Source organism: Chryseobacterium sp. c4a (genome assembly GCF_009900745.1).
Classification (GTDB): Bacteria; Bacteroidota; Bacteroidia; order Flavobacteriales; family Weeksellaceae; genus Chryseobacterium.
In genome coordinates this window covers 173,015-230,685 of sequence record NZ_WXVU01000007.1, presented here as the reverse complement: position 1 = coordinate 230,685, position 57,671 = coordinate 173,015, and the positions used below count along the sequence as shown (strand labels likewise).

Annotated in this window: 51 protein-coding genes (2 of these 51 running past the window's edge); 24 read left to right on the top strand and 27 right to left on the bottom strand. The window is 34.8% G+C overall.

The window, feature by feature from the left end:
- The 6 genes from GTR01_RS12030 to GTR01_RS12005 form a co-directional block, all read right to left on the bottom strand.
- On the bottom strand, positions 1 to 406 hold the beginning of the coding sequence (locus tag GTR01_RS12030; RefSeq protein WP_160138080.1) for a DUF6089 family protein. Its footprint begins 485 nt before the window's first position; the window shows 406 of its 891 coding nt (coding positions 1-406); it begins with the start codon at positions 404 to 406; its stop codon lies beyond the left edge, outside the window.
- 213 nt (positions 407 to 619) lie between these two features.
- On the bottom strand, positions 620 to 3,121 hold the full coding sequence (locus GTR01_RS12025; RefSeq protein WP_160138079.1) for an exopolysaccharide transport family protein: 2,502 nt from the start codon (positions 3,119 to 3,121) through the stop codon (positions 620 to 622).
- A 4-nt stretch (positions 3,122 to 3,125) separates the two neighbouring features.
- The gene (locus tag GTR01_RS12020; protein WP_160138078.1) at positions 3,126 to 3,986 is read right to left on the bottom strand and encodes a polysaccharide biosynthesis/export family protein; all 861 of its coding nucleotides are present in this window, start codon (positions 3,984 to 3,986) and stop codon (positions 3,126 to 3,128) included.
- Positions 3,987 to 4,021: 35 nt separating this feature from the next.
- Complete coding sequence (locus GTR01_RS12015; protein ID WP_160138077.1) at positions 4,022 to 5,140, bottom strand: glycosyltransferase family 4 protein; 1,119 nt, start codon at positions 5,138 to 5,140, stop codon at positions 4,022 to 4,024.
- Between the two features lie 101 nt (positions 5,141 to 5,241).
- On the bottom strand, positions 5,242 to 6,243 hold the full coding sequence (locus GTR01_RS12010) for a glycosyltransferase family 2 protein (protein WP_160138076.1): 1,002 nt from the start codon (positions 6,241 to 6,243) through the stop codon (positions 5,242 to 5,244).
- A 3-nt stretch (positions 6,244 to 6,246) separates the two neighbouring features.
- Positions 6,247 to 7,317, bottom strand: coding sequence for a formimidoylglutamase (locus GTR01_RS12005; RefSeq protein WP_160138075.1), 1,071 nt, complete (start codon positions 7,315 to 7,317; stop codon positions 6,247 to 6,249).
- 326 nt (positions 7,318 to 7,643) lie between these two features.
- Between GTR01_RS12005 and GTR01_RS12000 the strand changes: the two genes are divergently transcribed.
- The 3 genes from GTR01_RS12000 to GTR01_RS11990 all read left to right on the top strand — a co-directional run bounded on the left by GTR01_RS12000 (position 7,644) and on the right by GTR01_RS11990 (position 9,985).
- A complete protein-coding gene (locus GTR01_RS12000) occupies positions 7,644 to 8,483 on the top strand; it encodes a hypothetical protein (protein WP_160138074.1) in 840 nt (279 codons plus the stop codon).
- A 69-nt stretch (positions 8,484 to 8,552) separates the two neighbouring features.
- Positions 8,553 to 9,077 (top strand): hypothetical protein, encoded by a 525-nt coding sequence (locus GTR01_RS11995; protein WP_160138073.1) that lies wholly within the window; start codon positions 8,553 to 8,555, stop codon positions 9,075 to 9,077.
- A gap of 11 nt (positions 9,078 to 9,088) precedes the next feature.
- Positions 9,089 to 9,985 carry a hypothetical protein gene (locus GTR01_RS11990; protein ID WP_185155123.1) on the top strand — a complete coding sequence of 299 codons (897 nt, stop codon included), beginning with the start codon at positions 9,089 to 9,091 and terminating at the stop codon, positions 9,983 to 9,985.
- A gap of 96 nt (positions 9,986 to 10,081) precedes the next feature.
- Here the strand turns inward: GTR01_RS11990 and topA are convergent, their stop codons facing one another.
- The 6 genes from topA to GTR01_RS11960 all read right to left on the bottom strand — a co-directional run bounded on the left by topA (position 10,082) and on the right by GTR01_RS11960 (position 20,871).
- Entirely contained in the window at positions 10,082 to 12,643 is a 2,562-nt protein-coding gene (gene topA / locus GTR01_RS11985; protein WP_160138072.1) for a type I DNA topoisomerase, read from the bottom strand.
- Positions 12,644 to 12,697: 54 nt separating this feature from the next.
- The gene (locus tag GTR01_RS11980) at positions 12,698 to 13,846 is read right to left on the bottom strand and encodes a hypothetical protein (RefSeq protein ID WP_160138071.1); all 1,149 of its coding nucleotides are present in this window, start codon (positions 13,844 to 13,846) and stop codon (positions 12,698 to 12,700) included.
- A gap of 239 nt (positions 13,847 to 14,085) precedes the next feature.
- Positions 14,086 to 17,343 (bottom strand): T9SS C-terminal target domain-containing protein, encoded by a 3,258-nt coding sequence (locus GTR01_RS11975; protein ID WP_160138070.1) that lies wholly within the window; start codon positions 17,341 to 17,343, stop codon positions 14,086 to 14,088.
- Positions 17,344 to 17,648: 305 nt separating this feature from the next.
- On the bottom strand, positions 17,649 to 18,707 hold the full coding sequence (locus tag GTR01_RS11970; RefSeq protein WP_160138069.1) for an acyltransferase family protein: 1,059 nt from the start codon (positions 18,705 to 18,707) through the stop codon (positions 17,649 to 17,651).
- Positions 18,708 to 18,730: 23 nt separating this feature from the next.
- A complete protein-coding gene (locus GTR01_RS11965) occupies positions 18,731 to 19,870 on the bottom strand; it encodes an EpsG family protein (protein ID WP_160138068.1) in 1,140 nt (379 codons plus the stop codon).
- Positions 19,870 to 20,871 (bottom strand): hypothetical protein, encoded by a 1,002-nt coding sequence (locus GTR01_RS11960; RefSeq protein ID WP_160138067.1) that lies wholly within the window; start codon positions 20,869 to 20,871, stop codon positions 19,870 to 19,872. Before GTR01_RS11960 ends, GTR01_RS11965 begins: the two co-directional genes overlap by 1 nt.
- Positions 20,872 to 21,065: 194 nt before the next feature.
- On the opposite strand from GTR01_RS11960, the gene GTR01_RS11955 reads away from it, so the two are divergent.
- The 5 genes from GTR01_RS11955 to GTR01_RS11935 are packed head-to-tail and all read left to right on the top strand — an operon-like array spanning position 21,066 to position 27,698.
- Complete coding sequence (locus tag GTR01_RS11955) at positions 21,066 to 24,719, top strand: MMPL family transporter (protein WP_160138066.1); 3,654 nt, start codon at positions 21,066 to 21,068, stop codon at positions 24,717 to 24,719.
- 42 nt (positions 24,720 to 24,761) lie between these two features.
- A complete protein-coding gene (locus GTR01_RS11950; RefSeq protein WP_160138065.1) occupies positions 24,762 to 25,676 on the top strand; it encodes a dialkylrecorsinol condensing enzyme DarA in 915 nt (304 codons plus the stop codon).
- Position 25,677: 1 nt separating this feature from the next.
- Positions 25,678 to 26,817, top strand: coding sequence for a beta-ketoacyl-ACP synthase III (locus tag GTR01_RS11945; RefSeq protein WP_160138064.1), 1,140 nt, complete (start codon positions 25,678 to 25,680; stop codon positions 26,815 to 26,817).
- Complete coding sequence (locus GTR01_RS11940; RefSeq protein WP_160138063.1) at positions 26,817 to 27,248, top strand: hypothetical protein; 432 nt, start codon at positions 26,817 to 26,819, stop codon at positions 27,246 to 27,248. Before GTR01_RS11945 ends, GTR01_RS11940 begins: the two co-directional genes overlap by 1 nt.
- 6 nt (positions 27,249 to 27,254) lie before the next feature.
- The gene (locus GTR01_RS11935) at positions 27,255 to 27,698 is read left to right on the top strand and encodes an ABC transporter permease (protein ID WP_089739202.1); all 444 of its coding nucleotides are present in this window, start codon (positions 27,255 to 27,257) and stop codon (positions 27,696 to 27,698) included.
- Positions 27,699 to 28,184: 486 nt separating this feature from the next.
- Here GTR01_RS11935 and GTR01_RS11930 read toward each other — a convergent pair whose 3' ends face one another.
- Positions 28,185 to 31,097, bottom strand: a complete 2,913-nt coding sequence (locus tag GTR01_RS11930; RefSeq protein ID WP_160138062.1) for a M16 family metallopeptidase — start codon at positions 31,095 to 31,097, stop codon at positions 28,185 to 28,187.
- 427 nt (positions 31,098 to 31,524) lie between these two features.
- Here GTR01_RS11930 and GTR01_RS11925 point away from each other — a divergent pair, with 427 nt between their 5' ends.
- The 6 genes from GTR01_RS11925 (at position 31,525) to GTR01_RS11900 (ending at position 36,627) form a co-directional block, all read left to right on the top strand.
- A complete protein-coding gene (locus GTR01_RS11925) occupies positions 31,525 to 31,929 on the top strand; it encodes a hypothetical protein (RefSeq protein WP_160138061.1) in 405 nt (134 codons plus the stop codon).
- A gap of 51 nt (positions 31,930 to 31,980) precedes the next feature.
- Complete coding sequence (locus tag GTR01_RS11920; protein WP_160138060.1) at positions 31,981 to 32,976, top strand: BtrH N-terminal domain-containing protein; 996 nt, start codon at positions 31,981 to 31,983, stop codon at positions 32,974 to 32,976.
- A gap of 1 nt (position 32,977) precedes the next feature.
- Entirely contained in the window at positions 32,978 to 33,736 is a 759-nt protein-coding gene (locus GTR01_RS11915; RefSeq protein WP_160138059.1) for an ABC transporter ATP-binding protein, read from the top strand.
- Entirely contained in the window at positions 33,723 to 34,991 is a 1,269-nt protein-coding gene (locus tag GTR01_RS11910; protein ID WP_160138058.1) for an ABC transporter permease, read from the top strand. The genes GTR01_RS11915 and GTR01_RS11910 overlap by 14 nt, the downstream gene beginning before the upstream one ends.
- A 68-nt stretch (positions 34,992 to 35,059) precedes the next feature.
- Positions 35,060 to 35,488 carry an acyl-CoA thioesterase gene (locus GTR01_RS11905; RefSeq protein WP_160138057.1) on the top strand — a complete coding sequence of 143 codons (429 nt, stop codon included), beginning with the start codon at positions 35,060 to 35,062 and terminating at the stop codon, positions 35,486 to 35,488.
- Positions 35,485 to 36,627 (top strand): beta-ketoacyl synthase N-terminal-like domain-containing protein, encoded by a 1,143-nt coding sequence (locus tag GTR01_RS11900; protein ID WP_160138056.1) that lies wholly within the window; start codon positions 35,485 to 35,487, stop codon positions 36,625 to 36,627. Before GTR01_RS11905 ends, GTR01_RS11900 begins: the two co-directional genes overlap by 4 nt.
- Before the next feature lie 56 nt (positions 36,628 to 36,683).
- Here GTR01_RS11900 and GTR01_RS11895 read toward each other — a convergent pair whose 3' ends face one another.
- From GTR01_RS11895 to GTR01_RS11865, 7 genes are read right to left on the bottom strand one after another with little or no spacing between them, the layout of a single operon-like run.
- Entirely contained in the window at positions 36,684 to 37,391 is a 708-nt protein-coding gene (locus tag GTR01_RS11895; RefSeq protein ID WP_160138055.1) for a hypothetical protein, read from the bottom strand.
- Positions 37,392 to 37,423: 32 nt separating this feature from the next.
- Entirely contained in the window at positions 37,424 to 37,984 is a 561-nt protein-coding gene (locus tag GTR01_RS11890; RefSeq protein WP_160138054.1) for a DUF6705 family protein, read from the bottom strand.
- Positions 37,984 to 38,550 (bottom strand): DUF6705 family protein, encoded by a 567-nt coding sequence (locus GTR01_RS11885; protein ID WP_160138053.1) that lies wholly within the window; start codon positions 38,548 to 38,550, stop codon positions 37,984 to 37,986. Before GTR01_RS11885 ends, GTR01_RS11890 begins: the two co-directional genes overlap by 1 nt.
- Complete coding sequence (locus GTR01_RS11880) at positions 38,550 to 39,116, bottom strand: DUF6705 family protein (protein WP_160138052.1); 567 nt, start codon at positions 39,114 to 39,116, stop codon at positions 38,550 to 38,552. Before GTR01_RS11880 ends, GTR01_RS11885 begins: the two co-directional genes overlap by 1 nt.
- Entirely contained in the window at positions 39,116 to 39,682 is a 567-nt protein-coding gene (locus tag GTR01_RS11875) for a DUF6705 family protein (protein WP_160138051.1), read from the bottom strand. Before GTR01_RS11875 ends, GTR01_RS11880 begins: the two co-directional genes overlap by 1 nt.
- Positions 39,682 to 40,245 carry a DUF6705 family protein gene (locus GTR01_RS11870; protein ID WP_160138050.1) on the bottom strand — a complete coding sequence of 188 codons (564 nt, stop codon included), beginning with the start codon at positions 40,243 to 40,245 and terminating at the stop codon, positions 39,682 to 39,684. Before GTR01_RS11870 ends, GTR01_RS11875 begins: the two co-directional genes overlap by 1 nt.
- Before the next feature lie 11 nt (positions 40,246 to 40,256).
- Positions 40,257 to 41,708 carry a hypothetical protein gene (locus GTR01_RS11865; protein ID WP_160138049.1) on the bottom strand — a complete coding sequence of 484 codons (1,452 nt, stop codon included), beginning with the start codon at positions 41,706 to 41,708 and terminating at the stop codon, positions 40,257 to 40,259.
- Positions 41,709 to 41,843: 135 nt separating this feature from the next.
- On the opposite strand from GTR01_RS11865, the gene GTR01_RS11860 reads away from it, so the two are divergent.
- From GTR01_RS11860 to GTR01_RS11815, 10 genes are all read left to right on the top strand, one after another.
- The gene (locus tag GTR01_RS11860; protein WP_228452223.1) at positions 41,844 to 42,398 is read left to right on the top strand and encodes a 3-oxoacyl-ACP synthase; all 555 of its coding nucleotides are present in this window, start codon (positions 41,844 to 41,846) and stop codon (positions 42,396 to 42,398) included.
- An 87-nt stretch (positions 42,399 to 42,485) separates the two neighbouring features.
- On the top strand, positions 42,486 to 42,743 hold the full coding sequence (locus GTR01_RS11855; protein WP_034727005.1) for a phosphopantetheine-binding protein: 258 nt from the start codon (positions 42,486 to 42,488) through the stop codon (positions 42,741 to 42,743).
- Positions 42,744 to 42,827: 84 nt separating this feature from the next.
- Entirely contained in the window at positions 42,828 to 44,027 is a 1,200-nt protein-coding gene (locus GTR01_RS11850; protein ID WP_160138048.1) for a beta-ketoacyl-[acyl-carrier-protein] synthase family protein, read from the top strand.
- A complete protein-coding gene (locus GTR01_RS11845) occupies positions 44,024 to 45,085 on the top strand; it encodes a beta-ketoacyl synthase N-terminal-like domain-containing protein (protein WP_160138047.1) in 1,062 nt (353 codons plus the stop codon). The genes GTR01_RS11850 and GTR01_RS11845 overlap by 4 nt, the downstream gene beginning before the upstream one ends.
- 285 nt (positions 45,086 to 45,370) lie before the next feature.
- Entirely contained in the window at positions 45,371 to 46,126 is a 756-nt protein-coding gene (locus tag GTR01_RS11840) for a polysaccharide deacetylase family protein (RefSeq protein ID WP_160138046.1), read from the top strand.
- Positions 46,119 to 46,745 (top strand): LolA family protein, encoded by a 627-nt coding sequence (locus GTR01_RS11835; RefSeq protein ID WP_160138045.1) that lies wholly within the window; start codon positions 46,119 to 46,121, stop codon positions 46,743 to 46,745. The genes GTR01_RS11840 and GTR01_RS11835 overlap by 8 nt, the downstream gene beginning before the upstream one ends.
- Positions 46,711 to 47,346, top strand: a complete 636-nt coding sequence (locus tag GTR01_RS11830; protein WP_160138044.1) for a hypothetical protein — start codon at positions 46,711 to 46,713, stop codon at positions 47,344 to 47,346. Before GTR01_RS11835 ends, GTR01_RS11830 begins: the two co-directional genes overlap by 35 nt.
- A gap of 75 nt (positions 47,347 to 47,421) precedes the next feature.
- Positions 47,422 to 47,802 (top strand): 3-hydroxyacyl-ACP dehydratase, encoded by a 381-nt coding sequence (locus GTR01_RS11825; RefSeq protein ID WP_160138043.1) that lies wholly within the window; start codon positions 47,422 to 47,424, stop codon positions 47,800 to 47,802.
- A complete protein-coding gene (locus GTR01_RS11820; RefSeq protein WP_160138042.1) occupies positions 47,799 to 48,275 on the top strand; it encodes a hypothetical protein in 477 nt (158 codons plus the stop codon). The genes GTR01_RS11825 and GTR01_RS11820 overlap by 4 nt, the downstream gene beginning before the upstream one ends.
- A gap of 4 nt (positions 48,276 to 48,279) precedes the next feature.
- Entirely contained in the window at positions 48,280 to 49,452 is a 1,173-nt protein-coding gene (locus GTR01_RS11815) for a DUF2062 domain-containing protein (RefSeq protein ID WP_160138041.1), read from the top strand.
- 16 nt (positions 49,453 to 49,468) lie between these two features.
- Here GTR01_RS11815 and GTR01_RS11810 read toward each other — a convergent pair whose 3' ends face one another.
- The 7 genes from GTR01_RS11810 to hutH form a co-directional block, all read right to left on the bottom strand.
- Entirely contained in the window at positions 49,469 to 51,073 is a 1,605-nt protein-coding gene (locus GTR01_RS11810) for a C45 family autoproteolytic acyltransferase/hydolase (protein ID WP_410492577.1), read from the bottom strand.
- A gap of 95 nt (positions 51,074 to 51,168) precedes the next feature.
- Positions 51,169 to 52,686 (bottom strand): phytoene desaturase family protein, encoded by a 1,518-nt coding sequence (locus GTR01_RS11805; protein ID WP_160138039.1) that lies wholly within the window; start codon positions 52,684 to 52,686, stop codon positions 51,169 to 51,171.
- A 175-nt stretch (positions 52,687 to 52,861) separates the two neighbouring features.
- Positions 52,862 to 53,749 carry a lipid A biosynthesis acyltransferase gene (locus GTR01_RS11800; RefSeq protein ID WP_160138038.1) on the bottom strand — a complete coding sequence of 296 codons (888 nt, stop codon included), beginning with the start codon at positions 53,747 to 53,749 and terminating at the stop codon, positions 52,862 to 52,864.
- Between the two features lie 106 nt (positions 53,750 to 53,855).
- Entirely contained in the window at positions 53,856 to 54,110 is a 255-nt protein-coding gene (locus GTR01_RS11795) for an acyl carrier protein (RefSeq protein ID WP_034692469.1), read from the bottom strand.
- A 4-nt stretch (positions 54,111 to 54,114) separates the two neighbouring features.
- Positions 54,115 to 55,335 carry a beta-ketoacyl-[acyl-carrier-protein] synthase family protein gene (locus GTR01_RS11790; RefSeq protein ID WP_160138037.1) on the bottom strand — a complete coding sequence of 407 codons (1,221 nt, stop codon included), beginning with the start codon at positions 55,333 to 55,335 and terminating at the stop codon, positions 54,115 to 54,117.
- Positions 55,336 to 55,429: 94 nt separating this feature from the next.
- Entirely contained in the window at positions 55,430 to 56,161 is a 732-nt protein-coding gene (gene fabG, locus GTR01_RS11785; RefSeq protein ID WP_160138036.1) for a 3-oxoacyl-ACP reductase FabG, read from the bottom strand.
- Positions 56,162 to 56,240: 79 nt separating this feature from the next.
- Positions 56,241 to 57,671 carry the 3' portion of a histidine ammonia-lyase gene (gene hutH, locus GTR01_RS11780; RefSeq protein WP_185155122.1) on the bottom strand. Its footprint extends 90 nt past the window's final position, so the window shows 1,431 of its 1,521 coding nt (coding positions 91-1,521); its start codon lies beyond the right edge, outside the window; its stop codon occupies positions 56,241 to 56,243.

Sequence of the window (57,671 nt, the reverse complement as noted above, 5' to 3'; positions counted from 1 at the left end):
AAATATACGGGCTTACCATACTTATCTGTTCATTATTTATCGGAAAAAAGTTATATTCAAAAACTAAACTTGCTTCGTATACGTTATTTTTCCCGTATGCATTTCTATTTCTTCTATATTCTTCTTTTGCAGCTTTATCACTAAACTGAATCTGGTTATACCCTAAATCCAATCGAACGGTTTGGTGCGGGTTAAAATTAAATCTATATAAAATTCCTCCATAAAACGGGATCCCCCAATCCGACATTCTATTTAAATCCAACGGCTTTTGTAAAATATAACTTGTGCTCCCTACATCACCCACTAGGTTACTCATACCTAGACGAACCCCCAATTCGTTTCTTTGTGCTTTAACACTCACCACTCCAAGGAAGGCGAGGAAGCTAAACAATAATTTTTTATTCATAAAAGAATATGGATTTATGGTTATTTTAAAATTTAATTTTTGCAAATATAAAACATTTTTATATTAATGATAATCTTAATGTTTAGTTAAAAATAAACAAAAAAACATAATTTGTTATAAAGTAAACGGCAAAGTGGCAAAAATATTCTTTTTTTCATAGAATGAAAATCCTCAAAGTATAAAAAAACCCCCATCGAATGAGGGTTTAAGGCTTTATTTTTTGTTAAACATTACCTGCATTTTGTTCCGTATTCTGATCAATAACGGTTCTTTGTAATTTTTATCTTCATCAAAATATCCATATCCATAACCATATCCGTAGCCATAACCATATCCATACCCATATCCTTGCTTCGTGTTATAATCATTATAAATAAGTCCTAAATGTTCAATTTCATTATTCTGGTATTTCTCAGTAACCATCTTCATCATATACTTCTCAGTGTATTCATGACGAACCACATAGATATTGGCATCAGAGTATTTCATCAGTTCATAAGAATCTGCTACAAGCCCTACCGGTGGAGAATCTATAATAATGAAATCATATTTTCCTTTCAGTTCTTCTATAAACTGAACATTTCTCTGGCTCATCAGCAATTCTGAAGGATTGGGAGGAATAGGCCCTGAAGTTGCTACATCCAGATTAGGAATTTTTGTCTTATTAATAATTTGATCTATATTCACTTCTCCTGTAAGATAGTTTGAGATACCATATTTATTATCAATATTAAAGTCCCCAAAGATTTTCGGTTTTCTAAGATCCATCCCCAAAAGGATTGTTTTCTTATCGCTTAATCCTAATACAGATGCCAGGTTAATAGAAATATATGTTTTTCCTTCTCCACCTACAGAAGAGGTTACCAATATCACCTTACCTTTTCCTACTTCTTCATTATTCATCAGGAATCTCATGTTGGCTCTAATTCCTCGGAATGCCTCTGAAACGGATGATTTAGGTTGCTCCAAAACAGTAAGCATATTTTCGCTGCTATTGTTTCCGATTACTCCAAGAAGAGGAATTTTTGTTACTCCTAATAATTCTTTAATGTTTCTGATCTTATTATCAAGCAATTCGCCAATCAGGATAAATAGTATTGGAAGGAATAACATTCCACCTATTATTCCTGCTTTTGTCATTTTTATATTAGGACTCACTGGCCCTTGTCCAATATTCTTAGCAGGGTCAATTACGCTCACATCAGACTGATTGGTTGCTACATTTAAACGGGCTTCATTTTGTCTGGTCAACAAGCTATTGTATGTAGCTTCGATCATATTATAGCCTCTTTCTGCATCTAGATATTTTCTTTCTTTTTCAGGATATGTTGCTAAATCAGAATTAGCATTTGCAACCTGACGATCAATTTTATTGATCTCATCATAATATTTGGTGTAGTAGTTTTTCAAGCTATTAAAAGATCCTGCCTTAGCTTCACTGATCAACCTGTTTACTTCCTTCATTGGCTCGGAAGTAGGTTTATAAATTTGAGCTAATTCTGATCTTTTTGTATACAAAGCTTTAAGTTCACTTACAGAAGCAGAAAAAAATCCGTCTTCAAAACCTGCGGCGTTTGTAGCAATCATTTTATCAAAGTTTTGAGACTGAAGTGTACTCTTAATATTATTGAGAGAGGTAATTTTACTTACAAAATCTGCTTTTTTGGCTTCAAGATCTTTTATTGTTTCAAGAGATTTTTCATCTCTGTCTTTAATATTATAAAGTTTTTCTGATGTTTTCAGATAGTTCAGCACAGCTGCTGCTGAATCCAGTCTTTTACGGATTCCATCAAGACTTCCCTGCAGATAAACGGTTGTATTTTTATTAACAATATTTTTATCTTCAAGTCTTTTTTTCTGAAGCTCGGCTACCGATTTGTTCAGGAAGTTCACGGTACCGTTAAGATTATACCCTTTTTTAGTAATAATCATAATGGTACTAATTTCTTTATCAAAACCAACACCTATGGTAGACACAATATCATTAACTCCTTGATTTATAGTTACTAAATTAACAACAATATTATCAAGTTTGATACTAGGAGTAACAGGGTTCTGAACCAGTTTAAATCTTAAGTTTGGAGAATTATACCACTCATTAACCCTAATAATTTTATTTGCAGGTCTATTGAAGGGTTTGATATTGTAAAAGCTTTCCATTTCATAACTATATAAATTGGAAGACTGTCCTTCTTCTGGCAATACAACTTCATAAGAGCCATTACTTTTAGGCAATAATGTAATTGGGTAATTAACCTGTTGAAGGTGCTTTTTATCAATTTCAAGAAAAACCGGGGAATCATTCTTATCCAGATAAGTGGACTTTACAAATCCTTTAGTGGAATAATTTATATAAAGGCTTAATTCTTTCACCAAATACTCATTATGAGATCTTGAAAAAAGCATTTTCTTTAGGTACACTCCATCTTGGTTTCCGCTCTGTCCCCAGATAAAGTTGATAGACTGGTTGGGGCTAAAATAGCTTGAAGTACTATTGGAAATACTCAAAGACAGGTCTGAGGCATATACATTCTGTGCATAATATTTACTATACACCCAAGATATGGCATAGCCAATCAGGAACATAAAAGCAAACCAATACCAGTTTTTAAGCAATCTTCTTAAAAAGTGCTCGAGATTAAATAATGCAAAAGTCCCATACTTCTCTTTTGGGGCTTCGCTTTGTCCTACTGCGGTATCTTTTCCTGGAATCATGGGATTAAAGTCTTTGTAGGATTGTATATAGAGTTAATGCAGTTGTAATTGCTGTCACACCAGTAAGTAGGGTCTGGATAGGATCTTTTCCGAATCCGTTCAAGCTTTTTCTTCTGGTATTAAGATAGATTTCATCTCCATTTTGTATATAATAGAAAGGAGAATTCATTAGATCTTCACGGGTAAGGTCTATTTTAGCAATCTTAATTCCTTCCGGAAGTTTTCTGTGGATTACAATTTCTTTCTTATCTATGGTTCTGTTCAAACCTCCATTAATAGCTAATGCTTCGGTAATCGTAAGGGTGTTTTTATGAGCGACTTTCTCTCCCGACATCCCTGTAGTTTCTACATCTCCAAGTACATAATAGGTAATTCCATCTGTATTTAATCTTACTTCGGCTTTTCCTTCCTGGAAATTCTCATTGACTTTAGTCTGGATTTCTTTTGCTACATCATCAAGGGTTCTTCCTTCTGCTTTAACGTATCCTATTCCGAAAACATTAATATCTCCGTTGTTATCTACTTTCAATCCATTAAAATAGAAATTGACATTTCCTCCCATCGTAGAGCTTCCTCCGCCTGATGAAGTAACGGTATTGCTTACTGCTCCACCGCCTGTTCCGCCTGAGGTATTGTATGCAGAGTAAAACTGTGCTGCATCTCCTTTTGGCGTAGTCACGATATTGAGGTTAAGCATATCATTTTTGGTAATCCTGTAGACAGGAATATTGTAGGGAACAAGGCCTTCTTCATTGATAACAAGGCTTTCACTCGGCTGTAAATATCTTACATCCTTTGTTGTGATGCACGAGGTAAGTAAAAAAGGTAATAATATTAAAAATAAATACTTAAAGTTCTTCATCATGTTTGAATATTGTTTACAAAAGTAATATTTAATTGTTAATTTTTGTTATTTCTTAATCGATATATCAAATCTGGTAAATATGCCCCCATAAAGCCCAACAAAACAATGATCAACAGTAAGAGGTTTACATTGGTATGTCTTAGGTAATAGGCTACTGTCACAATCATTAAGTAATAGACAATAATATAAAATGTGGATCTTCTATGGGTAAGATTTAATTTTAGGAGCTTGTGATGAATATGGTTTTTATCTGCATCAAAAGGTGATTTTTTATTGTAAAGTCTTACAAATATTACATTCAGCGTGTCTACAATGGGTAAGATCAGAATTGCCACAGCCACGACCGGAGCGGATTGTAAATGGTATTTAGGTACACCAGCAAGCTTTTTATCAATAAAAATATCTATAAAACAAATCGAAGTAAAGGCCAACAGAAATCCTAAAAGCATGGATCCTGTATCTCCCATAAAGACTTTATTGGTTCTGTAATTTGATAAGTTATAATACAAAAATGCCAAAACAGTTCCTATAATTACGACTGACAAAACAACTAACGGATAGTTATATTCCCCCAATCTATAATAACTTATCCCAAACAGGGCACTACAAATTACAGAATATCCACCTGCTAACCCATCAATCCCGTCAATTAAGTTAAAAGCATTGATAAGAATGATAAAAGTAACAATACTGAATAGCACACTCACAATATAACCTAATTCGTATACTCCGAATATCCCGAATAAACTTCTGATTCTGATATCTGAACCAATAACAATCAATGAAGATACTAAGATTTGGGCCACAAGTTTTTTATAAGCTCTCATGACTACAATATCATCCATTACTCCAATATATAAAAGGATTATGAGGGATGCAAATAGGAATTTATACAGATCAAACAGCTCGTAAGCAAAAATAGAGGCACATATTCCAATAGAATAAAAAATGGCAATTCCTCCAAGATTTGGGATTTTTCTAAGATGTGAACTTCTGACACCCGGTTCATCCATAAGGTTCTTCCTTCTGGAGATCTTAACAATAGTAGGTATGGAGAAAAAAGTAATTAAAAAGGAAAATACGAAGCCTAGTCCTATTTTTACATAGAAAATAGGTATTCCCGATCCGCTTAAGAACAATTCAAAGTTTTTCATTCTTTTCTTATCCAGTACACATTATCTCTCCCATTAGACTGATGATGGTGATATCCTTCATCATGTTCTACTGTCCGAAACAATAGCACTTACATTTGTGTTTATATCAATTTTCTTATCAACTTTTTCTGTCCGGCAAAAAATAATAGATAAAAAATCTTTTTTTTCACTGGCAAAGATAAAAGATAATTTGTACCAAAACGATTATAGTTCAATATATCTTGAATTTTTATTTGTCTTTCTCTTATGAAAACAGAGAGCTTATCAGCCATACTGTAAAACATTTTTTCGTCTTTTACAAAAGCCAGATAAGCGAGAAAAGAATACACTCCTTCAAAGATTTGAAAGTTTTTGAGTTCTTTTTCTTTATGAGCGTATCTGGATTGGCTAAATACACTTTCTACATCCTGTACTGCTTTCAGAATATCAAGCCCCTTTTCCGTATGAGTTTTTGTAATAGAATCTGTACGTTCAAGGTATTGATAGTGAAAATTCTGCGTTTGCGCTATCATTTCACACTCCAATAACAACTGTGGAATAAGCTGAATATCTTCGAAATGAACTCCTTTTTTAAATCTTTTATGATCAAAAAGTTCTTTTTTAAACAATTTGTTGCAGGCAAAATAACTGATATCCGAAAAGACAGAGAAGTAGTCTTCTAGTTTTATTTTTTCTGGCAAATTAGGAATTTGGGTTAGTTTTTGGGTTACCTGCCCATTTTCATCCACTTTCTGGATATTACAAATTACTATTTCAGACTGATATTTTTCGGCCAGCATAAACATTTCTTCAAACATTGTTTCTGTAACATAATCATCACTGTCTACAAAACCAATATAATCTCCTGTCGCCTTATCTAATCCAAAGTTTCGGGCATCACTCAATCCTCCATTCTCCTTGGTAAAAGCTTTTATTTTATCAGGGTAATTCGCTGCATAATTTTCAATGATTTTCCCGGAATTATCTTTGCTTCCATCGTCTACTACTAAAATCTCAATATCCTGATGAGTCTGATTCACCAGAGAGTCGAGACATTTTGTCAAATAATTTTCGACATTATAAACGGGAACAATGATGGAAATTCTTGAGGGAATCTTTGTCATACATTAAAATTTCGTCAGTCTTGTATTCAACCAGCCTTTTTTAGCATCATCAAAATCTTTTCTTGAGCAAGGAACACAATTCTCTATATTTTCATCGTCACCAAAATACCACAAATTACTGAAAGTATCACGCTTAAATGCAAATTGTCTGTCATCAATTAAGACATAAAACAACTCATACTGTCTTTCTTTGGGATGGGACTGTTGAATATTAATTCCTTCAATCAAATACCAAAGCATTTGTGCCAATAGCTGATGGTTCAGTTTATTTTCCGAATAGATGTTATAATTAAAGATTCCTACTGTTTTCAGATTTTCACTCAATCCGATTTCTTTCATGTAGGCACAAATTTCTCTCCTGTTCAGTCCATTTACTTGTGGATTCATCGAGAATGCTTCACTGAAACTCTCTATAGCATCACAATTTACCGTAACCAGATCAGCTTTTCTGAAGAAAGGTTCTGTTTTTTCAGTGGAATTCATCATTTCAGCTAAGCGAATGATATCAAATTCCACTTCTTTGATCAATCGTACAGAATCCATTTCGTTCAAATGCTTCTGATAGCCTAAATGATGATAATTTTTAATGGAAAAATTCTTCGCTCCGAAAATTTTCCCCAAGAAAGTATATTCGTTAATTTCCTCTCCTTGTTTAAGAGAAATAATATTACTAATCTGAGTATAATTAATACTTTTCTGATGGAAGTTCAGTGCTGAAAACAGCGAAAAAGCAAAATCGTTCGATCCACCGATAATGACCGGAAGTGCTCTTTTATAATGACAAGCTGATAGAACTTCCTGTAAAATATAATGGGTATCCTGTACAGACTTTCCTGAAACCAAATCGCCAAGATCCACAATCGGAATCTCAAAATCCAATTGTGAAAGTTTATAAAATTCTTTTCTGACCGCTGTAAAATCCTGCACCTCTGCATCGCCACCCGCTCCTCTGTAATCTGACACAAATAAAAGAACAATACTGTCTTCTTTTATATCTTTTGTAATTCGGTTTCCAATCTGCCAGCTTTCTGTTTTAAAATTTCTTGGTGAAATGATAAAGTCTTCAAAATCCATATTTTAACTTGAAAGTGTAATAGTTTAATAATTGCTTGATCTAACAAACATACAAAAAAACGCTGCAACAGGAAATCTTGTAGAGACTTTTATTTATAAAAAAAGCCGCTAACACTATTTGTTAACGGCCTTGTATTATATAATTAATATTACTTCTTTTTGGCAAGTGTTAATTTTATCTTTTGTTTGTATCACAAATGCGTTTTTAATTTTTCCCTGCCTTTAATTTTTTTGTTGCAAATAACTGAAACTTTTAATAATATTACAACAATTATCACCAATTAGTGATAATGAATTGTAATTAACAATAGAAACAACAAATGTTTATGAGGAAAAAAATTATTCTCCGGTTGGCTCTGCTTGCAGTGCTGACATTTACTCTAAACTCTTGCCGAACGGAAGATGAAGTGCTTCCCAAAGAGGAACAAACCCAATTCAGAGTTCCTATTGAAATGTTCTTAAAGTTTGAAGAAAAAGCTCAATCTGATCCCGAATTCAGAGCGCAGAACAAGCAGGAAACCGAACTGGTTGCTCAAAAGAATGGCACTTACAATACTACGATCAACATTCCTCTATCTCCGGTGAGCTATAAAACACCATTCAGAGAAACCATAGAAGCGTTTTTTAAAAACAATGCTGCTTTAGGACAGGATTTTTATCGTGATTTTGGAAGACCTTTTTATAATGTATCTACCTATACCTATGGAAATAATTCTAAGGCGATTGCTTTTCCTATTCTACAGGGTGATCAGGTAACGGCATTTATTCATGGTATTGTCTCTCCCAACAGAGATTATGTACAGTTTACTGTTGTGCAGAATAATGATCCTGTAACATTGGGTGTAATAGCAACGCTTCAGGATGCAGTAGATAATCTATACCCTAAAAACCCTACCCCTATGGGGAAATTTGCTAAAGAGAAATATATACGGGTGAACGACATAGAGGAAATTACTATTATTAAGTTCAATGTTTTCTCCGGCGGTGGCGGCGGTTTTGGGTACCTCTTCCCTGGACGAGACTGGTGGAAAGATGCCCAATGGAAAGAACCTGAAAATATGCATTTTGGCGGCGGTGGAAACGCAATGTCCGGAGATGGTTCTAAACATAAGTTCCCGGATTATCTGGAAGATGAAAATCCTAATAAAGAAATCCTTGATAGTTAAAAAAAATATCCATGCGCACAAAGCCTTGTTGGATTATTACCAAATTTAAAAAATGACATAAGTAAAGCTATGAAGAATATTTTCAGTAATAGTAAAGATTATAACATTACCTTTAAAGCTAAAAGTGGATTAGGGGATGTAGATGGAACTACTTTTTCATCATACTCAAGTGAATTTGGAACTTTCAAAGCCGTGATAAATTTAAATGATAATGTACTAAAAAATGCAACAAAAGAGTATATACTTGTAACTATGTATCATGAAGCCGTTCATGCCTATTTAGATTATGAAAAGTTTAGACTAGGAACTGAAACTTTTCAAACTCAGTATCCGAGTGTAATTGTAGGTTACGATTATGCAGCTGATGGAACAATGGTTAATAGATACACTTTTATAGAGGGACACCAGCAAGTAGGCGGATTTTTAACAACACTACAAAATATATTGACTACTTATAATAGCAGCCTTCCTATAGAAACTGCAAAAGCGATGGCAAAAGCCGGAATAACTACTATGACTTCAACAGAAAATCAATTAAATAGAAATGAAAGAGATACCACTCTTGGAAAGCACAAGGGAACAAAATGTCCATAAAAATAAGACAAATGAAAACAAAACCTTTTTTATTTATTCTACTCTTTAGCTTCAATTTATTTTTCTCTCAAAAGTATATTCTTTTAGATGATCTAAAATCGAAGTTTCCTGTTCATGAATATACATTGGATACTCATGAGCTATATGATATCAAAAAAGACATCAATGTTTATAATGTATTTGTTTCTAAAAGTACAATTTTGCTTATTACTGTTCTGCCAGATCTGAATGAAAAAGTTCTGCCGGGATTAGATGAAAGGGGGAAAAACTGGCAAATTATCAACTTTAAAGATATCAAGGATAGAATTTTATCGAATGATCAAATCAGAAGTATAGCAACAGATTGGAAAATAAGTAACGTTCCGGAAAAGAAGACATTGGAATACCAATTAGTCAAAAAGGAAAATGAGACTTATTATATTTCAAAAATGTGTTTAACAGAATTGTTTAGTATTGGGAGTTTAAAATTTCCACTTACCTCTTCGTATGGAACAATTAATACATCTGAACAGAAAGTCACGATAAAGGAAATGGAAGCAAGCTTTAAGAATCAGTTTCCCAACAAGGATTTTATCATGGATCCTACTGTAAATAATAAAATCAGACTAATGGATGAACTATATACTGTTAGAAATTATTTTTCTAAAGAGTATCTGATAAAAGGAGATAAGGCTTATCAGTTTTGGACATTTGATGGCTGGTGGGAACATGATGGCTACAATGAATATCGTGGAATAGATCGGTTTCTGTATATACCGAACAAAGGTATTGTTGGTGGGTCTTATGATTTTTATTTCAGAAAAAATTCCGAAAGAATTACATCAAATAGTTCTTTTACGGTTTCTGATTTTAAACTCTGGGGAAACATTATTAATGAAAGAATAATGACTGCTAAAGAATTAAAGTAGTTTCATGATCAATATGCTTAGAAAATTCTAAACAATAGACTTAATTTTCAGAAAATCTCAAATAAAAACCGGTCACAGAATGACCGGTTTTTGTTATTATTTCTTCTTAGCCGCTGGCTTTTTAGCAGCTGTAGTCTTCTTTGTAGTTGTTGCCTTTTTAGCAGCAGGTTTTTTCTTCTCTGCGAAAGCATTTTTATCCTGATCTGTGATCCATTTTTTAACCTCATCCAGAGAAATTTCTTTCAATTCTTCTGCATCGTATTTGGTTTCATCACTTTTCTTTGGAATCTTGAACATTGCTTTTCCAAATTTGATGAATGGCCCCCATCTTCCGTTTTCAAGGGAGATTTTCTCTTTTTCCCATTGCTGGATATATCTGTTGGCTTCTTTTTCCAGTTTTGCATCAATCAGTTCATTGATATCACTTTGAGAAAGATTATCAAAATTATATTTCTTCGGAACATTCACAAAGATATCTTTATACTTGATAAACGGCCCGAATCTTCCTGATCCTTTGGTTACAGGTTCCCCTTTATAAGTAGCAATCGGAGCGTCTGCCTTTTTCTTCTCGTTAATGATCTCTTCAGCACGGTTTTGATCTACAGAAAGTGGATCTTCACCTTTTGGAATACTGATAAAAGTTTCCCCCCATTTTACATAAGGTCCGAATCTTCCTACTCCTACAGAAACAGCGTTTCCTTCAAAGTCATTCAGTTCGAAAGGCAACTTAAACAGCTCTAATGCTTCTTCAAAGGTAATAGTCGCAATATTCTGCCCTGTCATTAATGAAGCAAAGATTGGCTTTTCCTCATCATCTGTTTCTCCGATCTGGATCATTGCTCCAAATCTTCCGATTCTAGCATGAACATTTTTACCTGTCTTTGGATCAACTCCCAGAAGTCTGTCTCCAGTTGCACGGTCTGCATTTTCTTCTACATCTTCAATTCTTGGGTGGAATTTTGAGTAGAAATTGGTCATCATTTCCTTCCACTTCTGGTCTCCGCTTGCAATCTCGTCAAAGCTTTCTTCTACTCTTGCTGTAAAACCATAATCAAGGATCTCTCTAAAATTATCTGTTAAGAAGTCATTTACAACTTCTCCTATATCTGTAGGAACAAATTTATTTTTATCACCACCAAACTTCTCATCTAAAACGACTTTCTTAATCTTGTCATTCACTAAAGACATTTTGATGACTTCACGAGTATGTGGTTCGATTTCTCTTTTATCCACATATTCTCTGTTTTGGATGGTCTGAATTGTTGGAGCATAAGTAGAAGGTCTACCAATTCCTAATTCTTCTAATTTTCTAACCAATCCGGCTTCCGTATATCTTGCACTTGGTCTTGTGAATTTTTCTGTGGCCGTAATGGATTTATAATTCAATACTTCACCAACTTTTACTTTTGGCAATAGTTTTTCATTGTTTTCTTCATCTTCTTCATCAGTTTTCACGATACCGTAAGCTTTTAGGAAACCATCAAAGATGATGACTTCTCCTTGTGCCTCAAAATGATGTGGAAGTGAAGCATTTCCGATCTCAATAACTGTTTTTTCAATTTTAGCATTCGCCATCTGAGAAGCTAATGTTCTTCTATAGATCAATTGATACAGTTTATTCAACTGTGCATCACCAATGCTCTTTACACCAAAATCTGTAGGACGAATGGCTTCGTGAGCTTCCTGTGCAGAAGCTGATTTTGTAGTATAATTTCTTGGAGAAGAATATTCTGCTCCATATTCTGAAATAATTTGTTTTTTAGCACCTTCAATAGCTTCCTGAGAAAGGTTTACGGAGTCTGTTCTCATATAAGTAATGAACCCTTCTTCGTATAGTCTCTGAGCCAGACGCATGGTATTGGTTACATTGTATCCTAACCTTGATGAAGCTTCCTGCTGTAATGTAGAAGTGGTAAAAGGAGCGGATGCAGAACGTGTTCCAGGCTTTGTTTCTACATTCAGAACTTTAAATTCTGTAGTTTTTGCCTGTTCTAGGAATTTTTCAGCTTCTGCTTCTTTTTCAAAGTCTTTTTTAAGTTTAGCTGCAATTTCCTGTGCTGTATTATTCAAGAAGATTCCGTCTAGTTTAAAACTTGCTTTAGGGACAAATTCACGGATTTCTTTTTCTCTTTCAACAATTAATCTTACGGCTACGGATTGTACTCTTCCTGCAGATAATCCTGGTTTCACTTTCTTCCATAAAACCGGAGACATTTCAAAACCCACGATTCTGTCCAACACTCTTCTTGCCTGCTGAGCGTTTACTAAGTTTTGATCAATATCCCTTGGATTTTCAATTGCTTTTAGAATGGCATTTTTAGTAATCTCGTGGAAAACAATTCTTTTTCTGTTTTCGGGCTTCAGTTTCAATTCATCTGCTAAGTGCCATGCAATAGCTTCTCCCTCGCGGTCTTCATCGGAAGCCAGCCATACCATCTCTGCTTTCTTTACTGCAGCCTTTAATTCTGTTACCAATTTCTTCTTGTCTGCTGAAACTTCGTAATCAGGACTAAAGGTGGCAAGATCTATTCCCATTCCTTTTTTAGGTAAATCCCGGATATGCCCGAAACTGGATTTCACTTCAAAATCCTTACCTAAATATTTCTGAATAGTTTTTGCCTTTGCCGGGGACTCTACGATTACTAAATTTTTCGACATTCTAAAAAAAATTTTTTGCAAAAGTAAAGCTTTTTTATTATATACTTTTTGAAATCACATTTTATTTAACAATTCCAGCGGAGCAACAAAAAGTCTGTAGAGTATTCCCTCGAAGGTGAAGCCCTTTCCGGACATTTCAACTCTATACAGCAGAGACAGCAGTATAATAGCCATTGTTATATAAAATTTCCGATTAATAATTATTGGCTCATAGACATATATAGAGTCTCCTTTTTTCAACATCATAGCCAAAAGAATAATCATGAGCATCATATGAATATACATCCATCTTCCCCAGTCTATAGCCAGATAAAACAGTGGAAATGAAAAGAGAAAGGCTCCGATTAATAAAATATATAAAATCTTTCGGCCTTTTAGATATTTTAAATAATAGCTGATATGAAGTACGCTTATTCCTAAGCTGATAAAGTAAAGCAGATATTCGTTAAGATGTTCTTTAATATATTGTCTTTCATCAATATTCCAATAGAAAATACCATAAGTAGGATGCACTCCCCTTCTGCTCAGGATTTCCAGTGACATTCCCTCATTCACATTTTTCCCCCACACAATAATTGCAACAGCAGGAATAGAGGCCGCCAGGAAATACTTGATATATCTTTTGATCTCCAACTTCCCATTTTTCAAATACAGTGCAATGGCAAAATAAGGAATATAAAAGAGGGTAACCTCATGCAGAAGTGTACTTATAAAAAGAAATAAACAGAAAACATATTCTTTATATTTTGACAATTTATCATGATCCAGAAGGTAAACAAAGTAAGTAAACAAAAGAAATACGATGAATTCTTTTTTCCCTACATAAGTTACAGTGTTCAAAAGCCCTACAAACCCAATGGATGACAATAAGAGTGAGAGATAAAGCAAGTCTGTCACCTTATATCTAATAAGTTTTGTATACAACCCAAAAAACAATGAAATGATAAGAAACTGAAAGAAGTAGACAATATAATTAAGACTGAGCCCTGTTATATCCTGAAGAATAAAAAAGAAACTTCCGGACAGTCCTCTTCTTTTGAAACCTCCGTCTTCATAGTTGATCAACCAGTCTGCCAGAATATATCCATCGTCTTTAAGATTAAAAGCAAGGGTAAAAGCAAGGGTGTAAATTGCTGTAATAGCGATCAAAAAATAAATAAAGATCTTAATATTAAAATGTTGCACAAATTTTTCTAACCTCATAGTGTATTTTTAAAATCCGCAAAAAGGAAAGAACAAACGGTACTGCATCTTTTCCTAATTTTTACAAGTGCTAAAATTATGAATTTACACTTATCCAAAGGCATATATTTCCTTTTTTTAATACGAACAATCCATTATCTGGAAGTAAATTCCTTTTTTAAACCATAGAAACAAACAATAAAGCCGGCTCAACAATGAACCGGCATTTTTTGATGATCGTACTCTGTAATTTTACTATTTTATTTTTTTCCTTTAACAAATCTTGCATTGAGTGTAATTAAATCTTTGGGAATCCCATTTATCGTAGCTGGTAAAGCTGTAACCTGATCTTTAGGAATGGGGCCTAATTCATTTCCATTGGCATCCAATTTTATTTTCACACATCTGCAATTCATTCCGAAATAAGGGTCATTATTATCATGGAATGCCAGCATCCGGTTTGCATTAGAAGCAGCATCCCAAAGAATATTGATAGGTCTTCCTATATAATTTGATAACAAAGCACCAGTCCAGATCCCCGGATATTGGAAATTAATCGTATTATAGCTTCCTGCTGCATTTTGATTGGTAATGACACTTCTAAAACCTCTGGATCCTGAATTTGGATAACTTCCCACTGTATAAGATGGGTCATTAAAAGCATACCCTATAGTAGAAGTTGTGCTGGGATTCCTAACTCTTGTTCCTAAATAATCGGTAAGTACGCTAAATGCTGTTGCTACATTTTTGCCTTTTTTATACCATGGAGAAATCCCAAAATCCTGATTTGCAGTAATAGAAACACCTGTAAGATCCGGAATTCGCCATCCTTCCGGGCAAGGATCAAAAGGGGATTTTGTAGTTCCTCTTCCCCATCTGTCCGGGGCTAAATTAGGCTCATCTGCCAACCAATCTGTTCCGTTTGTAAAATTTGGTGTAGCACTGTTGTAAGCTGCAAAAGTACTTGGAATCATATAAACTAAAGGATTCTTCACTGAATACATTACAACTTTTGAAACCTTATCTGCAATTTTGTCTGTTGGTAACACGTTTGCATTGGCTGAATTTGTATAGGTATTAAACGGGACGATATAACTTCCTGCCAGATTATTATAAGTGGCTACCGTTAAAGGAGAATAAGTCACTGTTCCATCCGCTCCTGCTGTTCCTAAAAACACATTAAACGAGCCTCTGTTATCTGCATATTGAAAAGTTGGGAGAGGATCTTTTCTTCCCCATTGATAATGCATTCCGGTTGAAGCTCTGATTCTTGCAAGTTCAGCTGCTGTAGGTGTTAATGGATTGGCAACTACCGGAAAAGCATCTGTTGCTCCCAGGTTTCTGTCCATAAACTCTGTTTGTAAGGGTGATGCTCCTTTATCAACATAATTCACATAATTGGTAACTGCTGTATTGGGTAATTCTGTCGTATAAGGGATGGAAGTAACCGGAGTATCTGTAACCCAAACATGCCAGCTCCAATATACAGGATTTGTAATGCTTCCATTATGCAGAGTAATTACTGCATTTCCACTTTGATTGGGATTAATTGTAACCTGAATTTTCGTATTTGAAATTCCTTCTAATGAAATTGGTGATCCGCCAGGAATTGTCACTTTACTGATTAACCCAGCGTTTGTACTCCAGAGAACATTTGCTTTCAAATTATTAAAACTCGACGCAGAAAGAATCTCTTTATTATTTAACATTTGACTTTGAACAGAAAATGCTTTACTTATTGGAATATCAAGAGTGGTCATGGTAGTATTTTTCACTACCTGATAGGTATTCGGATTATTAATTCCGTCTTTAAATTCAACAACGGCAGGCAAATATTCTGGTGGGAAATCATAGCCGTCCAACACATACAACGGATCTTTTATACAGCGGCAAGCATTAGCACCAGAAGTTTCTCCGGCAGCCAACGGCATATACCAGTATCGTCCTTTCACATTCGGAAAAGCAGCATCCGGAATATCAGGCTGATCTTTATCCGGAACCATAAACAATGCACGAGCTCCGACAACCGGAGTATTATCAAAATGTTTGGCCATGGTAGCTGTCCATAAACCAATATGATGCTGATCCGTATATTGTCCCTGATGAACTGTAAGCCCTAGTTGCCCCGTTCCTGGAAAAAGCCCCATATTAAAACCATTCACATTGGATAGATCAAAGCCTGTATTGACATACAATTTAAAACCTTTCATATAGTTCGGTGTATTAGTATCCGTTGGCTTTATCACGTGATATTTATTGGCTTCAAAAGTATTCTTCCCCATATTCGTTCTTACTCCAAATGGTGAAAAGTCTAATCTCACATCATCTACATAGGATTGAGAGGCTAAATTAGCAACCAGCATAGAAGGAATTCGCCACCCGTTTGGACAAGGATCATAGGACGATTTATCCTGATAAGGTTTAGCATTACTATCATCATTATAATTTGCACTTACCTTTCCCTGAGCATTGTCTGACCATAAATTTAATTCTGAAAGCTGTGAATCCGGAATAGTTGCAGATCGTCCAAACCAATTGACCATCAAGGCTGCATTGTTATTATAGTAAGCGGGCCCTGAATTATCATCTTTATTCACATAAATAAGGCTTAACGGATTTTTTATTGAAAGCTTCATATTATTACTAACTTCCGCATTGGAAAGCAGAACAAATTTTCTAAGGTCATCAATTTTGACAGCACCCGTAAAATTTTTGGCTCCTCTGTGCCTCACCCTCCCTATTGATCCTGAAACTTCATAAAAGTCATCTCCTTTTAAAGCTAAAGGCGGGATAGGATCTTTTCTTCCCCATTGGTATAGGAGTCCACCATTTTTATTCCACTCTGTTGCTGTGATTGAGTTTCCGATGGCCCCCAGGTTTCGATCCATCCATCCCCATTCAAAATCGGGAATCAATTCAACCGTTCCGTTGTTTCTTTGTCTTGATACTTTTGTAAAACTTTTGTAAGTGGAACCATTCGCTGGATTATCGGTAACCCAGATATGCCATGACCAGAAGATCTCACCATTGACTTTTAAAGCTACAACAGCATTCCCTTCTTTCGATTTATTGATGGGAATTTTTATTTTCGCATTCTCTCCAGAGCCTATTATTTCAAGAAGGTACCCTACCCCCGACTTTATCAGTCCGGGATTATCTTCCCAAAGAACATCTGCTGTAACTTGTCCGGCAGGAATTCCTGAAGGCCCAATAATCTTATCCTGTTGCCACATTGCATAAGCTTTTTTCACAGGAACATATAAGCCTTCATTATTCTGACTTGGATCGAAAAGATAGCTGTTTGGTGCTTTTGTCCAGTCTCTCAAATCATTAAAATCAGCTTTTCTTGCTGTTTTATCAACCTTCTCCGAAGGTTTTATTATCGTATCCTGAACTTTTTTTTGAAATTTTCCGATTGAGCTCGTTTGTTCTTTCAGCCCCATACCCTGGATAGAGTAGTTACATACCAAGACAAGGCAAATAATTGCCCCCATTTTTTTTAATATTGATTCTTCCATGTCACTGATTTTTTATATAAACACAAGTACACCCCTATACTTTTGATATAAAAAAGCTATATAACAGACCATTAATTATGACATAAATCAATTATTAAACGAATTATTTAATATTATTATTTTATAATTGAAAAATAATTAACACAGGATCAAAAAATACACCAAAAGGTTAAAAAACACTTAACACTACACTAGCAATGAAAGACTTACCTATAATTAAGCGATACAGCATCTCGGATTGAGGATATAATAAAGACACATTGAACAAGTATTTAAATAAAAGAAACGGCATCTATACCGTTTCTTTATTTTATATTTTTAAGCAAAAGTTTTAATTTTTTCTGAATCGGGGGTTCAATATATTTTGCCACGAGATAGGCGATAGGAATAACAAGCGAAAAAGAAATAATGGGCAACAGCCAATAGGGAACAGGAATATGTTTATCAATCTTCACCATCCATGCGATCATCATATTTTCATGCAGCAAATAAATAGGATAACTCACAAAGCCAATAAAAGTAAATAGCCTCATAGAAAAGAAACGTTCCATCTTATCCCAAAATAACGCTCCCACAAAAATAAGAACCAGTATGAGAAGGTATACATTTCTCGTCATGTCCTGAAGTCTGTACATATAGAACATCGCACATATTGTAGCAATAATAAAGGCATATAGATATCTTTTATCCCTTTCCTTATAGTAAATATAGATTAACGCTCCTGCAACAAACCATCCAAAATACACAAAATTTCCAATGTAAGCTTTAAACTTCAACAACTCCAAAGGAAGCAAATGGTGAAATTCCAGGATCTGGTAAGAAACAGCCACCAGATAAATGATAAAGATTCCCAGCAACGCCAGATTTCTTTTAAACAGATAATAAAGTGCCCCGAAAATAGCGTAAAATTTCACTTCAATATATAAAGACCAGAATGATGATTCTAAAACGGGAAAATCTGTTTTAAAAATACGTTCAAGCAGCCCTTCGTCTACGAATAATATTCCCGGAAGCAATGATTTAAGCTCTGGAACCCCCAAAGGTCTTTCAGAAAAGAATCCGGCAGTACAATAGATCATCAAGGAACAGATTAGCATACTTGGAAAAAGTCTCACCCATCTGTTTTTAATAAACTGAATAAAACCGGGTGTTTTTTCCATAGACATCAGAATGACAAACCCGGATATCAGAAAGAAAAGCTGCACTCCAAGATCTCCATATTTGACAAGGATATTATCTTTATACAAATCTCCAAAAGGGTAATTTTTTCCCCAAATATAATATCCATGGAAAAGAAAGACCAACAAAATAGCAAGCCCTCTTAAACCATCTAAAACCAATATTCTATTTTTCTGTTCAGCCATATATGATAAAATATAGAACCACCTTACGGAAGAATATGGTTATGATAAAGATCTATCGTGAATCTTCCTGCTGTAATGTTTTTAAACATGGAAAATACCACAAAATTAAAAATCACCAAACATATAATGAAGCTATGTATTGCGGTCCTCATTCCTTTAGAAACCACAAACATGGTATTCGGAATTAGAATATAAGAAAACGCCAGGAAAGTCCCCGTTAATCTGGATGAAAAGATAGGGTTATTTCTAAAGATAAAATAAAAGCAGATTCCTATTACAGTATAATTTCGGTGGTATTCATAATAAGGATATTTCTCTTTCATTTTCGTATCAAAAATAAAGAGGAAGGCTGTACAAATAGCCAACATAGCCTCCGGAATTCCAAATCCACCATTCAACCTTTCTACAGACTCATTAACATAACCGTTGAAACCATCTACCAAGGTATTTTCTTTCGCCATACTTCCCAATAAATCTCCAAAGTAACGATAGACCTCAAATGGAGAGAGAAATACTGATATCAGAATAAAAAGAAGCATCCACATTTTATTCAGTGGAATCCTGGCTACCCAATACATTGGAAGCATCAGATAACAAACATTATGGATACCCGCCGCGAGGTAGATCCATAAAAGGTACATCCACAGATTCCGTTCTTTTATATACCTAATTGCCCAATATGCCATGAAACATCCTAAGTTTTGTCTGATCTGACCACTCTCTCCAATAAAGAATCCCGGAATAAAGACAAAAAGTAAAAAGGTAAAGGGATAATGGGTATTCTCTTCAACAAATTTTGTTTTAAAAAATGTCACCAATGCTGCAATTACAAAAGTCAGCATATAAAAGGGGGCATCAAAAATATTGAGAAGAATCTTATTAATCAAAACATAGAGCCATTCCTGCTCCACAACCTGTGGCCCTTTTATGGAAAGTGCAGAAAGAAAGATACTCAGATAATCTTTTGTATCCGAATATACATAGATCCCTATATAACTTCCATAATCCGGCCCTACATCATCACGAAACCCTGCAATAATAACAAGATATATTGCTAAAATATAAAGTGCCTGTTTATTCGTTTTCCCAGAATATACTTCTTGAAAACTGTAAATCAACATATAGATGATTGCAATGATATAATAGGGGTGCAATAAACTCATTATACGGATATGGTATTTTTAAATTGATAGGAAGTAAAAATAAATCCCGTAAGAATTAAAGGGATAAATAATCTGACCTCCCAAAAAAGTCCCACCATGGCAATCATAACCAGGTAAGGAATCGCGAAGAACAGATATTTTCTGATCAATATTTTTCCTTCATCATTACACAACAGATAACTGAAATATAAGCTTAATGTTCCAAACAAAAGACCGCTTACATTAAAAGGGCTGCTGAAATTATCCAGAAAATAAATCCCTTCCACAAAAGAAATATCCTGATGAATTGTCATTCTAAGCCCCGCATAAGGGACAATAAAAGCAATCACCAAAAGTATAAGTTCTTTTATAAAAGTAAAATCCTTCTTTTTCAATTTTTCAAAATCAATACATACAGCGGCAAAAAAAGAAATATTCAGGCATGAAGTTTCTCTTGCCAACGTAGAAATACATACCACCGCACATAAAAGAATAAAATCTATTGCTTTTCTATGCTGCAAATACCTCAACGTAAGTAATGCTCCTGAAAGATAAAAGAAAATTGCAATAGAATCACAATTTGTGGGAACATACTGTGTAATAACAATAAAAAAAATGGCCAGCAGATGGATCATTCTTCTGATGTTCAAATTCAAAAGAATTCCTGCAGGTTTTAATTTAAAAATTAAATGTAGAATAACCGAAGACAGCACAAAAAAGAAACTGTTGATCAGAAAAATACTATGATAGAATAATGTTCCCTGTTTCAAAAGAAAATTTTTCAGAAAGGGAAGATAGTTGTTTACAATAAACGTTACCACCTCAGTAACATGTACACTCAGATAATTCGGGATTATTCTGTAAGCATATACAGAAGAGAACATAAAGTCCGGAGCCTTCTCCATGGTCTTCAACCTTACATAGGAAGACTCAAAACCGTAGTAGGACATCGCAAACAGTAAAAATGGGAGTACTGCTACAAATAGGAATCCGTTTATTTTTTCATCGTTTTTTGTCAACATATCAAAAACAGATTCTTATTTTTTTAATAATAATTGTGGTTTAAAATACATTTCATCAAAAGGGAACTTTTGCAAAAGTAGAATAATTTTTTATTCTGCCTAGAATATTTTATTGATTTTCAGCCAAAACTTATCCCCCAACTATTTTGATGTAATTCTTAAAAATTTAAATTTGCAGACTTGATACAAATGCAATGCATCGCTTTTTTATATTTTTATACTATCTGATTTCCAGGAATAAAATCCTTTCTGTTTTTACAGCTTTAGGAATTGCAGCCTTATGTCTATTCTTTGCTTCAAAGATTAATTTTGAAGAAGACATCAATCAGATTATCCCTAAAAATGAAAAGTCTGATCTTACGGCAAAGGTGCTTAAACAGCTTAATTTTTCGGATAAGATCATCGTTATCATAGAAAATAAATCGAATGAAGACAGCTTTCAGCTTTCTGAAACGGCAGATACTTTTCTACAGAAAATAGAACCTCTTCAAAAATATATTGGTTCTGTTCAAGGAAAAGTGAATGATAATGAAATCTCTGAAACATTTGATTTCGTCAGCCAAAATCTCCCATTATTCCTGAATGAAAATGATTATAAAGAGATTCAGGGGAAACTTCAGAAAGACAGTATTGCCCAACAGGTAGAGAATAACTATATCTCATTAGTCTCTCCTACCAGTCTTGTGACCAAAGAGTTTATCAAAAAAGATCCTCTTGGACTTACTTTTTTAGGTATCAAAAAATTAAATGCTTTAAACATCAGCAAAGATTTTAAGCTTGAAGACAGTTATATTGTGACCAAAGATGGAAAAAATCTGCTGTTGTTCATTGATCCTAAAAATAAAAGTAATGATACAAAAGCTAATGAAATTTTCGTTGATCAGCTAGATCAGATAAAAGACAAACTGAATAAGCAGTTCAAAGGAAAAACTGAAATCAGCTATTTCGGATCTCCGGTAATTGCTGTTGCCAATGCCAAACAGATCAAAAAAGATATCCAGAATACAGTTGTGATTTCTATGACGGTACTTTTGGTGCTACTGATTTATTATTTCAAAAACTTTTTTACCCCGATTATTGTCTTTCTTCCTACAGTATTCTCTGTTTTACTGGCACTACTCGTTTTATATTTTATTAAGGATAAAATTTCCGCCATTTCATTAAGTGTAGGAGCTATTCTTATCGGAATTACCATAGATTATGCCTTACATATCCTCACTCATTATAAGCATAATAACAATATTGAAGAGCTTTACAAAGAAATCACCCAGCCTATTGTATTAAGTAGTGCCACTACTGCAGTTTCCTTTTTATGCCTGGTATTTGTACGTTCTGAAGCGTTAAAAGATCTGGGACTATTTGCTGCGATTACTGTTATTTTATCTTCCATTACAGCATTAATTATCGTTCCTCAACTGTATAAGCCTAAGCATTCCGAAGAAAAGCACAACACCAACTTCATTGATAAAATCGGCTCTTATCCGTACGAGAAAAATAAACCTTTGATTATCGGATGTTCTGTCATTATTTTGGCATGTTTATTTGGGTTCAGACATGTAGGTTTTAATGAAGATATTGGTGACCTTAACTATATTCCGAAGGAAATGAAGATCAGTGAGGCTAAACTGCAGAAACTTTCGGATATTACTTCCAAATCTATTTATACTATTTCTTACGGAAACTCTGAAGAACAAGCTCTTGCCAGAAACTCTCAGCTGAACACCTTCCTTGAACAAGAAAAGAAAGAAGGAAAAATTCTTAGCTATAATTCTATTGGAAGTATTGTTTTATCTGAAAAAGACCAACAAAAGAAAATTAACGAATGGAAGACATTCTGGAATGATACTAAGAAGAACCAAACCATCTCTGAACTCATCAGCAACGGAAACAAATTCGGATTCAACAATTCGGCTTTTGACAACTTCAATGAGATCTTAAATAAGAACTATTCTACCTTAACGATCAGGGATTATGAAAAGGTGAAGGCTCTCCAAATTTCAGAATTCATGAGCCATGAAAAAGACTTTTATACGGTTTCCAATGTTGTAAAAGTTGACGAAAATAAAAGAGACACCTTTATCAAGGATATTGAAAAGAAACATGATGCTATTGCTATTGACCGCCAACAGATGAATGAAAACTTTTTAGGTTTATTAAAAAGAGACTTCAACACATTGATTAATTATTCTCTGCTGGCTATCATCTTAACGATTATTGTTTTCTTTAGAAATTTTGAACTGACCGTTTTGACCATGTTCCCTATTGTTCTGACGGGAGTGGTAACAGCGGGAATTCTTTATTTTTTAGGGCTGGAATTAAATATTTTCAGTACTGTAGTTTGTACTCTAGTCTTTGGAGTTGGAGATGACTTCAGTATTTTCCTTACCCAAGCTATGCAAAAGGAACATACTACAGGAAAAAATGAGCTTCCCACCTATAGAACTTCAATTATTCTAGCTGTATTTACCACCATCCTATCCATCGGATCTCTGATCTTTGCTAAACATCCGGCCTTACATTCATTGGCTCTGGTTGCTTTGATAGGAATGTTTTCAGTGATTATTATTACTTCTACTTTATATCCGTTCTGGTTCAGATTGCTGATTACCAACCGAGCGAAAAAAGGTCTTTCACCTATTACATTCAGGTTGTTTGTCGTTTCAGTATTCTGCTTTTTGTATTACGGACTCGGAGGGATGATTTTTTCAGCTTTGGGAAGTTTCTTTGTAAAAAATTCAAAGGGTAAAACGCTGAATATTATCAAACTTATTTTAGCTAAGTTTTTAACTTCTGTTCTTTATTCGAATCCATTTGTAAAGAAGAAGGTCATTAAAAATTCAAATGAGGATTTCAGCAAACCAGCAGTTATTATTGCTAACCATACCTCTTTCCTGGATACATTAGCTATTGCAATGGCCACTCACAAAATCATTTATTTGGTAAATGATTGGGTTTATAAATCTCCGGTTTTCGGAAAACTGGTAAGAGCATTAGGCTTCTATCCGGTTTCTCAGGGTATTGAAAATGGAATGGATCAATTGAAGGAAAAAATTGCTCAGGGATATTCCCTTGTTGTTTTCCCTGAAGCAGAACGTTCTTATACCAACGATGTGAAAAGATTTCATAAGGGAGCGTTCTATATTGCGGAACAATTTGAGCTGGATGTACTCCCACTCTATATCCATGGAAATTCCGAAGTGCTTCCGAAAGGAGACTTCATTATCTACGATGGCAGCATTATTGTAAAAGTAGGTGATAGGATTAGTAAAGATGATCTCAGTTTCGGTAAAAACTATTCTGAAAGAACAAAAAAGATCAATGCTTACTACAGAGAAGAATTTGCCAAACTAAGGGAAGAAATTGAGGATGAAAATTATTTTAAAAAACAATTATTCTTAAGCTATTTATATAAAGACGCTGAAGTGGTGGCAGCAGTAAAGAAAGATTTCAATACCAGTAAGCTGACCTACTTTGAACTGAATAAACATATTGATGCTGATGCTAATATCCTTCATATTGCTGATGATTTTGGGCAAAAAGATGTTTTACTTACCCTTTATCAAGCCAGCAGAAGAATTTTTTCATGGATAAAGAATGAAGAAAAAAGAGCAACCGCAGCCCATAATTATCTAGTGAAAAGAAGAAAGATAAACTATATAAAAGAACTGTCTGAAGTGAATAAAAATATTGATGTACTTCTGGTTTCAGATGATCAGTTTGATCTCAACGAAGTTCAGATACTTCCTGAAACGATCATTTTCATCAATACCACAAATACAGTAATAAAAAATGAAAATTATACATTAAAATTTAGTTCTGATTCCTTAAAAGTATTTAAAACTAAATAATAAATATGAAAAACATACTTTTGTAAACACTAAAAAGATTCCATGAAAAAAAATATACTTGTCATATATTATTCTCAAACCGGCCAGTTGGAGGATATTGTGAGAAATATTGCCAAGCCTTTTGAAGCTCAAAAGGAAGAATATGATATCACCTATTATAATATTCAGCTAAAGGAAGATTTTCCTTTTCCTTGGCCAGGTGATGTCTTTTTCAATACTTTTCCTGAATCTTACTTACAAATTCCAAAAGAAATCGTACCTCCTTCAGATAAAATACTGGACAAAAAATATGATCTTATTTTGTTCGGATATCAGGTATGGTATCTCACACCCTCTATCCCGATCATTTCATTTTTGAAGAGTGGCTATGCAGAACGCATCTTACAAGACACTCCTGTAGTTACGATTTCCGGAACTCGAAATATGTGGATGCTTTCTCAGGAAAAGCTGAAAATATATCTAAGAGATTTAAAAGCCCAACTTGTAGGGAACATTGCATTGGTAGACAGACATGATAATTATACCAGTGTTCTGACCATTCTTCGTTGGCTGACCACGGGCCAGAAAGAAAAATCAGGAGTGCTTCCGGCAGCGGGAATTTCTGATGACGAAATTATAGGTTCCGTAAAATATGGCGAGATTATTGAAAGACATTTTAAAAGCAATGATCTGGAAAATTTACAACCGGATCTTGTAAAAAATGGAGCCATTGAAATTCGTCCGTTTTTAGTGCGTGTAGAAAAGGTAGGGAACAAGATTTTTACAGTATGGTCTAATCTGATTATCAAGAAAAAAGAGAAACGCCCATTGCTGATAAAATTCTTTAAGGTATATTTGATGGCAGCGATATGGATCATCTCACCTATCGTTTTGGTATTACACCTGCTTACAACCCCTATATTTTGGTTTAAAAGACAAAAACAAAAACAATATTTACAAGGAATTAATATAAAATAGAATGTACGACGTATTTATAACAAAAGCTTCAAAATATTTACCCAATGAACCGGTATCTAATGAGGAAATGGAGACATATCTTGGGCTTATCAATGACGCACCTTCTAAAGCCAGATCACTTATTTTAAGAAATAATAAAATCACAACTCGATATTACGCTTTAGATAAAGAAGGAAACCCTACGCATTCCAATGCACAACTTACCGCAAAGGCGATTGAAGGACTTTTTGATGAAAATTTCAAAAAAGAAGATATGAAGTTATTATCCGTAGGAACTACTTCACCAGATCAGATTCAACCTTCTCATGCTTCTATGGTTCATGGTGAACTAAATATTGGAAAATCTATTGAGATCAATACTGCAACCGGACTTTGTAACTCTGGGATGAATGCCCTTAACTATGGATTTCTTTCCGTAAGAGCCGGAGTACAGGAAACTGCCGTATGTGCAGGATCTGAAAGAATGTCTGCGTGGATGACGGCAGATAAATTCAACCATGAAGCTGAAAATTTAAAATTATTAGAAGAAAGACCAATCATTGCTTTCAAAAGAGAATTCCTAAGATGGATGCTTTCTGATGGAGCGGGTGCTTTCTTGTTGGAAAATAAACCTAGAGAGAACGGAATTTCTTTAAGAGTAGAATTTATCGATTTCTATTCTTATGCTCACGAAATCGAAGCATGTATGTATGCAGGATGTGACAAGCAGGAAGACGGAAGCTTAAAGTCATGGGCAGATTATCCATCTGATGAATGGTTGAAGCAATCTATTTTTGCCATTAAACAAGACACTAAAATCCTTGATAAATACATTCTTGTAAAAGGGGCAGAAAGCCTAAGAGCTTCTTTTGATAAACATCATTTAGATCCTGAAAAAATTGACCATGTATTGGCTCATATCTCTTCAGGGTACTTCAAAGATGGATTAAAAGAGGAGTTTGCTAAAAAAGGAATGGACTTCCCTGCCGAAAAATGGTTCTACAATCTTTCTGATGTCGGAAATATCGGTGCCGGATCTATTTTCATCGCATTAGAGGAGCTGATGAACTCCGGAACATTGAAGAAGGGAGAAAAAGTACTTCTTTGTGTTCCTGAAAGTGGAAGGTTTGCCTATTCTTGTTCTTTATTAACAGTTTGCTAATGGAAAACAGACTGCCCACATCCGATAAAGATTTTGTACAAAGCCTTATCCCACAGCGTGCACCGTTTATTATGGTACACGAACTTTCTGAATATTCTGAAAATCATCTTATCTCCGGATTTGAAATAAAAGAAGATAATCTTTTCATTCAGGATGGATTTTTTCAGGCATCAGGACTCATCGAACATCAGGCACAAAGTGTAGCCCTTCATACAGGATACAAATATTATTTGCTTGGAAAAGATGCACCAACAGGATATATTGGAGCCATCAAATCATTTGAAGCAGAAGTATTGCCTAAAATTGGTGATCAGCTGTTATCAGAGGTTGCCATTCTCAATGAAGTAATGGGAGTAACGTTGGTAGATATTATCACCAAATTAAATGGTGAAGTAATCGCAAAATCTCAAATGAAAACTGCCGTAAAATAACTTTTAATGGAAATCAGGGAAGAAAATATCATCAATATACATAACTTTTTACCTCATCGCGAACCGATGTTAATGGCAGACTATATCCTAGAGCTGACCAAAGAAAAAGTTGTGACTTCCTTTGAAATAAAAGAAGACAATATCTTTGTTCATAACAATGAACTGGCTGAAGCCGGCTTAATCGAAAACCTGGCCCAAACCTGCTCATCCATCCTTGGACAAAGCTTTTTTGAAAATCCGGAAGCGGATACCAAAGTGATAGGTTTTATCACCAATATCAAAAAGATTGAGATCTTCGGACTTCCAAAAGTAAATGACAAGATCATTTCAAAAGCATCACTGATTTCTCAGTTTGAAAATATCTGCCACATTTTCTGCGAAACGTTCAACAATGACGAATTGTTGATCAGAGCAGAGATTAACCTGTTTATTCAGGAGGTAAAATCGTAAAAAAGAAAGAAAAAAGACTATAAAAGCTGTACATTTTGTGCAGCTTTTTTGTTTTTTGATAATTGCATAGATTGGATGTTGTTATTTTTTCATGGAAAATTGCTGTATTCATTATTAAGTTTCGGCTAAAGCCAAATGAATTTCATGATTTATTTAGGCGGGCTAAAGCCCACCTCTATTGAATTAAATAACATATATATTTATCAAAGTTATTCCTTTGCTAAATGAAACGCCTTTGTGATCAAAAAATCCCTACAATAGATAATTCTTTTGCGAGCTCTTGCGTTAAAAAATAATCCTTTAAAAATTCTAAAAATCATTGTTATCATTTGTGGAATTATTGGTAACATTTGTGTTTAAACAACATCATATTTCACGTGAAACATTTTAAAATCCGTGGAACACTCACTATCAAGCAAATGCCACTATTTAAACAAAAAAGTGGAACATTTCTGCTCCACTTTACCTATTATTAAAACTAAAATATTAGTATCCGAAGATCTCTTCAAGAGATACCTCCTGGAACTCACCCATCTTGTTGATAGATTCCATATTTAGATTTTCTTTCTTACCGATAATCGCGGTATTGTATTGTACTGGTTTGATCTCTGTATTATAGAAACCTGATAACTGAGGCAGTGTCAATCCCTGAATCTCAGCATAGGTATCTTTTCTAAGATCATAGTCGACACCTAGTTTTTTAAGCGCCAACTGACTGAAGAAGATATTCGTTCTGTTGATTCTGTTAGAGGCGATTTGTTTCAATGCTGAGCCTCTTGCATTTTCAAACTGTGCAGGAATCTGTGGCAACTCTACCATTAATTCATTCATAGCATTTACTGCCAAAGGAAGTTTATTAGCCTGAGTTCCTATATAATTCGTGATATAATTTGCATGACCTTTCTCTGATGCATTTGCATAAGAAACATAAGCTGAATATGCTAATGACTTACTTTCTCTGATCTCCTGGAAAACAATAGATGATAGCCCTCTTCCGAAATACTCATTGAAAACATTTACCTTTCCGAAGTTGCTAAGATTTACAGGATTTGCTTTTGCTACTTTGGCCATTTCCATTTGTACCATGTCATAGTTTGCAAAATAAACTTTTCCTGATGTAGCTGGCTCTGCATATTCTTTAGCTTTTGCAGGCTGCAGGCTTGTAGTCGTGATATAAGGTTTTACAGCACTCTCCAACCCTGTTTGGTTTTGTCCATAAAGGAATACCTGATAAGGAGATTGATTTAGTGTTTTTATTTTCTTCATCAATTCTGCAGCATCAATGCTTTCAAGACGAGCTTTAGGAATAACATCTGTCATTCTAGAATCCTTTCCATATTTTGCATAATTGGAAAGCGCGTTCATAATTCTTACCTTATCTTTCTTCGCAGTTTCTCTTGTCTCAAGGATTGTTTTCACAGTCTGGTTGTAAATCGCTTTATCAGCCTTTACATTGGTCATCCAGTGATTCATTAGCTCTACCCCTTTCTTCATATTGCTTTCAAGACCTGATAAAGTCACAACAATCTGATCATTAGACGTTCTAAAATTATAAGTAATTCCTAATTTATAAAACTCTTCTTTCAGTTGTTCTGGAGTATATTTATCTGTTCCAAGATATTCGAATACCGTTCCAGCTAAAGAAAGTTCTTTATCGTTATCCGTTCCGAAAGGGAAAATATAACTTACCTGAGCAATTTCGTTAGATTTATTTTTCACAAAACTTACCGTCTTGTCTTTTACCTGTGAAGTCTGAATCGCTGTTTTATAATCAACAAATTCAGGCTTGATCTCTGTTACCTTTGTATTTAAAATATCTTTAAGGAATGGAGATTGTGCTTCTTTGTTTAGTTTAATAGGAGTAATTCCAGGATTTTCTACTCTTACAAGTTTATCATTTACTCCTTTTTCTTTGTAAACGACAACGTAATTATCCTTAAAGAAATCATTCGCAAACTTCACGACATCAGCTTTGGTAATCTTTTCATATTGGTTGATCTCATCCAGTTCCTGCTGCCAGGTTCTTCCTTTGATATAAGAATCATACAGTTCAGTAGCTAAACCATCAGCAGTTTCCCAACCTTTCATACGCTGAACCTTTTTATCATTGATGATAGCCTTTAGCATCCAATCTGGGAATTGTCCTTTTTTAACAAGATCAAGCTGATCTAATAATAGTTTTTTAGCATCATCAAAGCTTTGGCCTTCTTTAGGTGTTGCTACAAGCGCAAATGTTCCATACATTTTGAAGGGTGACTCATACGCTCCAGCACCTAAAGTTTTTTGTTTTTGATTGATATTAAGGTCAATTAATCCCGCATCTCCTCTGTTGCTTAAAATTTCAGCCACTACATCTGCCAATCTAGCTTCCTGGCTTCCGTAAGAATCTGTTCTCCATGCCATAGTCATTCTTGGAGTAGACGGACTTTTTACTGTTCTGGAAACAATCTGAGTCATTGGCTCTTCTGTTACCATCTTCTTCATCGGAAGTTCTTTATACTTAAAGGCTCCGAAATACTGATCAACTAACTTTATAGTTTTATCATAATCGATATCTCCCACCAATACTACAGCCATATTATTAGGCACATAATAGGTATCAAAATACTTATGAATTGCCACCATTGATGGGCTCTTCAAGTGTTCTGAAGTACCAATTGTTGTTTGCTGTCCGTTCGGGTGTTTTGGGAAAAGAGCTTCCATTAAAGCATAATTTACCAAACGACCGTCGTTATCCTGTGCTCTGTTGTATTCTTCATAAACAGCTTCCAATTCTGTGTGGAAAAGACGAAGTACCAATTCAGAGAAACGTTCTTTTTCAACTTTTAACCATTTTTCCAGTTCATTGGATGGGATATTGTTTTTATAAACTGTTTCATCCAGCCATGTATGAGCATTGGTTCCTGTAGCTCCCAATGAAGAAATCGCTTTATCATATTCATTGGCAATTGCATATTTTGATGCCTCTTGGGACACCTCATCAATTTTTTTGTAAAGTTCCTTTTTCTTTGTAGGATCTTTTTCTGCCTTATGCTGTTCATAAAGGTCAGAAATCTGTTGTAACAAAGCCTTTTCCTTCGTCCAATCCTGAGTTCCTAAATGTGAAGTTCCCTTGAATACCATGTGCTCCAAATAGTGAGCAAGTCCCGTATTATCACTTGGGTCATTATTAGATCCCGTCCTTACAGGAATATAAGTCTGGATTCTTGGAGCATCTTCATTTCTTGCTAAATAGACCTTTAATCCATTTTTCAGGGTATATACCCTTACTCCTGCCTGGTCGTTTTTTACCGTTTCATAAGTATAACCCTGAGCATCCGTCAGTTTTTGAGTATCGAATTTCTGAGCCATTGCATTAAGCATACAGAAAACCGAAACAGAAATAAAAAACTTTTTCATAGTTGTTATTTAATAGTTATTTTTCTATCCAAATTTCAAATCCATTAGTCTTATCATAAGGGGAACTTGTTACAGCTTTCCCTATTATAAGTATTAACAGTACTTCTTAAGATTTCATTACATCCCATTAGTTAAACAGCATTATTCAAGAACTAAGAAAAATAAAGATCTTTTGTGATATATAACTCAAAATCTCACAGCCGAAAATCAATTTAAACACTACTCAAAAGGGGAAAGATAACACGCCGAGTTTCATTTAAATATTCATAAAAACTCAGATTCAACCTTTATTTCACAACAATATTGCGATCATATGGTATAAAATTTTCATATTATGTATTTTCACTATTTTAGCCACCTGATTAAAAGAATCAAAAGCAGATGAAATTTATTTTATCTGAAATTTTAAAAATTAAACATTCTTCAGATGAAAAAACAAGACCTACCTCAAGACGAAAGTAATCTGAAATCCGCCAACATGACAGAAGTCCTTTATGTAACGGATGAAAATGATAATTATACAACGGCTAACAGTACAGGATGGGATGCAAAAAAAGCAGCTTTGGATGAATCTATGGAACTGATTTATGAGAGAATTGAAGAAGCCAAACAAAATGTTGCCAATAATATCGTAAGTCCCATCGTTTATTTTATGGAGTTCAATAAAATGGACTTAGGAGTGCTTGCTTCTTATGTAGGAATGTGGCAATGGAGGGTAAAAAGACATTTTAAACCCAAAGTATTTAAAACACTAAGCGAAACGGCACTGAAAAAATATGCTGATGCATTCGGAATTTCAGTGAATGAACTTAAAAACTTCGACGGGAAATAAATAAGGAATACGTTCCATTTTATTTACCCATGAAAAAGATATAAACTGCAAATGAAATTAAACTTCGAACACCATCAGACTGCGCATTGCGAAAACGGTGTTGCTTCCAATCTACTGCTTAACAGAGGACTCAAACTAAGTGAGCCTATGATCTTCGGAATCGGTTCAGGATTATTTTTTGTCTACCTTCCCTTTTTAAAGGTAAACTTTGCACCGGGCTTTAGCTATCGTCCGATGCCGGGAGCTATTTTCAGTAAGGCAGCTAAAAGATTAGGAATTAAAATCAAAAGAGAAAAATTCTCAAATCCACAAGAAGCTCAAAAAGCCCTGGAAAGAAACTTAGAGCAAAATATTCCTACAGGACTTCAGGTAGGGGTTTTCAATCTTACTTACTTTCCGGAAGAATATAAATTCCATTTCAATGCTCATAACCTTGTCGTATATGGTAAAGAAGACGGAAAATTTCTGATCAGTGATCCCGTAATGGATTACACAACCACTCTTACAGAAGCGGAACTGGAAAAAGTAAGATATGCCAAAGGAGCACTTCCTCCCAAAGGCCATATGTACTACCCTATTTATATTCCTGAAAATGTTCATCTGGAAGAGGCTATAAAAAAAGGAATCAAGGATACCTGCAAAAATATGCTGGCTCCGGTACCGCTCATTGGGGTAAAAGCAATGAGATGGGTAGCCAAGAGTATCCCAAAATGGGCAGAAAAAAAAGGAACAAAGGTAACCAATCATTATCTGGGGCAACTGATCAGAATGCAGGAAGAAATTGGAACCGGTGGTGGCGGCTTCAGGTTTATTTATGGAGCATTCCTCCAGGAAGCGGCAGTTATCCTTAAAAATGATGAATTAAAAGAGCTTTCAAAAGAAATCACCTCTATTGGCGACCTTTGGAGAGACTTTGCCGTGGATATTGCCAGAGTTTATAAAAATAGAAATGCTAAGAGTGATATCTACAATACCTTATCAAAAACAATGCTTCATATTGCAGATTTAGAAGAAGCTTTCTATAAAAAACTGAGAAAAGCGATCTGATATGGCAGAGAATATGATTGAGATCAAAAATCTCTATAAAAAATATAAAAACTCCGATGAATTTTCCGTCAATGATATCTCTTTGAATATCGACAAAAACGAGATCTATGGAATTCTTGGGCCCAACGGAGCAGGAAAAACAACTTTGATTTCCATGCTTTCAGGTTTGATTAAACCTACTTCAGGACAATTTACGATTAACGGATTATCTCCACAAAAAGACAATTTCAAGATCAGAGAGATCATGGGAATTGTTCCACAGGAATATGCTCTTTATCCTACTCTTACAGCCAAAGAAAATCTGATGTTCTTCGGAAGCTTGTATGGTTTAAAGCATAAACAACTTACCAAGGCTATTGATGACTCTCTGGAAATCATGGGACTTTCAAAATTTGCCAATAAGCAGGTAGGCCAGTTTTCCGGAGGAATGAAACGCCGTTGTAACCTGATCGCAGGAACCCTTCACAATCCAAAAGTTTTATTTTTAGACGAACCTACTGTAGGTGTAGATGTACAATCCAAAAAAGTAATCATCGATTTTCTTTTAGAACTGAATAAAAGCGGAACATGCATCATCTATACTTCCCACCACCTTTCTGAAGCAGAAGAATTCTGTACCAAGATTGCGATTATTGATAAAGGAAGAATTCACGCTGTGGGAACACCTGAAGAGCTTATTTCCCAGATTGCCCATGCAGAAAACCTTGAAGATGTTTTCATTTCATTAACCGGAAAAGAATTAAGAGATGTTGTTGTATAAACTGTGGAGAAGCTTTATTAAGGAAATTCTTCTGCTGAAAAGAGATCTCGGAGGTATTGTCATTATTTTCGTAATGCCGTTGCTTTTAATTGTAACCATTACCCTGATTCAGGATTCTACCTTTAAAAACCTTGAAGGTTCAAAGATCCCGATTATTTTTATTGATAATGATCAATCTGAAGTTTCTAAAAATATAAAAGGTGAACTGGAAAATAGTAAAACCTTCCAGCTGCTCACCAATTTCAATGAAAAATCAGCGCAGGATGCTGTATTTTCTGGAGATTATCAGATGGCCATTGTCATCCCTAAAGATCTTACGAAAGATTTAAATTCCAATATTGATTCCAAAGTTCAGGCGATTGTAAGTTCGTTTGGACTGGAAGGTGATTCTGCAAAAACGAAAATAGAAACACCGAAAGCCAAAGAAATTCATTTGTATTTTGATCCGGCCACCAACGCAGGGTTTAAAAATTCTGTGATGAATTCTGTAAACAAAATGGTTTTTGAGATCGAAAATAAAAAAATCTACAAAGCATTTCAGGATCAGCTGGGAACAACCGAAAATCTTGAAGAGAATAAAAACCTCATCAGTTTCAAGGAAATTACTCCTAAGAAAGGAGAAATGGACATTATGCCGAATTCTGTTCAGCACAATGTTCCCGCTTGGACTCTTTTTGCCATCTTTTTCATCGTAGTTCCTTTATCCATCAACCTCGTAAAAGAAAAAAGCCAAGGTACAAGCGTAAGAGCAAGAATAAGCCCTACTCCATACTTCGTTCATATCTTAGGAAAAACATTTACTTATCTTATTATCTGTCTTATTCAGTTTTTGCTGATGGTGGCTGTGGGTATTTATCTTTTCCCTTATATGGATCTTCCGGCATTTGATGTATCCGGAAAGATGTTCCAGCTTGTTACGGTAACCTTATTTGCTGGACTTGCTGCTATTGGCTTTGGAGTATTGCTGGGAACTATTGCAGATACACAAGAACAATCGGCCCCTTTTGGAGCAACATCTGTTGTAGTATTAGCCGCCATTGGAGGAATCTGGGTTCCGGTGTTCTTAATGCCTGAATTCATGCAGACAGTAGCCAAATTCTCTCCTATGAACTGGGGTTTGAATGCATATTATGATATTATTTTAAGAAACAGTGGAATCGGTGGTATTGCTAAAGAACTGGTATTCCTGTTTTTATTTTACATCGTTACTGTATCAATCTCTATTTTCTACGAAAGGAAGCTTCATAATATTTAATCTATTTTATTACTAATATTGTCAGGTAGTTTCAGACATTTATAAAAACAAAACTCAGGAAGAAAAACATGCAGCCTAACGAAAATATATTAACCTGTACTGAAGAAGTAAGAGTACGATTCAACGAGACAGATCCTTTAGGAATTGTCTGGCATGGTCATTACATTGTCTATTTTGAAGACGGAAGAGAAGCTTTCGGCCGTCAGCATGGTCTTACTTATCTTGATATTCAGAATGCAGGCTATGTAACACCTATTGTAAAAAGTACCTGTGAACACTTTCTTCCTTTAAAATATGGAGAAACATTCAGAATTGTCACCACTTTCGTCAATTCTGTTTCTGCTAAGCTTATCTATAAATATGAACTTTTCAATAAGGAAGATCAATTAGTATGCAGCGGAGAAACGATACAGGTATTTCTGGACAGTACCGGAAGTTTGTGTTTATACAATCCGGAGTTTTTTCAAACCTGGAAAGATAAAATGGGACTATCATGAAGAAGGAAATTTATATCACAGACTATAATTGCATAACTCCACTGGGTTTTAACGTGGATTCTAATTGGAATGCACTTCTCGCTGGGAAATCAGGAGTTGCTTTACATAAAATTATAGAAAGCCAGGACGCTTTTTATGCATCCGGGATCAATTCTGAAACGTTGAATGGAGAATTTGATAACGTTTTTGTTCAAAATACTCATCAGGAATTCACCAGATTGGAAAAAATGCTGCTTTTAAGCTTAAAACCTTTGATCGAAAAGCATGATATCACCGAAGAAACAGCTTTCATTCTCTCTACAACAAAGGGAAATATAAGTTTATTAAAAAATCAGGAGCAACTGCCTGAAGGTGTTTACCTATCACAATTAGCTCAGAAAATTGCTGATTTTTTTGGATTTAAAAACAAACCTATTGTAGTTTCTAATGCTTGTGTTTCAGGAGTTATGGCTATTGCTGTTGCCAAGAATATGATTCAGGCAGGAAAGTATAAAGATGCCTTTGTGATCGCTGGAGATGAAATTTCAGAATTTGTAATTTCAGGATTCAATTCATTTCAAGCCATTGGATCAGAGCCTTGCAAGCCCTATGATAAAAATCGGAACGGAATTAATATTGGTGAAGCTGCAGCCGCAGTTTATATCACCTCAGAGCCTTCTGAAAATGAAAAATGGAGATTTAAAGTATTGGGAGATTCTGCGATCAACGATGCGAATCATATTTCAGGCCCATCCAGAACAGGAGACGGTTTATATGGAAGCATCTGCAATGCAATGAAAGAAGCCAACGTGTCCGCAGAACAAATCGATTTTATCTCTGCACACGGAACAGCAACATTATACAATGATGAAATGGAAAGCATTGCCTTCAGCAGAGTGGAACTCCAAAACGTTCCTCTGAACAGCATGAAAGGCTATTATGGACATTGCTTAGGTGCTTCCGGATTACTGGAAAGTATTATTTCTATGGAAAGTGCCCTTCAAAACACTTTGCTCCCTTCTAAGAATTTTGAAGAAATGGGAGTTTCCCAACCGTTGAATATTATTACAGAAAATCAACCTGCTAACATCAGATATATTCTGAAAACAGCTTCGGGGTTTGGGGGTTGTAATGCAGCGATTGTGCTGGAAAAATGCTAATTTTATTTCTAGGATAAATACTAAACCCACCAGAATTTGGTGGGTTTTATTATTGTTTAGTAAGTATCTAGTTCTTTTCCCCGATAAAAGCTAACTTCTTTTTTGACAATATTGAGTTTAGCAATCCCACTTCGCATACCAATAAAAATATTCTCTTCATCGAATACAGCTACGGAATTTGGGTATAGCCCTCTCCAAAACTGATTTCTAAAAATAGATATCGCTTCTTGATTTACTACTTTATAAAACCCGTGATGGGAAACAATATAAATAATATTATTAAATATAGTTAATGCTTCTAAAGCATCTCCAAAAGATTCTATTTTTCTATAGGTGAAAACTGAATCTTTTGTTAATTCATATAAACTTCCCCAAATACCAAAACCTTCGGTGAAATAAATTTTGTTTTGAAATTTGAAAATATCAACAATATTTCCAAATTTTATTTTTACAATTTTTTCTTTGTCTTTTTTAGGCTGAAAGTATAATTCCCCTCCCCATTCTCCTTTATTTTCTCCAATCAATTTTCCATCTTCAATTTCTAACTCAGAATTCCCTTTATAAAAGCTATTTTTTTCTACGACCAATTTATTATTCTCTTTTTTTACAGCATAAGAATCTTTAGAATTAATGAGACCATACCATTCTTTAGATTCTACTTTAGGAATTGCAGACTCCATAAAATTATCTGGAATTTTTATTTCTTGTCCTGCACAGTAAAAACAGAAGCACAGTACAAATAATATAATCATTTTTTTTTCCATTGTTTAACTTATTAAGATTTAAAATCATTGAATTACTGCTTTGTAAAGATCAGATTCTCTGTCTCAGGAAGATAGATGGTATAATCTCTATTCGGAGGGCAATCTTTATCATTTGTTGTCGTTGTCCCAGGATAATACCCCCAAGAGAATTGGGTAGTATTAATTATCTTTAGGGTTATAATTCCTATTCCTACGCTACAATTACCTCCCGAAAATACCAGTGTAATGCTATTATCTTGAATTTTCGAACCTTTTATGGAAAGTCCAATATCATTTGTGAAGTCTTTATTCATTGTACTTTCTAGTATAGTATTACCTTTTTTCACCACATATTTTACAAAAATTTGATCTCTATAAAACGGTTTTCCAAATCTTTCTATTGGAACTTTTACTTGCTTAAATATTTGTAACGTAATAGTTTTTTCTTGAAAATTACCTTGCCATCTTCCTATAAAAGAATCTAATTCGTTATTTGAATCTTTAAAATATGAATTTGGTGTTGAACCTAGTGCTGAATAATTTAATGGCAATATCTGCTGTGCCTTACCAAAAAACACAGTAAATATTAATATTATGCCCCATCTATTTCTCATTACTGCTTTGTAAAGATCAGATTCTCTGTCTCTGGAAGATAGATTGTATAATCCTGGTTAGGCGGGCAATCTTTATCATTTCTTGTTGTCGTTCCAGGGTAATATCCCCATGAAAATTGAGTAGAACTTATTTTCTTTAAAGTGATCGTTCCTATTCCTACACTACAATTTCCGCCAGCAAAAACTAAAGTAATTTTGTCACCATTATCTTGAATCTTTGAACCATCGATAGAAAGTTTAAGATCATCACTAAAATCCTTATTAACAGTACTTTCTAGTATTATATTATTCCTTTTAATTTCATATTTAACAAATATCTGATCCCTATAGAATGATTTTCTAAATCTTTCTATAGGGATTTTTATTTGTTTTGATATCTGTAAAATTATAGTCTTATCTTGAAAAGATCCTGTCCAAGTTCCTGTATAATAATCTAATACATTATCTGAATCTTTAAAATAGGAATTTGCAACTGCTCCAAAAGTAGAAGTATTCAAAGGCAATACTTGCTGTGCCTTACAAGAAAACACAACAAACAACCCAAATATGATCCATCCATCTCTCATTACTGCTTTGTAAAGATCAAATTCTCTGTCTCCGGAAGATAGATTGTATAATCTTTATCAGGCGGACAAGTAATGTCATTTGTTGTCGTTGTCCCAGGGTAATATCCCCAGGAAAATTGGGTATCACTTATTTTCTTTAAAGTGATCGTTCCTATTCCTACACTACAATTGCCGCCAGCAAAAACTAAAGTAATTCCACCTTCATTATCTTTAGTTTTTGAACCTTCAATAGAAAGTCCGACATCATTTGTAAAATCTTTATTGAGTGAACTTTCTAAAACTACATTATCTCTCTTTACTTCATATTTTACAAATAATCGATCTGTATAAAAATCCTTTTTCCACATTTTAAACGGGATTTTTACGTCTTTAGTAATAACAAGCTTTATAGTTTTGCTATTGAAATGCCCCACCCAAGCTCCTGTATAATAATCTAATTCATTATTTAAATCTTTAAAATATGAATTTGTTGGAGATTTAAATGCAGAAGTATTCAAAGGCAATACCTGCTGTGCCTTACAGGAAAACACAGCAAATAATACCAATATAAACCAGACACTTCTCATTACTGCTTTGTAAAGATCAGATTCTCTGTCTCCGGAAGATAGATGGTATAATCTCTATTCGGAGGACAAGTAATGTCATTTCTTGTCGTTGTCCCAGGGTAATATCCCCAGGAAAATTGTGTAGAACTTAGTTTCTTTAAAGTGATCGTTCCTATTCCTACACTACAATTTCCGCCAGAAAAAAGTAATATAATACTATTATCATTATCTTTAGTAACTACACTTTCTATCGAAAGACTAGAATTGTTAGTAAAGTCTTTATTCAAGGTACTTTCTGATATTATTCCATTTTTTTTAATTTCATATCTGACAAATAATTGATCTTTATAGAAGTTCTTTCCAAAAAGCCTAACTGGTTTTTCTATTTGCTTAGAAATATGAAGGGTTATCATTTTACCTTCAAACGAAGCGTTCCATATTCCAGTATAAGCATCTAATTCATTATTTAAATCTTTAAAATAGGAATTAACGGGTATATCTTCAGCATAAGTATTTAAAGGTAATACCTGCTGAGCCTTACAAAAAAACACAGCAAATAATATCATTATAAGCCATCCACTTCTCATTACTGCTTTGTAAAGATCAAATTCTCAGTCTCAGGAAGATAGATGGTATAGTCTTTATCAGGTGGACAAGTGATGTCATTTGTTGTCGTTGTCCCAGGGTAATATCCCCAAGAAAATTGGGTACCACTTATTTTCTTTAAAGTGATCGTTCCTATTCCTACACTACAATTTCCACCTGAAAAAAGTAAAGTTACACTATTGCCATTATCTTGAGTATAAACACTTCTTACCGAAAGACCTATATCATTGGTGAAATTTTTATTTAATGTACTTTCTAATATCTTGTTACTTTTTTTAACCTCATATCGAACAAATAATTGGTCTTTGTAAAAGTTTTTATCAAAAAGCTGTATCGATGCCTTTATCTCTTCTTTTATCTGAAGAGTAATTGTCTTATCCTGAAATGTAGCTTTCCATGTTCCTGTATAATAATTCAACTCATTATCTAAATCTTTAAAATAAGTATTTGGGACTACCTTATTGGCAGATGTATTTAAGGGAAGCACCTGCTGTGCCTTACAGGAAAAAGTAAATAATATAAGTATATAAATAATTTGCTTCATAATATTTTATTTTAATTTTTGCATGTAGATGGTGTAATGATGCCATCAGAATTTTGATTTATTGTAGAAACTTTAACCCCATCTTTACTTTCCTCAATTCTTTGTAAGATAACTTTATTTCTTAGCCCCATCTTATTTAAAGTAGACATAAATACTTGCTCTAGTTTTTCAGCTGTTGTTATACTTTTATCACCAACCATATTTAAATAATCAGCCCATTGTTTATCATTCAAACTGGTCAATTGATTATCATTATAACTCCCATACGCAGGTAAATCCCCATGACTTCCATCAAAATACATTACATAATGTATGCCACCGGGAGCTACCACTCCCATATAAGCATTCCCCGTATTTCCTATATTCTGATATCTAGCAATTTCTATTAAAGTGGAAATATCATCTGAAGAAAATATATTCACTCCCGTTCCTGGGTGATTATGATACCCTCCATTCATAGTAGACGGATCTCCAAAGTTAACACGATGATCACTATTTTCAGTGGTTTGTGTGGGTGGGCTTCCATCTTTATTAAACTTCCAGCCTTTTTCTCCACCTCTTGTTCCTTTTGCTACATGCTCTTTCAAATCTTTTACTTTCAACTGAACAGCAACATCATCCATAAGACTTTTTGTTTTCTTACAGGGATCATCCTTCGGATCCAGATAATCCGGAAACTTATGTTTAGAACCATCACCGGACATTGCGTTTCCACCGCCGCCAAAATGCATATTTTCAGGTTCTTTCCATTGGGCATCTTTCCACCAGTCTCGTCCAGGGAAGAGATAGCCAAAACCGCCGCCACCGCCGGAGAAAACATTGAACTTAATAATGGTAATTTCCTCTATATCGTTCACCCGTATATATTTCTCTTTAGCAAATTTCCCCATAGGGGTAGGGTTTTTAGGGTATAGATTATCTACTGCGTCCTGAAGCGTTGCTATTACGCCCAATGTTACAGGATCATTATTCTGTACAACAGTAAACTGTACATAATCTCTGTTGGGAGAGACAATCCCATGAATAAATGCTGTTACCTGATCGCCCTGTAGAATAGGAAAAGCAATCGCTTTGGAATTATTTCCATAGGTATAGGTAGATACATTATAAAAAGGTCTTCCAAAATCACGATAAAAATCCTGCCCTAAAGCAGCATTATTTTTAAAAAACGCTTCTATGGTTTCTCTGAATGGTGTTTTATAGCTCACCGGAGATAGAGGGATATTGATCGTAGTATTGTAAGTGCCATTCTTTTGAGTCACCTGTTCGGTTTCCTGCTTGTTCTGCGCTCTGAATTCCGGATCAGATTGAGCTTTTTCTTCAAATTTCAAGAACATTTCAATAGGAACCCTGAATTGGGTTTGTTCTTCTTTGGGAAGCACTTCATCTTCCGTTCGGCAAGAGTTTAGAGTAAATGTCAGCACTGCAAGCAGAGCCAACCGGAGAATAATTTTTTTCCTCATAAACATTTGTTGTTTTTTTAGATTTCGAATATACAATTTTTTCACAACTACGGGATAAAAAAAATAAAAAAGTAAAATTTCGACTTCAAATCATGACGACTCCTATCATTTCAAATTATTTTATATTTGTAAAAAATGGAAAAACCATTAATGAGGAAAACGAAAACCTGTACCATAGAACATTCAAAGATAACCGTTGATGGAAACCTTATTTTTGAAACCGAAAGCAATACATTTCCGGAGTTTGCCAAAGAAGCCTATAAAAACCTAGAACTCAGTTATCCAAAATTCCATAAAATGGACAACCTGAGTAAACTGGCTTTTCTCGCTGCAGAAATGATTTTAAAAGAAGAAAACCACAGCAAAACAGCGCTGGTTTTTGCCAACAAATCATCCAGTCTGGATACCGATTATAAATATCAGGAAAGCATCAATTCCCAGGAGAACTATTTCCCAAGTCCTGCCGTCTTTGTATATACCTTACCTAACATTTGTATAGGTGAAATTAGTATCAAACACAAAATGCAGACTGAGAATATATTTTTCGTTTTGGATGAATTTGATGAAAAATTTTTAAATGATTATTCAGAACAAATCCTCCAATCCGGAAAAGCTGATAAAGTATTGTGTGGCTGGGTGGAATTATTTCATGAAAATTATAAAGCTTTTGTATATTTGCTAACCTTGTAAAAATGTAACACTACAACAATGTGGAAATGTAACAATTTTAGCTATTGGTAAACTGGTACATAGATACATTGGTAAATTAATTAAATTATGGAAAACTTAAAAACTGAATTGAAGCACAAAATTATCGAAGTACTTAACCTTGAAGATGTTTCTGTAGAGGAAATCAAAGATACGGATCCGTTATTCGGGGGCGGATTAGGGCTAGACTCTATTGATGCTCTTGAATTGATCGTTCTTTTGGATAAAGATTATGGAATAAAATTAGCCGATCCTAAAAAAGGAAAGGAAATTTTCCAATCTATCGATACGATGGCTCAATTCATCGAAGATAACAGAACAAAATAAATTAACAGAATAGTTTAACGGTGTATCAATGTAAAAACAATTGGTAAACTGTTACATGGATACATTGTTACATTATTTAATAGCATGAGTCAAAAAATTGCCATAACAGGAATGGGCATCATTTCCTCCATCGGAAACAATGTGGAGGAAAATTTTATTTCATTACAATCCGGAAAACACGGTATTTCAGATATCCAAATGTTTGAAACCCGTCATGCAGGAACAATTAAAACAGGTGAAATAAAGTTATCTAATGAGGAACTTGTGCAGCAACTTCAGCTTAATGAAGATAACAACGTCACAAGAACATCCTTATTAGGAATGATCGCTGCTAAAGAAGCTATAGAAAGCGCCGGAATATCAGATATCAACGGTTACAAAACCGGACTTATCTCCTCTACAAGTGTAGGAGGAATGGATATTACCGAAAAATATTTCTATTCTTATGAAGACTTTCCTGAAAAGCAAAAATATATTGATGCTCATGACGCTGGAAATTCCTCATTGGCTATTTCTAATTATTTGGGATTAAAAGGCATGGTTTCCACCATCAGTACAGCTTGCTCATCTGCAGCAAATGCCATCATGATGGGCGCTAAACTCATTAAAAACGGAGTATTGGATCGAGTGATCGTTGGCGGAACAGATTCTCTTTCAAAGTTTACCCTGAATGGTTTCAATACTCTGATGATCCTTACAGATTCTTACAATACTCCTTTTGATAATGACAGAAAAGGATTGAACCTTGGAGAAGCAGCCGCTTTTTTAGTGTTAGAATCCGAAGAAGTTGTTAACAAAGAAAATAAACAAGTGCTGGCCTACCTTTCCGGATATGGAAATGCCAATGATGCCCATCACCAGACGGCTTCTTCTGAAAACGGACAAGGAGCATTCTTAGCCATGCAACAAGCTCTTAAAATTTCAGGATTGAAAAAAGAAGACATCGATTATATCAATGTTCATGGAACAGCAACTCCTAATAATGATTTATCTGAAGGAATTGCCATGATCAGGATTTTTGGAGAAAATAATGTTCCTGAATTCAGCTCTACAAAAGCATTTACAGGCCATACATTGGCTGCTGCAGCCGGAATTGAAGCGGTATTTTCAATTCTAGCCATGCAAAAGGGTCTTATTTTCCCGAACCTGAACTTCAAAACAAAAATGGAAGAGTTTGATCTCACTCCGGTTACTGAACTGAAAGAGAAAAATATCCATCATGTTCTTTCCAATTCTTTTGGATTCGGAGGAAACTGTTCAACTTTAATCTTCTCAAAATCATGAGTGCAGTATACATCAACAGTGCATCTTGTATCTCTGCCCAGGACACTTTAAACGAAAATATTCTTCAGCATCTTAAGCCGGAAAACTCCGCAAAGATCATTAAAGCCATAGAACCTAATTACAAAGAATTCATTCCGCCTGCCATGAGCCGAAGAATGTCTAAAACCGTAAAGATGAGTTCCGTAGCTTCACATTTCGCATTAAAAGAAGCAGGAATTGAAAAACCTGATGCCATTATTGTAGGAACAGGAATGGGATGTTCTCAGGATTCTGAAAAATTTCTAAAAAATGTGATTGATAATCATGAGGAGTTTTTAACTCCGACATTTTTTATTCAGTCTACTCACAATACTGTTGCAGGGCAAATTGCACTAGGATTGCAATGCCATTCCTACAATTTTACTTATGTCAACACCTCTTCATCACTAGAGTTTTCATTTCTAGATGCCCAGCTTCAGATTAAAGATGGGGAAGCCGAAAATATTCTGGTAGGTTCTACTGATGAACAGACTGACAGAACTATGGAACTTTATTGTCTGAATACTACCATCAAAAAGGAATCAGATCTTCCTGTCGATTACCTGAATTCCACTACCAATGGTGTTATTTGGGGAGAAGGAGCAAGCTTCTTCGTTGTTGGAAAAGATAAAACAGAAAATACTTACGCAAAACTTACTGACATTAAAATCAGCAATCGATTGGAACTGGAGGAAACTTCAGATTTTATTCAGGAGTTTTTAGCAAAGAATAACCTTTCCACTAAAGATATTGATGCTTTTATTTTAGGCTTCAGTGGAGATGCAGATTCTGATGTTTATTATACAAAAACCATGGATCTGTTTCCAGATTCGGCATTGTTGTATTACAAACATTTGAGTGGAGAATTCAACACAGCGAGTGGTTTTTCAACTTTTATAGCATGTCATATTCTTAAGGAACAAAGCATTCCAGAGGTTATGATGATTAATAAAGTGAAAAAGGAAGGAGTAAAAAATGTACTTCTTTATAATCATCTGGCAGGTGATGATCATAGTTTAGTGCTACTAGAAAAGGCTTAGTTTACAAAAAGTAAACAGTAAACTTCTATCTTTTATTCAGAGCACAGGCTGAAGGCATGCGAACAAAGTTCAGAAGTGAAACGTGAAATCTCAACATAGATAATTTGAATATATTGGTTTAGACTCTTACAGAGGGACAAAAGAACTCTAAAATAGATCAAATAGACATAAAATTGTTACGATTGTCATTCTGACGAAGGAAGAATCTCTACCTTTGTATTTCTTATAGCAGTGTAATTACAGAGTAAGAAATTGGTCGATCAGAAATAAAAAAAAACACCAATCATGAAACATTATTCATTCATTCTATTTTATCTCTTCTGTAATGTTTTTATCTATGCTTTTCATGGAAGCCTTTGGGTATATATTGCCTGTTTCCTGGCATTTTCTGCAGTCGTAGTCTGGGGATCATTTGCTATTGAACTTGGATATTTTGTCAACAGTATTACCCATAAAAGAACAAAAATAAAGGAAGTAGCGCTTACTTTTGATGATGGGCCTACTGAATTCACACCGAAGTTTTTAGACTTACTAAAAGAACATCAAATCAAAGCCACCTTTTTCTGTATCGGAAAACAAATTGAAAAGTATCCCGAAACATTTCAAAGGATTATTGCTGAAGGTCATACCATTGGTAATCATACTTTATCTCATTCCAATTCAACAGGCTTTTTATCTGCTTCGAAAATGATTGCAGAGATTGAAAATTGTGATAAAGTCATAAAGCATATCGGGAATATACAAACAGATTTATACAGACCACCTTTCGGGGTTACCAATCCCAGTATTGCAAAAGCGATAAAACGAACTCATAAAACAAGCATCGGCTGGAATGTCCGTTCTCTGGACACTGTTATTGATGATGAAAAGAAAATCTATCAAAGAGTGACTAAAAATCTGAGAAAAGGGAGCATTATTCTCCTTCATGATACTTCAGAAAAAACGTATCGTGTACTGGCAGATTTATTAGTATTTTTGGTGGATAAAAAGTACTCAACTTTTACGGTTGATTCAATTACAAATTCAAAGAAAAATGATTAAAAATATTGCTTTCGGAGCATTTTTATTAATATCCGGTTTCTTTTTTGCTCAAAATACAGCAATGTCAGGAGCAGAGGCTAAAGCATTTGTTTCTAAGGTTTCTGCAGACACTAAAGAAATCAAAACCCTTCAAAGTGATTTTACCCAGACCAAGAAAATGGATTTCCTGGATAAAAGTATTGTTACTTACGGGAAAATGTCTTTACAGACCCCTAATATGCTGAGCTGGAAATACACGAAGCCTTATCAATACAGTATTGTTTTTAAAAGCAATAAAATCTATATCAATGATCAAGGGAAAAAATCTTCCGTGGATGCCAAAAGCAAAACTTTTGAGAAGATCAATAAACTGATTGTAGGAAGTTCCAATGGAACGATGTTCAATGATCCGGAGTTTACCGTAACCTATTTTAAAAATGCAAACTACAATGTTGCTAAATTTGTTCCGAAGACTTCTCAGCTCCTGAAATATATTAAGCAGATTGAACTTTACTTCCCTAAAAATCAGTCTACGGTTTCTCAGGTAAATATGACGGAAGCTTCTGGAGATACAACGAATATTCTTTTCAAAAATACAAAGATCAATGCTTCGATTCCTGCGTCAGAATTTACTTTATAGCCTGATCCTGGTATTGGCGGTGTCCTGTAAAAGCTACCAGCTTACAGAAGTGAAACCTGTACCAACAAAGGAAAAAACAGTTGAAAATCTTTATTTTTCTTCTGCTGAAGATTATGTCTATAAATGTCAGATGGATATTTATAAAAATCATGTAAGCGGAATCCTGATCATCAAAAAGATCAGTGAAACAACACACCGTGTAGCACTTACTTCTGATTTCGGGAATAAATTGATTGATTTTGAAATTTCAGATAACAATTTTAAACTCAATTACGTACTCCCAGATCTGGATAAGAAAATTGTCATTAATTTCCTGAAAAATGATTTTCAACAATTGTTAAAAAGAGAATATCCGGTGAGCGAAAGCTTTGAGAATGACAATGCAAAAATCTATCTCTCTAAGATTGACGATAAAAGCTATTATTTGTTCTTCAACAAAGAAAATAATTTGCTGAAACAGATCATTTACACTAAAAATAACAAGGAAAAGATCGATTTTACTTTTGATGCAAAAAAGCATATCTTCGCAGACAGCTTAAACTTACAACATAAAGATTTTAAGATCAATATAAAACTATTTCAAATAACCGAAACAGAATGATTCTCAACGTGAAAACTTTTCAATATCGTTTTCAGACCGGAGTTTATCATACATTAAATCTTAAAAAATAAGATCATGCAGACCATTCTTACAGACTTTTATACATTAACATCATACGAAAAAGCAGAAAACGGAAGTTTTATCGCGTATATCCATTTAAATAAAGATCATGATATTTTCAAAGGTCATTTTCCTGGAAATCCTGTAACTCCCGGCGTTTGTATGATGCAGATCATTAAAGAACTGACTGAAGAGTTTACAGGTTCAAAATTATTTTTAAAATCAGCTTCGAATGTAAAGTTTATGGCGATCATCAACCCTTTTGAGACTCCTGATCTGAAACTTCAGCTGGATATTACAGAAGATCTTGAAGATGTTAAAGTAAAAAACGTAACCTCCTTTGGCGAGACTATTGCATTGAAATTGTCTGTAAGCTATAAAAAATTAATGTCATGAAACTTATCCTATCCTTCGTAGCGGCATTTTTGTTTTTCTTTCAGTCTGATCTTGAAACACTGAGAAACAGCTATGCAAAAGCCAACGAATCCAGTGCCAACACCTCAAGTTTTATTGAAACTGCAGAGAAACAATCAGGCTCTGATCCTGTTACTTTAGGGTATAAAGCCGCAGCTAAAATCATGGAAGCTAAAGTATCTAAAGGAAACCGGAAAGCACTTGTAAAAACAGGAGCTACCAACCTTGAAGGTATCATTAAGAGCAATCCGAATAATGCAGAGCTTCGTCTGATCAGACTAAGTGTTCAGGAGAATATTCCTAAAATTGTAGGATACAGGGGAAGCTTAAAAGATGACAAAGCATTTCTTCTTACCAACTACAACAAACAGAATACTGCTCTAAAAAACTATATCAAAAGGTTTGCAATGCAGTCTAAAACGATTACCGAAGCGGAAAGAGCCACTTTAAAATAAAAACATGTCCCTTGCTGAAGTACAAAATGCAATTTCTGAAAGGAAAATCTGCGTTTTAATACCTACCTACAACAATGAAAAAACCCTGAAACGGGTAATTGACGGTGTTCTGGATTACACCGAAAGTATTATTGTGATTAATGACGGCTCCACCGATTCTACTCCTCAAATCCTTAGTCAATATCCCCAGATCACAACAATTTCCTTATCCGAAAATAAAGGAAAGGGAAATGGACTTAAAACAGGTTTCAGAAAGGCAAAAGAATTAGGATATGATTATGCCATCACCATCGATTCGGATGGCCAGCATTATCCTGATGATATTCCTGTATTCGTAGAAACCCTTCTTCAGGAAGATGAAGCGGTTCTTTTGATTGGAAACAGAAATATGTCTCAGGATGGAATTCCAAAGAAAAGCAGCTTTGGAAACAGATTTTCCAATTTCTGGTTTTGGTTTGAAACCGGCATCAAGCTGGAAGATACTCAATCCGGGTACAGACTTTATCCTTTGCACAGAATTCCGAAGAAATATTTCACCCCTAAGTTTGAATTTGAAATTGAAATTATCGTAAGAACTGCCTGGAGGCACATTCCTGTAAAGAATGTTCCCATCAAGGTTTTGTACGATCCGACAGAACGGGTTTCTCACTTCAGACCATTCAAAGATTTTACCAGGATCAGCATTCTGAATACAATTTTGGTCACCATTACCCTTTTCTATATTATTCCGAGGAACTTCGTGAATAATTTCAAAAAAAAAAGCTTTAAAAGGTTTATAAAAGAAGATGTACTGGAAAGTGACGGAACAAATCGAACCAAAGCATTTTCCATTGCACTTGGAGTCTTTATCGGGCTTTCTCCTTTTTGGGGATTTCAGACCTTGCTAGTCATCAGTCTATCGGTACTTTTTAAGCTGAATAAGGTGCTTGCTTTTGTGGCTTCCAATGTCAGTTTACCTCCTTTTATTCCTTTTATTATTGCAGCATCATTATTTCTGGGTGCTCCATTTGTGGATGGAAACAGTAATTTTCTTAGCCAGGATCTTAATTTTGATTTGATTAAAAATAATCTGCTTCAATATATAATCGGAAGTTTTATTTTGAGCACCTCAGTATCTGCAATGGCCGGAATAGGCACTTTTCTTTTCCTGAATAAACTAAATCCTGAGAATAACTAAAACCAAGATAAAAAGATTATTTATTGAGCTGTTTATTAGCTTTATAAAGATATTTCTCAACCAGCCTCTTATCCGGAATAGTAGTTATTTCTTTACTAAGTGCTTTTTCAAATTTAATCTTTGCTTTTGAATATTCCTTTTCATGGTAATAATATTTTCCAACTAAAAAATATCCTTTCCAGAACTCAGGATTTAATGACAGATAATTGTCGAAGAACGCATCCGAAAGCCTGTCTTTATGGCGAATGACATCATTGATCTTTACACTTAAATGTCTGTATTCTTCATAGTTTTTAAATTCTTCCGTATTTGCAAAAGGATCACGTTGAATATTCAATTTTGATTTTGAAAAATCATTTGGCTGTAATCCTTTTTCAGAAAATATTTCATTCAGATCATAACATACAAATTCCCCCAGTTGATAAGGATTAGAAGACACCCATACCAATTTCTTCTGAGGAGAGAATATAACCGCATGATGGGCTAACAGCTGATTTAATGCTTTTTCATTTCCATATCCTATGTTTTTATCATTTAAACCCGATCGGTTTCTTAAAATAGATGCGATTTTCTCAGGATTCAGTTTTTTATCTTTCTCCAAAAGCTCCTGAAGTTTTGCATAGCGATAAGACGAGTGGCTTTCTTCAATCTGCTTCTGATTTTTTACATCATCCTTATACACTTCAGATTGAAAATGATTGGTACAAAGAACTCTGCTTGTATTCTGAACCTTGTATACCCCAAAATTCTTAGGTGAAACTTCTATAATTACTGCATTTTTATCTTGCGCACTTCCTACTAAGATGGATTCTGAAACAAAAACATTCCTTTTTTGGGCAATAGCAATAGCTTCTTCAATGTTCTTCGCATATTGCAGAATTTCTCTTGTGACCAAAGAAATTGGTGTTTTAGCAGTAAGAGGAATTCTAGATTTCCCTGCATTGATTGTTACCGTAATTCCTTCTTTATTCATCCCGGAGACCACTCCGATCATGCCCGGCCAGCTTACAGACATATAAGGAATCCCTTCTTCCGGTTGCACGAATTCAACCACTTTATTTTGGGCAAACTCGTCTCCTACATAGAAATCGAAGTTTCTCCCAATAAGCAGATCCCCATCTTCTGTATTTTCGTTCCAGACCGCCAGAGAAGTACAGCCTACCATCGCCAAATCCTGCATGGCATGCCCAATATCATGAGCTCCATGTAAATATAGATTTCTCAGATATCTTGACGCAATAAAATCATACTGATCAGATGAATACTGTGATAACCCGTACAATTCTGCCTGATAATCTTCTCTTACATTGAGATACATCTTACGATTGTACCATTTTAAGAACGTATTTAAAAGTTTCTGCTTAAATTTTGAAGGAACAAAACCTTCCACTTTGGAGAAAAAAATCCCTTCCTGTTTTTGCATTAGCTCCTGAGTTAATGCGCCGTTGTTGTATCCCAACTGTAAAGGATTTCCTTTAATGTAAAGTTCCCAAAGCTGCTGTTTATTTTTAGTGAGATAATTCTGATTATAGCTAAATGTACTGTCATTGACCTTAGTGACCTTTGGAATCTCAAGAGTATATTGTTTTACATCCGGAAGATGATGAACCGATTTTGACACCCCACAAGCATTGAGGAGCAGGGAAAAAAGCAAATAAATGAGAAGCCTTTTATATGACAGGTATTGGATATTAGTTTTTTTCACGGTTTGATGGATTAGGTCATATACTCCAAACGGCTGTCAATAGTTTCTTTTCCCAAAATCTCAGCACATGTGTTGAATGCACCTATGGTTACTCCCAAAATCCCATGCATATTTACAGATTGGCCTGTCAGAAACAGATTATCAAATTTTGTACGGGGAGAAACCATTGTTTTAAGAGGGTTTTCCGAGTTTTTCATATATCCGTACATGTTTCCTTCAAAACAGCCAATATAATCCCGGTAAGACAAGGGAGAAGAGGTGTATATCTTCTTAATACCATGCCTTAAATTAGGAATTCTCTTTTCAAGGGCATCAACCATTTTTTCAGTTTTTTCTAATTTGAACTTTTCATAGAGTTCTCCTCTTTCATGCTCATCAGCAACCGTATTCAGTGTATTTTCCCATTGTCTAACCTCATCAAAATCCATATAGGAAATAGCCGTGAGACTTTCTGAAAATTCAGGATGATGCTTTGACGGACTTGAGGAAAGCATGTAGGTTTCCGGCCAGTCTTCTTTTCTGTAACGGTATGCATTCCAAACTTGATCTACTGAAGAAAAGTGATAAATATTATAGTTAAAATTAGGTAAGGAATGAGGTTTTAAAACAATATAAACACTAAAGCACGATGAAACCGGCTTCCAGCTTAAAACCCTGTTCAAAAAAGATTTTTTAATCTTATCTTCTCCAACCAGTTTAATAGTTGACCGAATATCAATATTTGAGATAAATTGTTTTGCAGTATATTCTTTCCCCGACTTCGTTTTTACGGAAGCCAATGTATTATTTTCATTAAAAACAAATTCGGAAACTTCTGAATGCTTGTGAACTTCCGCTCCATATTGACGAAGTTTTCTAATCAATAATTTAGAAATCTGACTGCCACCTTTTACACATTTATAAGCACTTTGGATGTAAGAATTCACCGTTAATGCATGCACATAGAATGGAACATTTTCTGAATCTCCGGCATACAGGAAATTAGAGCCTAATAAAACGGCCTGAAGGGTTTTATTCTGCGTTACGGATTCTATGAACCTTTTGGTATTTAAATGCAGAATCTCTTCATTGTATTTATCTTTTCCTATCACATTATATCTCGGAAACTGACTGCAGATATACTGAATCTCCTCACAGTAGTTTTCAAGGTTTTCTTTTTCTTCGGGAAAATAAACAGATAGCTGTTCTACAAAGTTCTGATAACCCTGAGCGTGGGGATATTTCACCGCATCATCTCCAAAGGAAATTCTATCATAGCCATCCTCATCCATTTTCTGAAGTTCAAGATCATCCATAATCTCCAGATAGGAAAAAAAACGATTCAGATTCTGCCCTTTTGAAAGCCCACCCAAATAATGAACTCCGGTGTCAAAAATGAGTTTATCCCTTGAAAAAGTCTGTAGATTGCCGCCATACTGATTGTTTTTTTCCAGCACGCAAACTTTCAAGCCTTCTTTCGCCATAATAAGAGCCGAAACAAGACCTCCCAATCCACTGCCGATTACAAGTATGTCATATTCTTTTTTCAAAAGAGGGTGTGCTTTTTAAATTAAGAGATTGGGAAATTAAGAATTTTAGATATTATTTTGTAATCATTGTATCAATAATTCTATTTGAACAATACCTCTTTTGAATTTTAGTTCCTCAGGATTTCTTAATAGTTTTGAGTTTTTATTAGTTTTTTAAGGGATAAAAATAGAAAAATTAATCAATATCATCCCAAAAGTCGAAATAATTAAACCATTGAAGTGGATATTTCTTTACCATGGTTTCAAGATTCTGAACATAAGACTGTAGAAGCCCCTGAGAATCTCTGTTTTTAATATTCTGAGCAACTCTTGCATACAAGTGATAATGAAGATTGTTTTCTTTCATTACATAAACATATACCACAGGTACTCCCAATCGGGATGCAATAAGAAATGGCCCTGCCGGAAATTTAGCACTTTTCCCTAGTAAATCTGCTTCCAGGAATTTTGAACCTTCAAAATAGCGATCTCCGGTAAAGCAGATCAATTCATTATTAGACAAAGCCTGATTGATCTCAAAGATATGCGACATATCTTCTTTAACGTAGATGAATTTGATATTGCTCTTTTTTACAGAAACACTTTCCAGATATTCTTTGATTACGGTGACCTCCTGATCTGTTGTTACCAGATTGATTTGACAATCAAAGTCGATGTCTGCAAAGAAATGCTCTGCCACTTCAAAGTTACCGATATGAGCACTGATAAGCACTCCTCCCTTTTTAGCTGCTAAAAGGTTTCTCAGGTTTTCAATACCGTCAAATTCATAGGTATATTTTTCTCTCAACCCAGCAGAAATGGCTGTTTTATCGATCAGAACCTGCCCAAAGGTGAAATAGCTTTTAAAAATAGAACATTTGGATTTCCAATACCTGTAATTCAGTCTTTTCTGGAAGTAATAGAGAATGTATTGGTTGCTTTTTTTCTGGAACAGAACGTAATAAGCAGCCACAAAGTACAATACGAAATATGAACTTCTGATTCCGATATTTCTAATGCACCAGACGAATATTCTGTATCCCAGAACCGTCCCTTTAGATTTACCTTTCCACTTGTTGTCCATAAATACAATTTACCAATATAAAAGATACCAATGTAACAATATCTTTGAGTTTCCTCTTTTCTATTATTACATTGGTATATTGTAAGGAATATAGATTACTTAATAACTACGCGTTTTTCTCCGCGATCTTATGTTCAATCGTTGTATAGAAATCATCAAATGTTACCATTTTTTTGAAATCTGCTTCTCCTAATTTCACTCCGAAATTGGATTCGATCACTACGACCATATCAATATAATCAAGGCTGTCTAAGCCCAGTGTATTTTTAAGGTTGGCATCATTACTGATCTCGTCTCCGTCAACTTCGAATTCGTTAACCAGAAAATCATTAACAATAGCAACAATTTTTTCCCTTTCCATGTTTTTAATCAAATTTTTTAACTATTAGTGCAGAATTGGTTCCCCCGAACCCAAAAGAATTCGACAAAAATACATCAATTTTTTGATTTTTTGTTTTGGACACTAAATTTATCATTTGAGCCTCATTATCAGGATTTTCCAAGTTGATATTTGGCGCAACAAAATTGTTCTGCATCATCAGAATTGAGTAAATAACTTCACTTGCACCAGCCATCCAACACTCATGTCCGGTCATGGATTTGGTGGAACTTACCGGAACTTCACCTCCAAATATTTCATAGATAGCTTTTGCTTCATTGGCATCACCAATTGGTGTAGAAGTGGCGTGAGCATTAATATAATCAATATCTGAAGCTTTCAATCCTGATTGTTTCAAAGCTCTATCCATTGCTAAAGCCGGGCCATCAACATTCGGAGTTGAAATATGGCCTCCATTTGATGAAAAACCGTATCCTATAATTTCAGCTATGATAGGAGCGCCTCTTCTTTGGGCAGATTCCAGGCTTTCAACAATTAAAGATGCGGCTCCACCACTTGGAATTAAACCATCCCTTTCCGCATCGAAAGGTCTTGATGCTTTTGTAGGCTCATCTTCTCTTGCCGAGAAAACTCCCAGACCATCAAAACTCGCCATGGAATATTTATTGGTTTCCTGAGCTCCGCCGCAGATAATCATATCCTGAAAACCATTTTTGATCATCATATAGGCAAGTCCTAAGGAATGTGAGCCGCTCGCGCAGGCTGCACTGATGGTAAGATTAATTCCTTTCAATTTAAAAATCGTAGAAAGGTTCATCGTTACTGTTGAATTCATCGATTTAAAGATCGCTCCTGATCCCATCAATGTGGTATCTTTCTTTTCCCTTGCAATATCGATAGATTCAACTACTGCCTGAGAAACGCTGTCATTTCCGTATAAAATCCCTACTTCATGGGTATCTAAAAAGGCTTCATCAAGATTGGCCTGTTTCAGGGCATCAAGGGTAGCAAGATAAGCATATTCACTTTCTTCCCCCATGCTGATTCGCTGCCGTCTGTTCAGTAGGTTTTTTAAATCAGGTTTTGGAACTACTCCCGTAAGACCAGATCTGAAACCAAATTCTTTTCTGTCCGGATCTAATACAATCCCGGATTTTCCTTGATATAGGGATTCCCTGACCTCTTCTAAAGATGTCCCGATGCAGGAATAAATTCCCATTCCGGTAATTACAACCCTATTTTCCATTTATATATATTGAATTTAACAATGTATCAGTCTAACTTTTATCAAGAACCATCAGCATTGGTATACTAGTACATTGGTATATTGTTAGATTATTTTATGAGTAAATTCCGCCGTTGATATTTATCACTTCTCCTGTAATGTAGGAAGACTTTCTGGAAGCTAAAAATGCTACAAGATCTGCAACCTCCTCTGCTTCTCCAAATCTATTAGCAGGAATCATGGCTTTCAATTCGTCTTCATTGAACTCCTGAGTCATATCTGTCTTAATAAACCCTGGAGCTACCGCATTTACGGTAACATTCCTTTTAGCAACTTCCTGAGCGAGTGCTTTTGTTGCTCCCACCAATGCTCCTTTAGCGGCTGAATAGTTCGTTTGTCCTGCCGTTCCTTTTACTCCGGATACAGAAACCATATTGATGATTCTTCCATATTTGTTACGAAGCAGCTTTTGGATAAAGAAATTAGTAACATTGAAGAAGCCGTCTAGACTGGTATTGATCACACTATTCCAATCTTCTTTCTGCATCCACATAAACAGACCGTCTTTTGTAATTCCAGCGTTATTAACAATCACTTCTACTATAGCTTCAGGATTATTTTCCTGCCATACTGTTAATACTTGATTTACTTCTTCAGTATTTCCTACATCAAACTTCAGAATTTCTCCTGTAGCTCCCAATTCTTCTACTTTCGCCAAAGTTTCCTTTGCTGCAGCTTCATTGGAAGTGTAGTTAATCAATATATGATAGTTCTTCTCTTCAGCAAGTTTTATACAGATGGCTCTCCCGATTCCTCTGGAGCCTCCTGTTACAATTGCACATTTCATGCGTTAGTGTTTATTTAGTTTTAGTTTTTTTAAGTTACCTTGTTTCTCTTATTTAAAGACAATTTATTATCGCTTATAATTACATTGCTTTTAAATATTTCTTTACTTCCTCCAGATACGGATACATCACCATATCATCTGAGAAGGCCGGAATTATTTTTCTGATCTCATCGTACAATGCTTTTGTAGAGGATGAAACCTCATTCTGGAATCCAAGATATTCAATCGCCTGAATGATCGTAATCGCTTCAATCGCTAATACTTCAAAAGCATTTTCTATTACTTTTCGGCAGATTACTGCAGCATTGGTTCCCATACTAACAATATCCTGATTATCATTATTATTCGGAATACTGTGCACATACATAGGATTAGACAACATCTGGCTTTCTGCTGTAGTAGAAGTTGCTGTAAACTGTACGCCCTGCATCCCGAAATTGAAACCTAATTTACCTAAATTTACAAAAGGAGGCAAAATTTCGTTGATTTTAGCATTTAAAAGATAATTCAACTGTCTTTCTGCAAGCATCGTAAGCTTCGTCACCACAATTTTCAATTTGTCCATTTCCAAAGAGATATAATCACCATGGAAATTTCCACCATGATACACATGCTGATCTTCTACATTGATAATGGGATTATCATTAGCAGAATTGATCTCATTTTCAAGAACTCTTTCTGTATATTGCAATGTATCCAATACCGGGCCTAAAATCTGAGGAACACATCTTAAAGAATAATATTCCTGTACTTTTTCTTTGAATACTTTTTCCTGTTCTTCAAAGTGGGTATATAAATGATCTGCCCTTTTTCTGATCAGTTTACTGTCTGCAAGATGTTCGCGCATTCTTTCTGCCACTTTCTGCTGACCATAGTGTCTTTTTGTCCCGTTTAATGCTTCTGAAAAATGATCGTCATAAGCCTGGACAATTTCATTAATAGCACAAGATAGCTTAATAGAAATATCTGTTAGCTGATTCGCTTTATAAGCATTTACAATACCAATTCCTGACATTACCGAAGTTCCGTTCATTAAAGCAAGTCCTTCGCGAATCTCAACGTTAATGGGTTCTAATCCTTCCGTTTCAAAAACTTCTTTGGTAGACTTTCTTTCTCCTTTATAGAATACTTCTCCCTCTCCGATCAATACCAAAGCAAGGTGCGCCAATTGAACAAGGTCTCCACTTGCTCCCACTCCTCCATGCTCAAAGATCAATGGGATGATGTCTCTATTGATAAGTTCCTGTAGAAGATAAATAACCGATTCGTGTACTCCTGAATTCCCTAATGATAAGGTATTCATTCTTGCCAGCATACAAGCTTTCACTTCTTGAGCTGGCAAAGGATTTCCAATACCTGAAGAGTGACTTCTTATCAGATTATACTGAAGCTGGTGGGTATCCTCATCACTGATCTTAAATTGAGCCATGGGGCCAAAACCAGTGTTCACACCATATATTACTTTATTTTTTGAAAATTCCTTTAAAAACTGAAAACTTGTATTCACTCT

Bases quoted from the DNA above. Each gene is read 5' to 3' on its own strand.
- GTR01_RS12025 (WP_160138079.1), bottom strand. From the start codon at position 3,121: ATGATTCCAGGAAAAGATACCGCAGTAGGACAAAGCGAAGCCCCAAAA.
- GTR01_RS12020 (WP_160138078.1), bottom strand. From the start codon at position 3,986: ATGATGAAGAACTTTAAGTATTTATTTTTAATATTATTACCTTTTTTA.
- GTR01_RS12015 (WP_160138077.1), bottom strand. From the start codon at position 5,140: ATGAAAAACTTTGAATTGTTCTTAAGCGGATCGGGAATACCTATTTTC.
- GTR01_RS12010 (WP_160138076.1), bottom strand. From the start codon at position 6,243: ATGACAAAGATTCCCTCAAGAATTTCCATCATTGTTCCCGTTTATAAT.
- GTR01_RS12005 (WP_160138075.1), bottom strand. From the start codon at position 7,317: ATGGATTTTGAAGACTTTATCATTTCACCAAGAAATTTTAAAACAGAA.
- GTR01_RS12000 (WP_160138074.1), top strand. From the start codon at position 7,644: ATGAGGAAAAAAATTATTCTCCGGTTGGCTCTGCTTGCAGTGCTGACA.
- GTR01_RS11995 (WP_160138073.1), top strand. From the start codon at position 8,553: ATGAAGAATATTTTCAGTAATAGTAAAGATTATAACATTACCTTTAAA.
- GTR01_RS11990 (WP_185155123.1), top strand. From the start codon at position 9,089: ATGAAAACAAAACCTTTTTTATTTATTCTACTCTTTAGCTTCAATTTA.
- topA (WP_160138072.1), bottom strand. From the start codon at position 12,643: ATGTCGAAAAATTTAGTAATCGTAGAGTCCCCGGCAAAGGCAAAAACT.
- GTR01_RS11980 (WP_160138071.1), bottom strand. From the start codon at position 13,846: ATGAGGTTAGAAAAATTTGTGCAACATTTTAATATTAAGATCTTTATT.
- GTR01_RS11975 (WP_160138070.1), bottom strand. From the start codon at position 17,343: ATGGAAGAATCAATATTAAAAAAAATGGGGGCAATTATTTGCCTTGTC.
- GTR01_RS11970 (WP_160138069.1), bottom strand. From the start codon at position 18,707: ATGGCTGAACAGAAAAATAGAATATTGGTTTTAGATGGTTTAAGAGGG.
- GTR01_RS11965 (WP_160138068.1), bottom strand. From the start codon at position 19,870: ATGAGTTTATTGCACCCCTATTATATCATTGCAATCATCTATATGTTG.
- GTR01_RS11960 (WP_160138067.1), bottom strand. From the start codon at position 20,871: ATGTTGACAAAAAACGATGAAAAAATAAACGGATTCCTATTTGTAGCA.
- GTR01_RS11955 (WP_160138066.1), top strand. From the start codon at position 21,066: ATGCATCGCTTTTTTATATTTTTATACTATCTGATTTCCAGGAATAAA.
- GTR01_RS11950 (WP_160138065.1), top strand. From the start codon at position 24,762: ATGAAAAAAAATATACTTGTCATATATTATTCTCAAACCGGCCAGTTG.
- GTR01_RS11945 (WP_160138064.1), top strand. From the start codon at position 25,678: ATGTACGACGTATTTATAACAAAAGCTTCAAAATATTTACCCAATGAA.
- GTR01_RS11940 (WP_160138063.1), top strand. From the start codon at position 26,817: ATGGAAAACAGACTGCCCACATCCGATAAAGATTTTGTACAAAGCCTT.
- GTR01_RS11935 (WP_089739202.1), top strand. From the start codon at position 27,255: ATGGAAATCAGGGAAGAAAATATCATCAATATACATAACTTTTTACCT.
- GTR01_RS11930 (WP_160138062.1), bottom strand. From the start codon at position 31,097: ATGAAAAAGTTTTTTATTTCTGTTTCGGTTTTCTGTATGCTTAATGCA.
- GTR01_RS11925 (WP_160138061.1), top strand. From the start codon at position 31,525: ATGAAAAAACAAGACCTACCTCAAGACGAAAGTAATCTGAAATCCGCC.
- GTR01_RS11920 (WP_160138060.1), top strand. From the start codon at position 31,981: ATGAAATTAAACTTCGAACACCATCAGACTGCGCATTGCGAAAACGGT.
- GTR01_RS11915 (WP_160138059.1), top strand. From the start codon at position 32,978: ATGGCAGAGAATATGATTGAGATCAAAAATCTCTATAAAAAATATAAA.
- GTR01_RS11910 (WP_160138058.1), top strand. From the start codon at position 33,723: ATGTTGTTGTATAAACTGTGGAGAAGCTTTATTAAGGAAATTCTTCTG.
- GTR01_RS11905 (WP_160138057.1), top strand. From the start codon at position 35,060: ATGCAGCCTAACGAAAATATATTAACCTGTACTGAAGAAGTAAGAGTA.
- GTR01_RS11900 (WP_160138056.1), top strand. From the start codon at position 35,485: ATGAAGAAGGAAATTTATATCACAGACTATAATTGCATAACTCCACTG.
- GTR01_RS11895 (WP_160138055.1), bottom strand. From the start codon at position 37,391: ATGGAAAAAAAAATGATTATATTATTTGTACTGTGCTTCTGTTTTTAC.
- GTR01_RS11890 (WP_160138054.1), bottom strand. From the start codon at position 37,984: ATGAGAAATAGATGGGGCATAATATTAATATTTACTGTGTTTTTTGGT.
- GTR01_RS11885 (WP_160138053.1), bottom strand. From the start codon at position 38,550: ATGAGAGATGGATGGATCATATTTGGGTTGTTTGTTGTGTTTTCTTGT.
- GTR01_RS11880 (WP_160138052.1), bottom strand. From the start codon at position 39,116: ATGAGAAGTGTCTGGTTTATATTGGTATTATTTGCTGTGTTTTCCTGT.
- GTR01_RS11875 (WP_160138051.1), bottom strand. From the start codon at position 39,682: ATGAGAAGTGGATGGCTTATAATGATATTATTTGCTGTGTTTTTTTGT.
- GTR01_RS11870 (WP_160138050.1), bottom strand. From the start codon at position 40,245: ATGAAGCAAATTATTTATATACTTATATTATTTACTTTTTCCTGTAAG.
- GTR01_RS11865 (WP_160138049.1), bottom strand. From the start codon at position 41,708: ATGAGGAAAAAAATTATTCTCCGGTTGGCTCTGCTTGCAGTGCTGACA.
- GTR01_RS11860 (WP_228452223.1), top strand. From the start codon at position 41,844: ATGGAAAAACCATTAATGAGGAAAACGAAAACCTGTACCATAGAACAT.
- GTR01_RS11855 (WP_034727005.1), top strand. From the start codon at position 42,486: ATGGAAAACTTAAAAACTGAATTGAAGCACAAAATTATCGAAGTACTT.
- GTR01_RS11850 (WP_160138048.1), top strand. From the start codon at position 42,828: ATGAGTCAAAAAATTGCCATAACAGGAATGGGCATCATTTCCTCCATC.
- GTR01_RS11845 (WP_160138047.1), top strand. From the start codon at position 44,024: ATGAGTGCAGTATACATCAACAGTGCATCTTGTATCTCTGCCCAGGAC.
- GTR01_RS11840 (WP_160138046.1), top strand. From the start codon at position 45,371: ATGAAACATTATTCATTCATTCTATTTTATCTCTTCTGTAATGTTTTT.
- GTR01_RS11835 (WP_160138045.1), top strand. From the start codon at position 46,119: ATGATTAAAAATATTGCTTTCGGAGCATTTTTATTAATATCCGGTTTC.
- GTR01_RS11830 (WP_160138044.1), top strand. From the start codon at position 46,711: ATGCTTCGATTCCTGCGTCAGAATTTACTTTATAGCCTGATCCTGGTA.
- GTR01_RS11825 (WP_160138043.1), top strand. From the start codon at position 47,422: ATGCAGACCATTCTTACAGACTTTTATACATTAACATCATACGAAAAA.
- GTR01_RS11820 (WP_160138042.1), top strand. From the start codon at position 47,799: ATGAAACTTATCCTATCCTTCGTAGCGGCATTTTTGTTTTTCTTTCAG.
- GTR01_RS11815 (WP_160138041.1), top strand. From the start codon at position 48,280: ATGTCCCTTGCTGAAGTACAAAATGCAATTTCTGAAAGGAAAATCTGC.
- GTR01_RS11800 (WP_160138038.1), bottom strand. From the start codon at position 53,749: ATGGACAACAAGTGGAAAGGTAAATCTAAAGGGACGGTTCTGGGATAC.
- GTR01_RS11795 (WP_034692469.1), bottom strand. From the start codon at position 54,110: ATGGAAAGGGAAAAAATTGTTGCTATTGTTAATGATTTTCTGGTTAAC.
- GTR01_RS11790 (WP_160138037.1), bottom strand. From the start codon at position 55,335: ATGGAAAATAGGGTTGTAATTACCGGAATGGGAATTTATTCCTGCATC.
- fabG (WP_160138036.1), bottom strand. From the start codon at position 56,161: ATGAAATGTGCAATTGTAACAGGAGGCTCCAGAGGAATCGGGAGAGCC.